The organism is Capnocytophaga sp. oral taxon 324 str. F0483, from assembly GCF_000318315.2.
Taxonomy (GTDB): domain Bacteria; phylum Bacteroidota; class Bacteroidia; order Flavobacteriales; family Flavobacteriaceae; genus Capnocytophaga; species Capnocytophaga ochracea.
In genome coordinates this window covers 29489-80359 of record NZ_KB291526.1, presented here as the reverse complement: position 1 = coordinate 80359, position 50871 = coordinate 29489, and the positions used below count along the sequence as shown (strand labels likewise).

The following is a 50871-nucleotide window of genomic DNA, read 5'->3' as shown; positions in this document are numbered from 1 at the left end:
ACAGTGGGTCTACAGTGGGTCTACAGTGGGTCTATAATGAATAAAAGACAGTGTGAGTTACACGGGCAGATAGAGAAAAGACGAACAAAACCTCCCCCTTACACATACCCAGCTTTCGCTGGCTTCCTCCAAAGGGGGAACTAAAGCGACGTAAAGACAAACAAAGAACGAACAAAAGAAGGTGCGAGTGATACGGGCAGATAATGGAACAATGAAGGAAAATAGGTTTTGCGAAGTAATATAAGTGTTGGAATATAGGGAGTGGTTTGTAAATGACTAATATATAATGTGTAACAGAAAAGAGAGAGACTTTATTGCAATAGGAAAATGATGGATTTATTCTTGGAAATAAATTATAGTACCAAGCTATGTGCTTTGCTTTATACATATTAATATAACCCTTCTATTTTATTATTATACTCTTTATTTATTATTCTAAATAAATTAATAGGCTATTATTAATTAAAAGTTTTATTATTGTAGTTTTTATGCTATGTAGAATTTGTAAAATAAAATATTTTAAATTATTCTTTATGATAGATTTTTGAATGAAATAGAAAATAAAAAGATTGTTTATAGTTGTTTTTTCGAAATAATACGAAAATGTAATACTTTTTGTTTAATTCAAATATATTTGTAAATCAGTTTGTTATATCTAAAATCAACATTTCATAAAATTTATATATAAAAAAACTTTATTAAATATTTGGTCATATCATTTTTTATTTGTTATTTTGCCCCGTCAATTAAAGAAGAATAAAAACTAAATCACAATTAAAACTAAGATACTATTTTAATAATGGATTTTAAACAATTAGAAAAACAATATCGCGATGAATTGTTACAAAACGTGATTCCGTTTTGGCTAGAGAAATCGCAAGACAAAGAATATGGTGGTTATTTTACTTGTCTTGACCGCCACGGAAATGTATTTGATACCGATAAGTTTATTTGGCTACAAGGGCGTGAAGTATGGCTCTTTGCGATGCTTTATAACCGTGTAGAAAAACGGCAAGAATGGTTGGACTGTGCTATGCAGGGGGCAGAGTTCCTCAAGAAATACGGACACGACGGAAACCTAAACTGGTATTTTTCATTAGACCAACAAGGTAACCCTCTTGTGGAACCTTATAATATTTTCTCTTATACCTTTGCTACGATGGCTTTTGGTCAGTTGAGCATTGCCACAGGCAATCAAGAATATGCCGATATAGCCAAACGCACTTTTGATATTATCCTTTCCAAACAAGATAATCCTAAGGGAAAATGGAACAAAGCCTACCCAGGCACTCGTTCGCTTAAAAACTTTGCCTTGCCTATGATTCTCTGTAATTTAGCATTGGAGATAGAACCCTTATTGGACGAAGCTTTCATCGAGAAAACGATGGACACTTGTATTCACGAAGTAATGGACGTATTTTTACGCCCTGAACTGGGTGGCATCGTAGTAGAAAATGTAAATGCAGACGGTTCACTATCTGATACTTTTGAAGGTCGTCAGCTTACCCCCGGTCACGCCATTGAGGCAATGTGGTTTATAATGGACTTAGGCAAACGTCTCAATCGTCCTGAGCTCATCGAAAAGGCGGTGCAAACTACTCTAAAAATGATTGACTACGGTTGGGATAAACAGTATGGCGGTATCTACTACTTTATGGATAGAAAAGGCTGTCCGCCCCAACAATTAGAATGGGATCAGAAACTGTGGTGGGTACATATAGAAACGCTTATTTCGCTGATAAAAGGATATCAACTCACTGGTAATAAAGAGTGCTTGCAGTGGTTTGAGAAAGTGCATCATTACACTTGGGAACATTTTAAAGACCCTAAACATCGCGAATGGTGGGGGAACCTCAACCGCCAAGGCGAAGTGCTCTTAGACCTCAAAGGCGGTAAATGGAAGGGCTGTTTCCACGTACCACGTGGCTTATATCAAGTGTGGAAAACAATTGCAATGATTAATGGTTAATTGTTAATGGTTAATGATAAAAGACAAATAATGAACAGAAAAACTTTGACAAAGTCTAAGCTACTTTGCCAAAGTTTCCTGCCCGTGCGGCTCGCACTTTTGGCAAAGTCTGCACTATTCGTTTTATCTCTAATAATATTGACGGCTTGTACAGAAACCCAAAAAGAACAACCTATGAAAATTAATATTACAACACTTACCACCCAAGGCTTGGAAGGCGATTTGCAGAAAGGCGTTTCGGCTTCTTATGCTGCCCTGCTCAACGGTGAATTATTGGTAGCAGGAGGGTGTAACTTCCCTGATAAACTTGGGTTTGAAGGCGGAAAGAAAGTGTTTTACGATGAAATACTTCACTTCAATAAAACGCAAAACCAATGGCAAACAGTGGGCAAACTTCCTGAAGCAGCGGCTTATGGGGTATCGGTAGCTATTCCTGCTGGCTATCTGTGGATAGGAGGACAGACGGCTACACACTCTTTAGCCAATTGCTATAAGGTGCAGTACTCAAAAGAAAAAGGCATTACGCTTACTTCTTTCCCTTCTTTGCCTGAACCACTCGACAACTTTGCAGGTGCGAGCATAGGTAGCAAAGTTTTTGTGGCAGGAGGTAGTGCTTCGGGAAAACCCTCTAACAAAGTGTATTATATCGATACTGCTACTGATAAAGAGTGGCATCGCTTGCCTGATTTCCCCGAAGAGCCCAGTGTACAACCTGTATTAGTAGCGATGGAACAAGAGGGTGATACACACTTATTCTTGTTAGGAGGCTTTTTCGGGGGGGATGCTACCCACGTGCCTACCCTCTCTACTGCTGTGTGGAGGTATAGTGTGCAACAGCAGCAATGGCAAAAAGTAGCTACACAAGAAAGTCCTGATAAAGTGCCATTTTCGCTCACAGGAGCTACAGCTTTGGCTATTGATAACCGCTATATTGCTTGTTTTGGAGGTGTAAATGCAACACTTTTCTTAAAAACCATCACCGACCTCTATAATATAGGTCGAGATACTACCCTCACTGATGAGACACGCAAGCAGAAAAACTACGACTATATGTCGCATTATATGACACAGCCTATTGAGTACTATGGTTTCAATAAAGAGTGTTATCTGTTCGATACTCACACACAACAGTGGTCGGTACTCGATACACAAACTGATTTCGCTCGAGCAGGAGCTACCTTAGTAGGCTCTCCAGAAGAGTTCTACCTCGTGCAAGGAGAACTAAAACCGGGTGTACGTAGTAATAAAACTTTTAAAGTTGTGGTAAAATAGTATATACTTACTTAAGGGAGAGGCTACGTCTCAGAAATCAATCAGAAAAAACAAAATCAAACAAACTTTTGTTAATCTGTTAGATTTCTTGACCGTAGGGAGGCTCTTTAACAAACCAATAAAACAATTGATACTATGAAAAACAGTAAAATATACCCTTGGATAGTAGTGGCATTGCTATGGGTGGTGGCACTATTGAATTATTTAGATCGACAAATGCTCTCCACGATGCAGGAGTCGATGAAAATGGACATCAAAGAGCTCGCTGTGGGAGAAAACTTTGGTAGGCTGATGGGAGTGTTCCTTCTTATCTACGGATTGATGAGCCCTGTGGCTGGTATTATTGCCGACCGCGTGAACCGCAAGTGGATGATTGTAGGAAGCCTGTTTGTATGGTCGGCAGTAACTTATGGTATGGGTTATGCGACAACCTTTAATCAGGTGTATTGGCTGCGCGCCTTAATGGGACTCAGTGAAGCGCTTTACTTAGCTACTGCTCTTTCTATGATAGCCGATTACCATACTTCAAAAACACGTTCTTTGGCTATAGGTATTCATATGTCGGGACTTTATGCAGGGCAAGCCTTAGGAGGCTTTGGAGCTACTATTGCCTCTAACTATACTTGGCATACTGTGTTTCACTGGTTTGGTATGGTAGGGATAGTGTATGCTTTCTTCTTGGTATTTACTCTCTTTGATATAGAGCGTAAACCACAAGCAACTACACAAACAACGTCAGCACCGAGAAACTCATTGTTGTCGTCGTTTGCCCTTGTGTTTGGCACTTTCTCTTTCTGGATACTCTTGTTCTACTTTATGGCATCGAGCTTTCCAGGCTGGGGAACTAAGAACTGGTTGCCTACGCTCTTTGCAACCAACTTAAATGTACCGATGGCTACCGCAGGACCTATAGCAACAATTTCTATCGCTATATCTTCTTTCTTAGGCGTGCTCATAGGAGGTACATTGTCCGACCGCTGGGTACAGACAAATATCAAAGCGCGCATCTATACTAGTACTATTGGTTTAGGGCTTACCATTCCTGCCTTGATACTCATAGGTTTTGGAGAGTCGTATGTAGCAATGATAGGGGCAACCTTGCTTTTTGGTATTGGTTACGGAATGTTCGATACTAACAATATGCCTATCTTATGCCAAATTATTCCACAACAGCAACGCGCTACGGCTTATGGCATTATGAATATGGGAGGCGTATTTTCGGGCTATGCTGTTACCTTAATGCTTGGTACTTCTACCGATGCGGGCAACTTAGGAGCTGATTTTAGCAAACTCTCGGTGATTATCTTAATAGCCATTGTACTGATGTTGCTATTCTTAAAACCTAAGAGAGAATTGTGTGGAGAATAATAATTTCCAACCCCTCCCAAGGAGGAGCTAATTGAAATAGAATTATTAATAAACACTCTCCTTATTATTGCTTTTGAGGTTCCCCTTCCCCTTCCTTTTAGGGAGGGGAAGAAAGGAGAGGGAGAGGAATAAATAACTAAATAAAATGACATTTGAAAAAATTAATGGGCTGATAGTAGCGCCCTTTACACCTTTTGACAAGAAAGGAGAAGTAAATTTAGACTCTATTGATAAATATGCAAAACTCTTGCAAAAAAATGGATTGATAGGCGTATTTATCAATGGTTCGTCAGGTGAAGGCTATATGATGACGGTTGAAGAACGTATGAAGATAGCTGAAAAATGGGTATCAGTAGCTCCCAAAGGCTTCAAAGTGATTGTACACTGTGGGGCTACCTGCATCAAAGATAGCCATAGAATGGCACAGCACGCCCAAGAAATTGGAGCTTTCGGTATAGGGGCAATGGCTTCACCTTTCCCCAAAGCGGGTAGGGTAGAGGAGCTGGTGAAATACTGCGAAGAAATAGCTTGTGGAGCACCTAATCTGCCTTTCTATTTTTACCATATCCCTGTGCTCAATGGGGTGTACCTTCCTATGTTGCCGTTCCTTAAAGCCGCTGACGGACGTATTCCTAACTTAGCGGGTATCAAATACACCTACGAACCACTTTATGAGTACAACCAATGTATGTTGTACAACAAAGGCAAATACGATATGCTCTACGGCTTAGACGAGACTATCCTCAATGCTCTTGTAATGGGGGGTGCTCGTGGTGGTATTAGCGGTACTGGTAGCTATATAGGCAAGGTATTGGTAGGTATCATAGATGAATACCACAAGGGCAATATTGCCAAAGCTGCTGAGTTGCAAAACTACGCCCAAGACGTGATAAATGTAATTGCTAAATATCGAGGCAACATAGTGTGCGGCAAGCGTATAATGAAGTTGCTCGGTTTAGACTTAGGTATCAATCGTACGCCTTTCCAAAACATTACTGATGAAGAGGAAGCAGTCATTAAGAAAGAATTGGAAAGCATTGATTTCTTTAACAAATGTAACCAAATGTAGTATATATAAAATGTAATTAACCTACCACCCCATTGTATTTATAAAATCAATCAGTAAAAATTTAAAGTAATGAAGCAAAAGTATTTATTTAATGTATTCTTCTTGTTGTTTTTTACCACAATAGGTTGGGCGCAAGAGATAATAGTGAAAGGGACGGTTTCTTCTGATGAAATGCCGTTGCCAGGCGCTGCTGTAGTTGTGAAAGGTACCACACACGGTGCCCAGACCGACTTTGAAGGGAACTATACCCTCACTGCAAAGGAGGGTGATATTCTTGTATTTAGCTTTGTAGGGTATACTACCCAAGAGAGAAGAGTAACAGGTAATCGCCCTATTAATGTGTCGTTAAAGGAAGAAGCGAATGTATTGGAAGAAGTAGTGCTTACTGCTTATGGAGGTACACAAAAGAAAGCAAAAGTAACGAGTTCTATTGCTTCAGTGAAAACAGAAGTATTATCAACCGGTTCTTTTTCTAACCCTGCTCAAGCTCTTTCAGGAGCAGTGGCCGGACTTAGGGTAGCACAGACTTCAGGAAGTCCAGGAGCTGCTCCTACCTTAGTACTTCGTGGAGGTACTAATCTTGATGGTTCAGGCTCACCCCTTGTTATCATAGATGGACAAATCAGAGGGGGATTGAATGACATCAACCCCGATGATATTGAATCAATGGATATATTAAAAGATGCTGGTGCTACTGCTATTTATGGAGCAAGAGCCAGTAATGGGGTAGTATTGGTAACTACTAAAAGAGGTAGAGCAGGTGTTTCGTCACTGAATGTAAAATTGAAGCACGGATTTGCTTATATGAATAACCAAGTAGAGTTTCTCAATGCACGTGATTATCTTTATTGGCAACGTACGGCGGTACGTAATAGTGCCCGTGTATGGCAAAATGCTTCAGGTGATTGGAAAGGATTTACTAACGAAGCGAGTTTAAGTGGTGCACAACCTTACGGTACAGGTAATAAACACTTCAAAAGTATGACCGATGATACGGTATTAAATCCTAATGAAAGTGCTAATTCATATTGGTCTACTATGTTCTCAGAAAGCCTTTCACCTTCTCAAAAACAAAAACTTCTTTCAGAAGGATGGCAAACGATGACTGACCCTATTACAGGTAAAGAGCTTATTTTCTATGATTTTGATTTCAAAAAGGCAGCTTTCCGTCCTTTTGCTCTTACTAGAGACTATTCGTTATCAATGACAGGAGGTAATGACAAAGGAAAATATTATGCTGGTTTGGGCTATTATAACCAAGAAGGTTTGCCTATCAAGAGTTGGTATAAGCGACTCACTGGTACTTTGAACGCTGAGTATAAGTTAAAACCTTGGCTTACTTCCACCAGCAACTTCTCAATAGCCTATGCTACTTGGTATAAAAATGTGAATACTTCTGCAGATGATGCTTATTTTGGACGTATGCTTTCAGCTCCCCCTACTCAAAAAGAAAAAGTAAATGGGCAGATAGTAATGGGACGTGAAGGAGGTGACGGTAACCCACGTTTTTATGAAAATATATTTCTCCGTGATAATAATACCAATAAAATTAATTTTGGACAAAGTCTTAGAGCTGATTTGTACAAAGGACTTTCATTAACAGTGAGTGGACAAGTGATGTTTGATGAAGAATATTATGAAAGTTTTAATAAAGACCACCAAACCTCACCAGGTAAAGCAGCTAACAACTGGAGTAGAACTAGAAGTACTTCAGCCAGCTTTGGAAGAACTATACGCCAAACTTATAATAGTATCCTAAACTACAAGTTTGACATAAAATCTCATCACTTTGATGCTATGGCAGGTTATGAGTACTACGACAGCTATACACGCGGGCTTAGTGCTTCAGGCTCAGAAGCACCTACTGATGAATTCCAAGACTTAGGTTTGACTTCTAATAAAGAAGGTAAACGTGGGATAGATTCATATCATTATGGCAATAGAATCAAATCATATTTTGGACGTTTAAACTATGATTATGCTGATAAATATTTGTTTTCATTTACTATTCGCCGTGATGGATATTCTCGATTGATTAATAATCGTTGGGGTAACTTCCCAGCAGCTTCTCTGGGTTGGATTATCACCCGTGAAGAGTTTATCCCTGACAATATAAAACGAGTACTTTCGTTTGCAAAACTCAGAACCAGTTTTGGTTTGAATGGTAATGTGCCGGATAAATTTATAGGTGATTATACCTTACAAGGTTCTTATGGCACTAATAAGTACAATGGGGCAGTAGGCTATGCCATAGGTACTTTTCCTAATAAAGGACTTCGTTGGGAGAAAACTCGTACCTTTGAAGTTGGATTAGATTTAGGTTTTATCCAAAACCGTATCAATGCTAATTTTACATTGTATGACCGTTTGACAAGTGATAAGATACAGTCAATGACACTTCCACACTCATCAGGTGCTTCTGCTATCAATACTAACAATGGGTCTTTCAGAAACAGAGGAGTAGAGATAGAAACCAACTTCCGGATTATTGATAAGAATGATTTGCATTGGAGTTTAGCAGTAAATGCTGCTTATAACAAAAATACAGTAGTAAAACTACCTCATAACGGTTACCCTAATAATAGACAAAATGCTATTGAGGCATATAACCCTACCACAGGTAAAAAAGAATGGGTAGGAGGTTATCAAGAAGGGCAAGAGCCTGGTGATATGTATGCTCACGAAGCGTTAGGCATATACCAAAATGAAGAACAAGTAAGACGCTTGGCTAATAATTTAGTTGATGAAACCGGGCCTAAAAAACTATACGGGCCTGCCGCTTGGGCAAGACTAAGCGATGCTGAAAAAGAAAAAGGACTTCCTATCCAGCCTGGAGATGTAATTTGGAGAGATGTGAATGGAGATGGTAAAATTGATAATTATGACTTAGTGAAAGCTGGTAATATCTATCCTAAATGGACTGGAGGTATCAATACTACCTTAAGTTATAAAAATATCCGACTCTCTGCCCGTATGGACTATGCGCTTAATTTCAAACAGCGTATCTCAGTAGGTAACTCATTACCTTGGTACTTAGGTAATATGCAAGGTACTTTTAACACTGTTAAACAGGTAAATGATACTTGGACACCCGATAATCCTACTGCTAAATATCCTAAATATTATTGGGCTGACCAGCTTGGTAAACGTAATTACTACCGCAGTTCAACAATGTTTATTTATGAAGGAAGTTACTTAGCCTTCCGTGAGATAGCTCTTAGTTATAATTTCCAAAAAGATATAGTGAGTAAAATGGGACTTGATAATTTAGAATTATCTTTGATAGGTCAAAACTTAGGTTACCTCACCAAAGCTGAAACCTATTCTCCTGAGGCTTTAGGACAATCAAACTCAGGCTATCCATTACCAAGGACTATTATCTTAGGATTGAATCTAACCTTTTAAAAAATACAACATATGAAAGTTTTAAAATATATAACAATTATCGCAGGGCTATTGCTTACAGTCTCTTGTAATGATTTAGACCTTGTTCCAAAGGACTATAATGGTAGTGGTAACTTCTGGAAAAATGAAGCCCAAGTAGTAGGGGCTATCGAGGGAGTGCACAACCAATTTAGAAGCAATGATTTTAACTATTGGATAATGGGTGAAGCACGTGGAGGTACTATGGTGCCCAGTGGTACCTCATCATTAGAACAGAATATATACTATATTGATATAAAACAGCAGAACTTTTCTGCTCAAAATCCTAATAACAGTTCTTGGTTTGACTTTTATGGAAAGATTTTTAATATTAACAATGCTATTAAGAATATTCAAGAAGCCAATTATTTAAGTGAAACCAATAAGAATTATTATTTAGGACAAATGTACGGAATGCGTGCGTGGTACTATTTCTGGCTTTACAGAACCTATGGGGGTGTACCCATTAAAACTGGAACTGAAATATTAGACAAAACACCTAGTAGTGGTAAAGAATTATTTACGCCTCGTAGTACTCCAAAAGCTACTTTAGATTTCATAAAGACCGATATTAATAACTCTGAAAAATATTTTACAGATTCTAACAGAGTGAATAATTTTGATAGAATACATTGGTCATATTATGCTACCTTGATGCTCAAAGCTGAGATTTATCTTTGGTCAGCCAAAGTCACTACTGGTGACCAAGTTCCTTCTGCATCTGATTTAGACACTGCAAAAGAAGCATTAGACAAGGTAGCTAGTTCAGGTAAATTTAGTCTTTTGCCTAACTATGCCGATGTATTTGCTTACAATAAAAAGCAAAATAATGAGATTATATTTGCAATGGCTTTTTTAGAAAATGAAGCAAGCACTCCGTTCAACTCATTTATGTATTACCCACCCAATTTTATCAATAAATACGATGAAACTGGGAAAGCTTTTCCTAATAACGACCCCTTGAAGATTCAGTCAGGGTTCTTATTCAATGAGTATAAATTTGAATTGTTTCAGGCTTTTGATGCTACTGATACCCGTAGAGCTACTACATTCCTATCATTCTACTCTAATGCAGCTAAAACACAAGGGAGAGGGATAGCTCTCATCAAATATATAGGCTTTATAAACTCAGCGAACACTCGTGTTTTCTCTGATGATATACCTGTATACCGCTATGCCGATGTACTGTTGATGTATGCTGAGATAGCTAATAAGCAAGGCTCTGACCCCTCTACTTATATCAACCAAATTAGACAGAGGGCTTATGGTTCAAATTATACTTCAGCTAATGCGTATACACATACTAACTTTGCTGATGGTGAGTTAGCTATCTTGAAAGAACGTGATAAAGAGTTTGTAGCCGAATCTAAACGCTGGTTTGATGTTCGCCGTCTACAAGATGCCTCTGGTAAACCTCTTGTATTTTCAAAAGAGGCAAGTTATGGTACAGTGGCAGGCAATGTAGAGCCTATACTGAACCAAAATACAGAAGCACATAAGCTACTTTGGCCTATCAATTCTGATATTATCAGCAGAGATACACTCGTTACTCAAACACCTGGTTACAAATAAAGATAAAGATTTTTAGCTTTATTGAAGATGAAAACGGAGTTCCTTGTAAGAGGGGCTCTGTTTTCTGTTTTACATATTTCTTTCTCAAAAAAAGTACCTCTGCATTCAACAATTGAATGCAGAGGTACTGTCTATTTGCAGACTCTATATAGAGTATATAGAGTGGTTCACTATTTTAGCTTCAACTCTTCTACGATTTTTTGGATTTTGCTATCCAAAACCTTTTGAGTTGCTTCAAAAGCGTCTACACTGCTCAAAGATGTATTTACACTGAAATAAAACTTAATCTTAGGCTCTGTACCGCTGGGGCGCGCTGCCACACGAGTGCCTTTATCGGTGTGGTAGATAAGCACATTCGATTTAGGAACGTCTATATCTTCTACTTTGCCAGTAAGTGGGTGGAATGCCTTAGACGATTGGTAATCGCAAATCAGCGTTACTTTTTCTCCGTTAATTTCCTTCAACGGATTTTCACGCAAGTCTTTCATCATCTTAGCAATCTCTTCTGAGCCCGAAATACCTTTTTTCACTAAGGAAATGAGGTACTCTTTGTAGAACCCGTATTTAGTATAAGCGTGTAGCAATTCTTTGTAGAAGGAACTGCCTTTAGCTTTAGCAAATGCAGCAATCTCACAAGCCAATAGGGTCGCAGTTACGGCATCTTTATCGCGTACGAAATCACCAACCATATAACCGAAGCTTTCCTCTCCACCGCCTATGAAAGTGAGCTTAGGGAAATCTTTAATCATTTTGGCAATCCATTTAAAGCCCGTGAGTCCTTCTTTGTATTGCACTTTGTATGCATTAGCAATTGCGTGAACCATAGGAGTCGAAACGATAGTAGAAGCTACAAACTCGTTGCCTTTAAAGCCTTTTTTGCTTTGTTGTGCCAAGAGAAAGTCGGTCATCATTACCATTGTTTGGTTACCGTTAAGTAGCACCATTTTGCCGTGAAGGTCGCGAACGGCTATACCTATACGGTCACAATCGGGGTCGGTACCTATTACGATATCAGCTCCTATTTCGTCTGCTTTTTTGAGTGCCAACGTAAGAGCTTCGGGCTCTTCGGGGTTAGGTGATTTTACAGTTGGGAAGTTACCATCGGGTACAGCTTGTTCCTCTACGATGTGTACATTGGTAAAGCCAGCGCGTTTGAGCACATCGGGAACCATAGTGATAGACGTTCCGTGCAAAGAAGTAAATACAATTTTTAGCTTGTCTTTCTCAGGAGCATTGAAGTCTCCGTGTTTGATAGATGCTTCGGCAAAAGCATTGTCAAGTTCTTTGTCGATGTAGTGAATAAGACTTTCATCGGCGTTGAATTTGATGTCTTTGAAGTCAAGTGCTTCAATAGCTTTCATAATATCACCGTCTTCGGGTGGTACAGTTTGTCCGCCGTCTTGCCAATACACTTTATAACCGTTGTATTCTGGTGGATTGTGAGAAGCGGTAAGCACGATACCCGCTTGGCAGCCTAAGTAGCGTACTGTAAACGAAAGCTCTGGGGTAGGGCGGAGGTCAGAGAAGAGAAATACTTTTATCCCATTAGCCGCAAACACATCGGCTACTATTTTGGCAAACTTCTTAGAGTTGTTGCGACAGTCGTGAGCGATAGCCACTTTAATCTCTTGGTTAGGGAAGCATTTTTTGAGGTAGTTGCTCAATCCTTGGGTATTTTTGCCTAACGTGTATTTGTTGATTCGGTTAGTACCAATTCCCATAATACCACGCATACCACCAGTACCGAACTCTAAGTTCTTGTGAAAGGCTTCGTTGAGCTCATCGGGATTTCCGTCGATGAGGGCTTGAACCTTGTTGCGGGTTTCTGCATCAAAAGTGTCAGAAAGCCACATTTTTGCTGTTTCAATACTTTTCATAAAATTAATTTTATATAGAGGCTGACTCTTGTTATATATTTTATCAGCGTTGTTTTTCGTTAGCAAAGGTACGAATAATTTTTTAATTAGCAAATATGTCAGTTAGCAAAATTGCTAATTATTTGTCTGTGTGCTTCGCATTTCATTCAACCATTCGTATAATTGATATGTGTCATTTCTTGCTCCCTCATCAAAAGCGGACTCATCAGCAATAATATGAAAAACCATAATCTTATTACTAAATTAATCGCCTGTACGGCTCACACTGCCTGTACGGCTCACACTGCCTGTGTAGCTCACACTGCCTGTGCGGCTCGCACCTCGTACCTCTAAATCAACTTCATCTTCTTTGCTTTCTCCATCATAAAGGCTTTGGCAGCCTCGTATTCATTAGGGATTTTCCCCTCTAAAATCGCTTCTTTTATCGCTTCTTTTAGCATTCCTACCGGTTGTGAAGGAGGTAAGTTGAACGTCCGCATTATCTCTTCACCGCTTACCGGAGGTTGGAAATTGCGAATGTGGTCTTTCTCTTCTACTTCCACTACCTTTTGGCGTACTATCTGGAAATTGTCGTGATATTTTTTGAATTTCTTAGGGTTTTTAGTAGTAATATCAGCTTCGCAGAGGGTCATTAGGTCTTCAAACTCCTCTCCAGCATCAAATACCAAACGGCGTACAGCCGAATCAGTAACAATATCATCAGCGATGATAATAGGGCGCGAACTCATCTTTACGATTTTCTGTACGTATTTCATCTTGTCGTTCAGAGGCATTCGCAAACGTTTGAAGAGGTGATATACCATCTTGCTCCCTACAAACTCGTGCCCGTGAAATGTCCAACCTATCTTCTTGTCGAAGCGTTTGGTAGGTGCTTTGCCAATGTCGTGTAAGAGCGCAGCCCAGCGTAACCAGAGGTTATCGGTGTTTTCTGATATATTATACACCACTTCTAAGGTATGCCAAAAGTTATCTTTATGGCGTTGTCCGTCGTGTTCCTCCACCCCTTGCAAGGCAATGAGTTCTGGGAGGATATAGTGCAATAAGCCCGTTTCGTACAGCAATTTCAGTCCAATAGAAGGTTTAGGCGAAGCGAGTATCTTGTTCAGTTCCTCTACAATACGCTCGCTCGAGATGATTTTTAGCCGTTCCTTATTATCAGTAATAGCTTTTAGCGACTGCTTTTCAATCTTAAAATTCAGTTGGGTAGCAAACCTGATAGCACGCATCATACGCAAAGGGTCGTCTGAATAAGTAATATCAGGGTCTAAGGGGGTACGAATGAGCTTTCGTTTTAAGTCGCCTAAGCCGTCAAAAGGGTCGATAAGCTCGCCAAAAGTATCTCTGTTCAGAGAGAAAGCCATTGCATTGATAGTGAAATCCCTACGATTTTGGTCGTCTTGTAGCGTGCCACTCTCTACATAAGGCTTGCGTGAGTTTGCCTCATAGCTTTCACGACGTGCCCCTACAAACTCAATATCTAAGCCATCGGCTTTAATCATTGCTGTACCAAAGTTTTTAAATATCGATACTTTAGGAGCATTAGGCAATCGCTCAGCTACTTTTTCAGCCAACGAAATACCACTACCGATTGATACTACATCGATGTCTTTGGGAAGTTTTTTCTCTAATAAATAATCGCGTACAAAGCCCCCAATCACGTAACTTTCAAGCGATATCTCAGCTGAAATATCGCTTATGAGTTTAAAAATAGGATTAGAAAGCGCTTCAGTATAGTTCATTAAAATTCGTTAATTGTTTTGCGAATGGCAACCAAACGCGTTAAAAGACCTTCAAGGAGGTCGAGATGTAGCATATTTGCCCCATCACTTTTGGCGTTAGCAGGGTCAAAATGGGTTTCGATAAAAAGTCCATCGGCATTGTTCACAATAGCAGCGCGGGCAATGGTTTCAATCATATCTGGGCGACCGCCTGTTACCCCACTACTTTGGTTAGGCTGTTGTAGCGAGTGCGTAACGTCCATTACTACGGGAGCAAACTTGCGCATCGTCGGAATTCCGCGAAAATCTACTATCAAGTCTTGATAACCGAACATCGTACCACGGTCAGTTATCAACGCTTTTTCATTGCCACTATCAAATACTTTTTGCACGGCAAATTGCATACTCTCAGGACTCATAAACTGACCTTTTTTCAGGTTCCCTACCTTGCCCGTTTCGGCTGCTGCCACCACCAAATCAGTCTGGCGCACCAAGAAAGCTGGTATTTGCAGTACATCTACATATTCGGCAGCCATCGCCGCATCGCTCACCTGATGAATATCAGTAACAGTAGGAACATTAAAGGTTTGCCCTACTTTTTGGAGTATTTTTAGTGCCTTTTCGTCGCCTATGCCCGTAAACGAATCTACGCGACTCCTATTGGCTTTCTTAAAACTCCCTTTAAAAATGTAGGATATATTCAGTTTATGGGTGATATTCACTATATGTTCAGCAATTTTCATCGCCATATCTTCTCCTTCTATAGCACAAGGTCCCGCTAAGAGAAAGAAATTATCTTCTTTGTTTATCATTTTGTTTAATTGTTAGGTATAATTCTTTGAGGTTAGTAGCTTTTTCGTAATTTTTTATTTGTCGATGAGGTTCGTACTGTTATTTGTCATTCATCATTGACCAAATAACATCGCCCTAATATTAGTAGTAAACAAGTTTACTGCAATCGCTAAAAGTATAACTCCAAAAAGGTTGTGAATTACGGTAATGCCCTGTTTGCCTAAAAACTTCTCTATTTTCTCCGAAGATTTAAGCACTATATACACAATAATCATATTAATGAGGATTGCCACTATAATATTCTCTACATAAAACTTTGCCCTAAGGGAGAGTACAGTAGTAAGTGCCCCTGCTCCTGCCACCATAGGAAAAGCCAAAGGGACAATAGACGCAGTCTCAGGCGTAGTGCCTTTGTAGAGGGTGATACCTAAAATCATCTCTAAGGCGAGAAAAAAGAGAATAAATGCCCCAGCTACAGCAAATGCCTCAACCGTTACTCCAAACAAATTAAGTAATTGCTTGCCTATAAATAAAAACAGAATAAGCAAAATACCGGCTACAATAGCTGTTTTCTCAGATTGTATACGTCCTGCTTTTTTGCGCAGATTAATAATGATAGGCACACTCCCGATAATATCAACTACCGCAAAGAGCACCATAGTAGCAGAGATAATCTCCTTTACATCGAAATTCATAATCTAAAAAATTTGTGCAAAAGTACTAAAATAATTGTGAACGATGAAAAAAAAATCTCCCAATTTGTTAATTGATTGATTTACTAATATTTTAATATAACTAAAAGCTCTATTTCACTTACATCATAATACGATAAAAACGCTTTTTTACAATTATCATAGCCTCATCTTTCCTTCATCATTTGTTCGTCATTTGTTCATTTGCCCGTGCGGCTCGCACCGTCTTTTGTTCGTTCTTTGTTCGTTCATTGTTCGTCTTTTGTTCGTTCATTGTTCGTCTTTTGTTCGTTCATTGTTCGTTATTTCATTATCTGCTCTTGTGGCTCGCACCGTCTTTTGTTTTCCTTAGGCTTGATTCAGTTTCGCTCTATCTTCAAATAAGTCTTGTCTTTCAGACCGATAGTCTTTACCAATTTCTCTTTAAGGCTTGTCCCCCTTCGGGGGTTCGGGGGCTTTTCACTCGTCTTTTCTCTATCTGACCTTGTACCTTGCACCGCTTTTTGTATGAACTTTGCCCAAGTTTCAAACTTTGGCAAAGTTGAAATCCACTAATAACCTTCTTTTTATCTATCTTTTAGCTTTAACTTAGATTTATTCATCATTCGTCTTTTGTTCGTTATAGACCCACTGTAGAGCCACTGTAGAGCCACTGTAGACCCACTGAAAAACCACTTATTGTTCGATTATCCTGTAAGTTTCCTATAAACTTTGTATATTTCTCTCCTAATTTCATCATTAATTCATTTCACCCCCAAAATGCTTGTCGTGCTACGACTGCTCGTCGTGCTACAACTGTCCGTGCGACTCGCACCTGTCCGTGCGACTCGCACCTGCCTGTCTTTAATAAATAGAATACAGTAATGGTATCAAAAAATCTCAGAAAAATTTTAATATTTAGAAAATACAACGTACCTTTGTAGCGTTTTTAAAAGAAGATTATTTTAACTAATACAAACAAAATGAGTTATAGAATTGAAAAAGACACTTTGGGTGAAGTGAAAGTGCCAGCCGATAAATATTGGGGAGCACAAACAGAGCGTTCACGCAACAACTTTAAAATCGGTGCACCCGCTTCTATGCCGATTGAAATTATCCGTGGTTTTGCTTATCTTAAAAAAGCTGCCGCTTATGCAAACTTCGATTTAGGAGTGCTTCCAGCCGAAAAACGCGATGCTATCGCTCAAGTTTGCGATGAAATTCTCGAAGGCAAACTCAATGACCAATTCCCATTAGTAATTTGGCAAACCGGTTCAGGTACACAATCTAATATGAACGTGAACGAAGTGATTGCCAATCGTGCTCAAGTGTTGGCTGGTAAAAAAATAGGTGAAGGCGACCCCGTATTAAAAGCCAATGACGATGTAAACAAATCACAATCGTCTAATGATACTTTTCCTACCGGTATGCACATCGCTTGCTATAAAATGGTAGTTGAGAAAACTATTCCTGGTGTTCAGAAACTACGCGATACTCTCGCTGCTAAATCCGAAGCCTTTAAAAATGTAGTAAAAATAGGTCGTACGCACCTTATGGACGCTACACCACTTACTTTGGGACAAGAACTTTCTGGCTACGTATCTCAACTCGACCACGGTTTGCGTGCTCTTAAAAACACATTAGCTCACCTCTCAGAATTAGCCTTAGGAGGTACAGCCGTAGGTACAGGTCTCAATACCCCTAAAGGTTACGACGTGAAAGTAGCTGAATACATTGCTAAATTCACCGGTCTACCTTTTGTAACCGCTCCTAATAAGTTTGAAGCTTTGGCTTCTCACGATGCAATTGTCGAAAGCCACGGAGCTCTTAAACAATTAGCCGTATCACTCAATAAGATTGCAAACGATATTCGTATGATGGCTTCAGGACCTCGCTCAGGTATAGGCGAAATCATCATTCCTGCTAACGAACCTGGTAGCTCTATTATGCCCGGTAAAGTAAATCCTACTCAATGTGAAGCTATGACAATGGTTGCAGCTCAAGTAATGGGTAATGATGTAGCCATTTCAATAGGAGGTACACAAGGTCATTATGAATTAAATGTATTTAAACCATTGATGGCTTCTAACTTCCTTAAATCAGCTGAGTTGATAGGAGATGTTTGCGTGTCATTTGAAGAACACTGTGCAAGTGGTATTGAACCTAATTACAAACGTATTAAGGAATTAGTAGATAACTCGTTAATGCTTGTTACAGCTCTTAACACTAAGATTGGCTATTACAAAGCAGCCGAAATAGCGCAAACGGCTCACCGCAATGGCACTACTCTTAAAGAAGAAGCTGTGCGTTTAGGCTATGTAACTCCGGAAGACTTCGATAAATGGGTACGCCCTGAAGATATGGTCGGAAGCCTTAAATAAGTAATATAAAAAGTTTATAACATTTGAAAAAGGGAAAGCTATCAATCAGATAGCTTTCCCTTTTTTATATAAATAAGTATATACTTGCTCTTATTTGTTAGGAATATGTTGCAATATCGCTAGTAAGAACTTCCAAAACTTCTGTACAGAAGCTATATTTACCTTTTCAGCAGGCGAGTGTGCCCCTTTGATAGTAGGACCAAAGCTCACCATTTCCATTTCGGGGTAGTGGGTTCCTAAAATGCCACATTCTAAGCCTGCGTGGCAAGCTACTACATTAGGTGTTTCACCGAAGAGCGTTTCGTATTGTGCTTTTACAATCTTCAAGATTTCAGCATCTACTTTGGGTTCCCAACCTGGGTAACTACCGGTGTATTCTACTTCAAATCCAGCTAACTCAAAACTACTGCGAATCGTATCAGCCAAATCATATTTAGAAGTTTTTGAAGCCGAACGAGTGAGGCAATACACGTTTATTTCGCCGTCTTTAATTTGTACTCTTGCTACGTTATTGCTGGTTTCTACAAGGTCAGCAATCGTCTGACTCATTTTGTACACTCCATTGAAGGCTGCGTAAAGAGCGCGTAATACATCTTCTTGTTCTTCTTCTTCCATTACTTTCTCAGGTACCGCAGTAGGTTCAAGCAATACTGTAAGAGTCGGTTCAGTTACTGAATACTCGTGTTGGAGTGCTTGGGTAAGCGTAGCTACTTCTTTTTTAAAAGCCACTTCGTCGTTTTTATTAATAGTTACCACCGCTACGCTTTCTCTCGGAATAGCATTGCGCAAACCGCCTCCATCTACACTTGCAATATGCAAACCAAATTTCTCAGTACAAGTGAATAATATACGGTTCATCAGTTTGTTGGCATTAGCATAACCCTTATGGATATCTGTACCACTATGTCCGCCGTGCAATCCTTTTATGGTAAGTGTATAGCCTACTGAATTATCAGGCGTATCTACTACGTCGTACTCTCTAAACGCCGATACATCTACACCACCGGCACATCCTATATCAATTTCGTCGTCTTCCTCAGTATCTAAGTTGAGAAGGAAATCACCAGAGAGCAATCCGCCTTTGAGCCCTTTAGCACCCGTCATTCCTGTTTCTTCGTCAATAGTAAAGAGAGCTTCAAGAGCAGGGTGGGGGATATCCTTACTTTGTAAGATGGTCATAATACTCGCAACACCAATACCATTATCGGCTCCCAAAGTTGTACCATCAGCACGTACCCAGTCGCCATCTACTAACATTTTGATACCTTCCGTACTAAAGTCGAATACCGTATCATTGTTCTTTTGGTGTACCATATCGAGGTGTGATTGTAACACTACTGTTTTGCGGTTTTCCATTCCTGCCGTAGCGGGCTTTTTAATGATTACATTGCCCGTTTCGTCTTGGTAGGTATCAAGCCCTAAACTTTTGCCAAAAGCCACCATAAAAGCAATGACTTTCTCTTCTTTTTTTGATGGACGAGGCACGGCATTCAAGCTCGCAAAGTTCGCCCATAACTGTTTTGGTTCTAACTCTGTTATTTTCATTATATTTATTAATTATTAGTTTTTAGTTATCAGTTGTTAGTATTTAGTCGCTACCGCTTTTACCTTTTACCTTTTACCTAATCAGAACCAGTACCCTATATTAAACAGCCATATCGCTTGTCTTATTTCAGGTGAGTAAGTGCACTTCAGTTCTATAGGACCTAAAAAGCTCTCAATGCTATATCCTATCCCATACCCCGAATAGTCTGGGTATTTCTTCCATTCGAAACTCTCAAAAAGATTGTTGTCTGCTTTAGCAATATTCGCTAATAATAGCAAGTGTTGTTTCTTAAAGGGTTGGATATCTATTACCAATTCTGATTTTAAGTAGTTTTTAGCACCAATGCTCAAAAAATCATAGCCGTAAAAAGGTGAATAGTTCGCAAATACATTCTTGTTATACCCTCCTAAAAAGAAGTCTAATGAGTATACATTAGAGCCTCCTATGGTAACACCACCTTCTAATCCTACTCGTGCGCTCAATCTTGGCAAGATAGGAAAAGCAAATGATAACTCTGTTTTACCCGTTGTAAATTTGTTAAAATCTGAGTAGTTTGAGGCAAGTGCATAAAAATTGAACTGTGTATTGAAGTACACCCCTCTACTGGGGAAAAAGCTATTGTTAAAGCTGTCGTATTTAAGATAAGAATACAAACTGCCTATATGACTCTTTTCCGAATACGAAGTCGCTGAACTTATTGAATACACTTGCTCAGTATCAAACTGTATTTTACGGTGCTCTACTCCTAAGCCAAATACAAAACCATTACCCGAAAGTGTTTGCAAATACAGCTGATTTACCCAGTCGTAAGCCTCTACGTCCATTCGGTTGAGCTCCGACCGCTCTATTCGGTAGTTAGATAAGCGTTTTGTGTTCAGCTTTCGGTCGAATTGCACAAACTTAGATCGCAATCCATAACTGATGTAAAATCCCTTATCCACAAAATAATCAAACTGATAGCGTATGTTATCTCCTACAATAAGGTCGAGAGAAAGAAAATCACTGCTTTGTAAGAAATAGTTCCGAGTATAGTTCATCAAGAACCCTGTTTTTAGCAGATTGTCATAATGTATCCCAAATTTCAAAAAGGTGCGTTGCGGATTCTCTCTTAAATAAAAGTCTATATGTTCCCCTTCAAAAGTGTGCCTAATCTGGTGATTGATAGAATGGAAATTGTTAGTAGCCATCAAGTTGTCGATTCCGTCGTTCAGTTGCTCGAACGAAATCTTACGGTTTAAATATTTCAAGTGTAGTTTACCGCGCAAATAACTACGCGAAAAGTGTTCGTTGTTATGAAAATGGACGTCTTTTAAGTAAAAGGAATCTATCTTTTGTATTCGTTCTCTTTCCTCTGTATGTTTTTGTTGAGCTGCAATCTCACGCAATCTTGGTAGAAAATGTTCCGCTGCTATTTTGCCATTGTTGATGATTGTCTCTCCTTTATCAAACGAAATAACGTTGAATCCCTCTATATTAGGTTTGATGTACACATCGGTCTCTTTTATTTTTTTTGGCATATTATCTATCATCGGGAAGGTAGTAATCTGCGAAAAAATACTCAAAAAAGAGTTAATCTCCTCTCGTTTTGCTAGCGGACTCTGTACATCTACCCCTATGATAATATCCATTCCTTTTTTCTTAACTTCGTCTACCGGATAATTATCGGCAATACCGCCATCGGTAAGCCATTTACCATCTATTTCTACCAAATCGAATAGCGAAGGAAACGAACCGCTTGCTTGTATCGCTTGAGGCAAGAAACCGTTTTCGAGTACTACTCCTTTACCTGTTTCTATATCCGTTGCTACACACAAGAAAGGAATGGGTAACTGCGAAAAATCATAGATTTCATTCACCGGATAGAGTAGTTTCACAAACTCGTTGTAGATGTTTTGTCCTTTTGATACCGCACGAGGCAACCCTACTTTGAAGTTATTGAAAGGCAATGCTACTGCATAACGGTCGTATATATAGCGCTCGTGTAATGATTTAGCACGGCGTGAAGTCTTGTCTTGCAAGAGTTTATCAAAGTCTAACTGACGGAAGATAGAGTCCAACTCATTAGCTGAATATCCCGCTGCATACAAAGCTCCTACCATAGCCCCCATACTCGTACCCCCGATGTAATCGATGCGCACCCCTGCTTCTTCCAACACTTTTAGTACTCCTATATGTGCTAACCCTTTCGCTCCTCCACCGCTGAGTACCAATCCCACTTTTAAATCCTTTTTGTGGGTAGTATCTTGCGCACGCAGAAGAGGACTACTAAGTATCAGAAATATGGTTGCTAAGAATATTCTCATCCAATGAATTGCTTTTTAAAACAGGTACAAAGGTATAAAATAATTAACAAATAACAATATAAAAATGAGGATTAATTTTTCAATCGCTCTATTTTACTCTCGATATGGTAATACCGTCCCGTATGGGGAGTAGCACTGTCTCTATACGAGGGTCTTCTTTTAGTTTTTGGTTGTAAGCCATTAAGGCTTGGGTATGTTTATCCGAAGGCTTTACTTCTTGCACTACTTTACCACTCCACAACACATTGTCAGAGAGGATAACACCTCCTGAGTTCATTTTCTCTATCACCAAATCAAAATAATGAGCGTAATTCTGTTTGTCAGCATCTATGAAAACAAGGTCGAAAGTAGTGCTGAGAGTAGGGATAATATCGGCTGCTTTGCCTAAGTGTTGCACAATTTGCGCCCCATAGCCACTCCGGTCAAAAAACTCCCTTTGCAGGTCAGTGAGTTCCTCTTTGATGTCGATAGTATGCAAAACACCATCAATTGCCAAACCTTCTGCCAAACAGAGGGTTGCGTAGCCCGTGTAAGTGCCTATTTCCAAAATAGTTTTAGGCTGTATCAATTTAGAGAGCAAACTGAGGAAACGCCCTTGTAAATGACCACTAATCATTCTCGGTTGCAATACAGTAAGGTGAGTGCGCCTACTGAGTTCTTGCAGTAAAGGAGGTTCGCTGTCAGTATGTTCGCAAGCGTAATTTTCTAAATCTTCTGATAAAAAGTGCATTGGTAAAATATTTTTTTGGCAAAGATAGCAATAATATTCAAAAAAGCTGTACCTTTGCCACAAAAGCCAAAGGTAGAGGAGATTGATAGAAATGTAGAAGAAGCGAGGTAAAGTACTTTTTATTTCCAATATAACAATAACTTTACTATACCTTTTCTTCGTTCATTGTTCATTTGCCCGTGTGGCTCGCACCGTCATTTGTTCGTTCATTGTTCATTTGCCCGTGCGGCTCGCACCGTCATTTGTTCGTCTTTTGTTCGTCATTTCTTCGTCATTTGTTCGTCTTTTGTTCGTCTTTTGTTCGTCTTTTGTTCGTTCATTGCTTATTTGCTAGTGTGGCTCACACTGTTTATCACATAAGATTTCGTATAATCCCTCCTAACTCACCATTAACCATTAATCATTAATCATTAGTTTAGAAAAGATTTACTATGAAAGCACTTGTAATTATAGATGTTCAAAACGATTTTATGCCTACCGGTACATTACCTGTACCCCAAGGCGACCAAATAATTCCCTTTATCAATGCCGAAATGACACAAGGGTATGACCTTATTGTTGCAACACAAGATTGGCACCCTGCTACTCATAAAAGTTTTGCAAGTCAGCACGCTGGTAAAAAGCCTTTTGAAGTAATACAGCTCGGAGGTATCGACCAAATACTGTGGCCAGACCACTGTGTGCAAGGTACTTTCGGAGCTGAACTGCATAAAGATTTAGATATTCGTCCCATTGCAGCCATCTTTCGCAAAGGAATGAACCCCGAAGTGGATAGCTACAGTGCTTTTTTTGATAATAATAAACAGAACAACACAGGATTACACGGCTTTTTGCAAGACAAAGGCATTACAGAACTCGTATTTTGTGGCTTAGCAGGTGATTTTTGTGTAGCTTATAGTGCCAATGATGCCAAAGCCTTAGGCTATAAGGTAAGTTTGTTCGACAAAGGTATAAGGTCAATCAAATAGCCAATTTGTAATTGCCCTGTATGGCTCGCACCAAACTTTGGCTAAGTTGATTGGTAAGATAATCAATTGCTTTTTGCTATGCGTAGGGCAAATGGAAATTTGTCCTATATAAAAAAATATAATAGATGACAAAGATGTTTTCTTATAAAAAACAAGACGGAACAATCGTATCAATACCACAGGATATTTTGTATGATGTTTCGATATTAGATAAACCAAGAATATGGGTAGACTTTAATACTCCTTTTGATGATATGTACTTTCTCTCACGACTGGATATTATAAAAGATTCAGAAGGAAATGAAATAGAGTTAAAAGAAAATATGGAAGTATCTGTCTTTGATTATGATTTAGATGAAAATGATAATCCAGACCATTTACTGGCTGACGGAATTGCTATTTTAAATCATACGGGAATATCTACTCACGTAAAATGGCTTATAAAGGTACTTCCTAATAAGAAATATGGAAGATTCTATTGGGTGTCTGACACAAAAAAGTAAACACTGAATATATGATAAAAATGAAATACATTACCCACATAGTACTATTCTTGCTTCTCACGGGTTGTGATACACCTTTCTTCTCTCCAAGAGAAAACTACCAAACACCCTTTGAGCAAACTGATGGTACCAAGAGCTCATCGTATGAGGAAGTAATAGAGTACTACAAAGATTTATCGAAAGAGTTTGCATCTATTTCCTTTAAAACAATGGGGCAAACCGATAATGGTCAGCCATTGCACCTGGTAATCTACAGTCCCGATGCCGAGTTTAATCTCTCCAAGTATCACAAAGATAGAACCATTGTTTTTATCAATAGTGCTATTCACGGCAACGAACCTGATGGAGTGGACGCTACTATGTTGCTCTTTCGTAATTTGGCGCAGAATGAAATCAAGCTTTCCAAAAATGTGATAGTAGTAACTATCCCAGTGTACAATATAGGCGGAATGCTCACAGGTAAGAAAAATAGTGAAGCAAACTACAATTTGAACTGCGATTTTGTAAAAGCTGATGTAGAAAATACCTTGTCGTTTGCTAAAATCTTACAAGAAGTACAGCCAGATATCTTTATTGATAACCACGTAACTGATGTAGTTAATGCTCCTTATGTGTTAAGCTATTCTACCTCACAAATTGAGAAGTTAGGTGTTTTTACAGGAGGTTATGTACGTGATGCTTTATTGCCACGTCTCTCTCAGCAGTTAGAAAAAAGGCAACTTCCTTTACAAAGCGATAGTTTGAGAACCCCTTTTAAGCAATTAACCTTATCCTCACACCCCGATATTCCTCGATATGCCACTGGTTATGTCAGCTTGTGGAACTGTATGAGTATCCGCATTAATACTAATGGGCTGAAACCCTACAAACAACGCGTAGAAGCTAACTATGAGATGATGAAAACCCTTGTAGAAATAGCCGATGCTGACAATCAGTATATCAAGCAAGTAAAAATCAAACAAACAGAGGCTGATAATGCACAAAAAGAATATTCGTTGGAATGGGAAATAGATTCCACTCAATATACAAAAGTAGATGAAAAACCTCTTTACAATCATTTTAAACCCGTGCAGAGTGTTAGTATTCCTCAAAGTTATATCGTTCCTAAAGTATGGCAAAGAGTAATTGATCGCCTAAAAGCTAACGGTGTAGCAATAACAGAAATAGAGAAAGATACGCTGATGAATGTAACATCTTATCGCATTGAGAGTTTTAAAACTTATACCTATCCGTTTGAGGGGCATTATTTACATCACCAAACACAAGTGAGTCCTCAGAAAGAAAAAGTACAACTTTACAAAGGCGATTATCTTATTGAGGTAGCGCAACCCGCTAAACACTATCTGTTAGAAACCTTAGAACCTCAAGCACCTGATTCTTTCTTTAATTGGAACTTTTTTGATAGTGTTTTAGGGAAAGAAGAAGACAAACCTATTTACCCCATTTACCGAAAAGAATGATTTAAAAGTAACATTATTTATGAAACCATTATTATTTATTTTATGTGTCTTGCCTACTTTTTCCATAGCGCAAGACCTAACCGTAATGACTTATAACATTCGTTGCGAAGTTCCTCAAGACGGTGTAAACGCTTGGACTGATGGCAATAGGAAAGAAAAGGTATTTACAGTGCTTACAGAGGCAAACCCCGATATCTTTGGAGTACAAGAAGCCTTACCACACCAACTTAAGTTTTTGGAAGAACGCTTCCCTACTTATCAGCGTGAAGGCGTAGGGCGTGACGACGGCAAAGAAGCGGGTGAACATTCGGCTATTTTCTTCAAAAAAGGTCGTTTTACCTTGCTCGACAAGGGGAACTTTTGGCTTTCTCAAACTCCTGAGGTGCCTTCCTTAGGCTGGGACGCTACTTGCTGTAACCGCATCTGCTCTTGGGTAAAACTCAAAGATAAAAAGACGACCTTTTGGGTGTTCAATCTCCATTTCGACCACGAAGGCAAAGTAGCTCAGGTACAAAGTGCCGATTTGGTATTGCAAAAAATCAAGGAGATTGCTAAAGGCGGGAAAGTCATCTTAATGGGTGATTTCAATCTTCCTACTGAGCACCCTGCCGTGCAAAAAATAGCATCTCAGTTGTACGATACCCAGTTATCACCCACTAATAAAACACCTAATATGGGTACTTTCAATGCTTTTAAAACCGATGAACCTTTAAAAGGACATATAGATTTTATCTTTGTTCAGAAGTCTATAAAAGTAAAACAATATAAAATTATAGAAACCCGCATCGATGGTCTCTATCCTTCCGACCATTTGCCTGTATGGGTAGAATTACAACTGAAATAAACTTTTTAAAACAGTATGAAACAGTATTTATCTGACCGTATCAACGCTATGGAAGTATCGGCTACCTTAGGAATGGCAGCCAAAACGCGTGAACTAAAAGCCGAAGGCAAGGACATCATTGGTCTTAGCTTAGGCGAACCCGATTTCGATATCCCTGATTTTATAAAAGAAGCAGCTATCGAGGCAGTACAGCAGAACTACAGCAAATATACTCCTATCGATGGTTATTTGGATTTGAGAGAGGCGATTTGCGAAAAGTTCAGACGCGACAATAACCTTCATTACAAGCCTTCACAAATAGTAGTATCTACGGGAGCTAAACAATGCTTGGCAAATGTAGCCTTGGCGATGCTCAATCCCGGTGATGAGGTGATATTTCCTGCTCCTTATTGGGTGAGTTATAAGGAAATAGCTAAAATGGCAGGAGGCGTTCCCATAGAGGTTCACACAACCATTGAGAACGACTTCAAAATAACTCCAGCTCAGTTGGAGGTGGCTATTACTCCTAAAACTAAAATGGTATGGTTTAATACCCCTTGTAACCCCAGTGGTTCTATATACAGCAAAGAAGAATTAGAAGCTCTAGCCGTAGTGCTTAGAAAACACCCTAACATCTTTATTCTCTCTGATGAGATTTATGAGTATATCAACTTCACCAATGAGAGAGTAACTAGTGTAGCCGAAATCGACGGACTTTATGAACGTACCATCACCGTAAATGGAATGTCCAAAGCCTTTGCAATGACTGGCTGGCGCATAGGTTATATGGGTGCCCCTGAATGGATTGCTAAAGCCTGTACCAAAGTACAAGGACAAATAACCAGCGGTGCTAATGCCATAGCTCAACGCGCTTCTATCGCTGCCCTGAAAGCACCTAAGAGCAAAATACAATATATGGTAGACGAGTTTAAAAGGCGTAGAGATTTAGTATTAGAACTCCTAAGTGAGATTGACGGGTTTAAACTCAACGTCCCCGAAGGTGCCTTTTATGTGTTCCCTGATGTATCGTCTTTCTTTGGCAAAACCCTAAGAGGTCGCAATATCCACAACGCAACCGACTTCTCTTTGTATCTGTTAGAAGAAGCAATGGTAGCTACTGTTACAGGTGAAGCTTTTGGTGATGCTAATTGTATTCGCTTTTCGTATGCCGCTTCTGAGAAAGACCTACGAGAAGCTATAAGACGTATAAAAGAGAGTTTGCAATAATTAAAAACACTTTTTCAGTTTTGGTTTGCACATTCAATTAAAAATAGTACTTTTGCGCCTAAAAAATAAACGACAAAGAATCATTGTAAAATTAAAGTAGTGTTATGGCAATAGCAGATAGCAAGACTATTAAATACTTAAAGTCTTTTTACATAAAGGATTATCTTATTATCATCTTAGGGCTTATATCATATGCGATAGGAATTACAGGCTTTATAATGCCTAATGGGATAGTAACAGGAGGTTTGGCAGGTATCTGTCTTATTCTAAATTATAAGTTAGGAGCCGACTTGGCTATTACCTATTGGATTATCAACTTTATACTCTTGGTGATAGGCTTTAAAGCAATGAGTAAGCAATTCACCTACCGAACACTCATCTCTATAACTATTTTATCGGGATTGATTTGGGCTGGGAAAGAGTATTTAATGCCTTACTTTATAGAACACCCTCCTTTGAGAGACGACTTCTTAAATGTAATTATGGGAGGATTGCTATGCGGTACGGGTTTAGGATTGGTTTATTCAGCTAACGGAAGTACAGGAGGCACTGATATAATAGGCTTTGTTATTACCAAGTATTACAGCATCAGTATAGCGCGTATTCTTTTGGTGGTGGACGTGTGTATTGTGCTATCGTCTTTCTTCATTTTGGAACGCCAAGACAATTCACTCGAAAAGACTATTTATGGACTTATCCTCTTACCTCTGATGTGGCAGATGGTAGAAATTGTTATCAATGGAGCAAGACAGTCGGTGCAGTTGTTTATCTTCTCTAAACACTATGATGAGATAGCGAACCACATCAATAGTGAACTCAAACGCGGTTGTACTATTATCGATGGGATAGGTTGGTATTCTAAATCCTCACAAAAAATAGTGATTGTAATAGCTCGCCGCACAGAGGCTACTTCTATCTTCCGTTTGGTGCGAACAATAGATCCTGCTGCCTTTGTAACGAAGACCAACGTAATGGGGGTTTATGGTAATGGTTTTGATAAATTAAAGTAAAATATTTTTCAGGTTTTAGAAAAAGTACTATATTTGCACGTTCAAAACAAAAAAGAATGATTCAGAGAATACAAACTATTTATATGCTGTTGGTAGTGATTGTAGCTACCGTAGCCGTCCCGATGCTTTTCAGTATAGATTGGCTTAGGAGTATCTTATTAGGGATAACAGCAATATTGGCTCTATACACCATATTTAAATATAAGAAAAGAAGTGTTCAGCAGTGGCTTAACTGGCTGAACGTCCTTATAAATTTTACTTTACTAGGAATATTTGTATATCGAATGCTAAACTCATCTGGAGAAGGCTTGCTTTCGGAGAAAGGTGTTGGGGTTTTCGTACCCGTGCTTTCTATCGTTTTTTTGTTTTTAGCCAACAAGGCTATCAGACGGGACGAGAAGCTCGTAAAATCAGCAGACCGATTGCGATAGACCTATAATCTTAGTAGTGTTGTGCGTTAAAAAAATCCTAAGTGTTTAAACTTAGGATTTTTTTATTATCTTTGTGCCCTATTTATTAAATAAATCAGATAATGAAAAGAACATATGCAGGTATTCCAACAGAAAATGCAACGCTGGAAAACTCGAAAGTAATACTGGTAACGGTACCTTATGATGGTACGTCTACTTGGGGTAAAGGAGCCGATAAAGGACCTGAATTGTTTTTAGATGCCTCAGAAAATATGGAATTATACGATATTGAAACAGATACCGAGCCTTATCTCAACGGAGTGTTTTTAGCAGGTGAAGTAAGCGAAAACAGTTCGCCTGAGGCAATGACACAAGCGGTTTATGAAAAAACACAAGAACTATTGAAGCACGAAGATAAGCTCTTTACTCTTTTTGGTGGAGAACACTCAGTGTCTATTGGTTCTATACGTGCCGTAGGTGAAAAGTATGAAAAACTCACAGTATTGCAACTTGATGCCCATACTGATTTGCGCCCTGAATATCACGGTTCAACCTCTAATCACGCTTGTGCCGTATTTGAAGCCAACCAAAAACACAAATTGGTACAAGTAGGTATTCGCTCGATGGATGTAGAAGAGAAGCAGTATTTACCAAAAGGACGTGTATTTTTCGCTCACGAAATAGCTAAAAACAAAGAATGGGTTGAAGATGTACTTGACAAGGTATCGGGAAATGTATATATAACGATAGATTTAGACGCTTTCGATCCTGCTATTGCACCTTCAACAGGCACTCCTGAACCAGGAGGATTGCAATGGTACCCTACTCTAAAACTCTTACGTAAAGTGTTTAAAAAATGTAATGTGGTAGCGTTTGACATTGTAGAACTAATGGATAGTCCGCAGCCTAAGCCTACAGCTTTCTTGGCAGCTAAACTTTATTACAAGATGTTAGCTTATTATTTTAAATATAGAAGTAAGAAAAAAGAGAATAAAGGTATAGAAGAGTTTTTTGCGAAGAAGGGATAAATTAATGATTATAAATAACAAAAGAGGCTATTTGATTTTTCAAATAGCCTCTTTTGTTTATCCTTTTAGTACTTGATGTAAGAATTTATCGAAAATAATCTTAAACCATTCAGTATACCGATGCGGGTGTTTAGCAATATCTTCCTTTATCTTTTCTGGAAGTTCCCAACGCCAATCGGCTACTTCTTCAGGGTTGATAGTAGGGGAGGCGTTATAGTATCCTATGAGAATATGGTCGAGTTCGTGCTCTGTAAGCCCGTTATCAAAAGGAGCTTTGTAGATAAAACTCAATATATCGGTAAGTTCTGTAACAAAACCCATTTCTTCTTGTAAGCGACGCTTGCCTGCTTCAATAGTTGTCTCGCCCTGACGTGGATGACTGCAACAAGTATTCGTCCACAAGTTAGGCGAATGATATTTGCTCGGAGCTCTTTGTTGTAGCATAATCTCCCCTTTATCGTTGAGTATAAATACCGAGAAAGCCCTATGTAATAAGGCTTTTTGGTGCGCTTCAAGCTTCCCCATTAAGCCTATGGGAGTATCGTGTTCGTTCACTAATATTACTTGTTCTTCCATATTTGCAAATAGGAGTACTTATTTTACTTCCATTCTATCGCCTTTTTCAATTCCCCATTTATCGGACAATCCTCCATTGATTTCTAATACATACATAGCGGGTTTCTCTGAGGGTAAAGAGGTTTCGTCGTAAGGGCGAGCATTTTTAGCTATACTTACCACCTTTTTATCTTTATCTAAATAGATGATATCCAAAGGTATTTCAGTATTTCTCATATAGAAAGAACGAGGAGCTTCTTCTGGAAAAATAAACCACATTCCTTGATGTTCGTCCATTGAAGAGCGGTACATTAGTCCTAAGGAGCGTTCGATATCATTCTTAGCAAATTCAACTTCAATAGTTTGGATAAGAGAGTCGTTCTTAAAGATAGAGAGTTCACCATCTTTGGAAAACTGAATGTCATCAGCAGTGATTTCTACGATTTGTTCAGTTTTATTACCACCGAAAAAACGAGGTAAAATAAGGGCAATAGCTGCTAAGGCTACCAATACTAATGCTACAGTTACAAAGTGTTTTCTAAAAAATTGCATTCTAATTATAAAATTTAAATTTTAACTCTAATTAAGTTCTAAAATGTTCACAAAATTAATATTAATACTTACGTGTTTCGATGCGATTTCTGAATAACAAGTAGAAACCTGCTAAGATAAATGGAATACTGAGCCACTGACCAGTGGAAAGCAAACCGAGAGAGCTTTCGAAACCTCCTTGACTTTCTTTTACAAATTCCACTGCAAAACGAATACTCCACAAGGCTACTAAAAATAGTCCAAAGATAAAGTAAGGTTGGTCTTTTTTGTCAGTTTTCCAATACACGTACCACAATACCCAAAACAAGCAAAAATAGCCAAAGGCTTCGTATAATTGTGCAGGGTGTTGGTAAGGGATAGAAGCTAAAATATCAGCATAACGGGGGTCGTGAGCAATGAGTTTATAAGCAGTTTGAGGGTCGGTTTGTTCAGTAATAGCCATTGCTCGACGGGGAGAGATAGCTCCGCCTTGTACAAATTTCACCCCTAACGGATAAGTATTGCTTACTATTTTGCCGTTGATTTCGGAATTGAAAAAGTTACCAAAGCGCACAAACATACCTCCGATAGTGATAGGAATCACCACACGGTCTAATATCCACGATAGGCTAATATCTTTATACTTACGCACATACAGTATCATTGCGATAATAATACCTACGGCAGCTCCGTGACTTGCTAAACCCGAAAAGCCTGTAAGCTCCCAACCGCCACCGGGTTTCTCTTTAATAGGTAAAAAGATTTCGAGCAAGTGGTCTTTGAAATAATCCCAATTGTAAAATAAGCAATCGCCTAAACGTGCGCCTACTAAGGTAGCTATAGCGGTATAAACGAACAAGGTGTCCAGCTGTTGTACTGTTTTACCTTCGTTGAGGTATATTTTTTTAGTGAGAAACCACCCCAAGCTAAAAGCTACGATAAACATCAAGCTGTAATAGCGAAGTGAAAAAGTACCTATAAAAGGTAGGTTTAAAGAGGCAAGAATCTCATTAGAATTCCATATAAAATTTAAAGCAATCATTAGTATTTATTTTTGAGATGCAAAAGTACGATTTTTATTTAAAACGGCAAGTTATTTATAAAATTAATACCGAGTTAATACCAATAATATCAATAATACCGAAGTTAATACTAGAAATGCCAATAATACTAATAATGATGATTAAGTGAATAGAATAGGACAGATTGGGGCTTGGGGTAATGAACTAAAATGTACTGAGATTTTTCTGTTAAAGAATATTAAATACCGTAGATTTTTTAAATTTATACCAAAAGATCTTATTTTGAACCTCAAAAATACAAAATATTGATAAACAATATATTGGTTTAATTTTTATCTTTTACTTTTGAGCCATCTCAACCGAAGGAAGAGCGAAGGTAAGGCGAACCTAAACCGAAGCTAAGGCGAAGATAAGCCCTTAGTATGCTGTATATCAACTCATAAAAAATGCTCTTCTTATTATTGAGAAAAAAGTGTTAAAATGGGGTATATTGCGAGGAAAACGCAAAAAAACTTTGTAGTAAAAAACAACCATTAGCAAAGTTACTGAATACAAACCAATGACAAATATTTGCTTTTGAGTTTGAATTGCTATATCTTTGCACTTTAGAATTAACTGTTAATCATTTATCAGTAACCATTAAATAAATGCTTAGAATAGAAAATATTAGTAAACAATACGGCGACTATACGGCTTTAGACGATGTGTCGTTACATATCCCTAAGGGGAGTATCTTTGGTCTGCTGGGACCTAATGGGGCGGGAAAAACCTCACTGATACGTATTATCAACCAAATTGTATTGCCCGATGCGGGTAAAGTGTTCTTCGACGGAGAACTGTTACAACCTAAGCATACGGCACAAATAGGCTATTTACCCGAAGAACGTGGTTTGTACAAAACGATGAAGGTAGGTGAGCAGGCTTTGTATTTAGCACAACTGAAAGGATTGAGCAAGGAAGAAGCTAAGGAGCGACTTAAATTTTGGTTCAACCGCCTTGATATTGGCGATTGGTGGCACAAAAAAGTACAAGAGCTCTCCAAAGGTATGGCACAGAAAATTCAATTTTTGGTAACTGTACTTCACAACCCTAAACTGCTGATATTCGACGAGCCTTTTAGCGGTTTCGACCCCATTAATGCGAATATTATCAAGGACGAAATTCTATACTTACGGGAGCAAGGAGCAACGATTATCTTCTCTACTCACCGAATGGAATCGGTTGAAGAGTTGTGCGACCATATTGCGCTAATCAATAAATCACGTAAGATATTAGATGGTAAGCTCATCGACATTAAGAGGGCTTATAAAAACAACTTGTATGAAGTAGGTTTAAAAGTTGCTGAAGAGCAGAAAACAGCCCTCTTAGCTGAACTTAAAAGCCAATTTGAAGTGAGTGAGACAAATTTTAAAACGCTATATGACGAGTTAAAATTACATATCCAGAAGAAAGAGGGACAAACGGCTAACGATTTGTTGCAATACCTCACTACACGTGCCGAAGTAACGCACTTTGTAGAATCTATCCCCTCAGTAGATGAGATTTTTATATCGACCATTAATAAATTGAAAGAATAGTATAAGATGTCTGAAAGGTTGTCTGCTATAACGGAGTAAGTGAATAAAGATAGGGAAGGTTCTTTATTGAATATAGATTTTTAACCTCCTTCGTTCCCCCTCCAAAGGGAGACAGTCCGTAATCAAACCTCCAAAAGGAGGAGCTGTAGCGACACAAAAGAGACTTTTAGATAGCATAAATTGACAAATTAAGATGAAATACTTAGGAATTATTACTCGAAGAGAGTACTTAAATAAAATACGTAATAGGTCGTTTGTAATAATGACGTTTGTAAGTCCGCTGATACTTGTTATCTTTGCGCTTGTGATTGGTTTTTTGACCAACGTAAACAATAAGAGCAAGGCTAAGGATATTGTGATTGTAGACGAGAGCGGACTCTATACCAACACTTTTGAGAATACCGAGACTATTCAGTACGAATATCTCAGCAATGTTTCACTCAAAGATGCCAAAGCCGAAGTGTTAGCAAAAAGCAAATACGGATTGTTGTATATCCCTGATAAAGGCGACCAAAATATTGCTTTTTATAGTGAAGAGTCGCCTTCGTTATCGCTTACCAGTGAGCTTACTAATGCTATGGAGCGGACACTCTTTCAGCATAACCTTACTAAAAAAGGGATTGACAAAAAAGAGATAGATGCCGCTAAAACGCATATAAGCATACAAATGGAGAATTTTACGGGAGAGAAGACCTCGGAGTTGGATAACGTAATGAAAATAACCATTGGAGGCATAGCGGGGTATCTTATTTTTATGTTTATCATCATCTATGGTAATATGATAATGCGCAGTGTGATAGAGGAGAAAACCAATCGCATTGTGGAAATCATTATCTCATCAGTTAAGCCTTTTGAACTAATGTTAGGCAAGATATTGGGTACTTCATTGGCAGGTCTTACCCAGTTTGCGATATGGATAGTTATAGGTGGAGTACTGTTGGCATTAGCACCCTCCTTCTTTGAAGTAAATACCTCTGCACAAGCGGTACAAGGAGCGGGAAACGTGTCGGAAATCAACAATATAGTGGCTGCTTTGTACCATTTCCCTTTTGCGGAAACCTTTGTGGTGTTCCTATTGTTCTTCATAGGAGGTTATTTGCTATACAGTTCGCTTTATGCGATGATTGGCGCAATGGTAGACAACGAAACTGACACACAACAGTTCCTAATGCCTATATTATTACCGCTAATATTAGCCTTTTATGTAGGTATGTTCTCGGTAATTGAAGAGCCTCACGGTACGATTTCGGTAGTGTTTTCATACATACCTCTCACTTCGCCCGTAGTAATGTTGATGCGTATACCGTTTGGGGTAGCGTGGTGGGAAGTACTGATTTCTCTCGTTATTTTGTATCTCACTTTCTTTGCGGTCATTAAATTAGCATCTAAGATATACCGCATTGGTATTTTGATGTACGGCAAAAAAGCCAGCTATAGAGAGGTGTGGAAATGGCTCAAAATGAAGTAAAATGAAGATAAAAAATCAATATATCAACCGCGAATTGAGTTGGCTAAAATTCAATGCACGCGTACTTCAAGAGGCAGCCGATGAGCGAGTGCCTCTATTGGAACGTTTGCGTTTTGCGGGTATCTTCTCGAACAACTTAGATGAGTTCTTTAAAGTGCGTTACGCTACTGTAAAACGAGTGGCGATGAACGAAACCTCAGATAAAGAACTGGGGGTACACGCCAAAGAGCTCTTGGAAGAAATTACCAAAGAGGTAATACAGCTACAAGATGAGAGCTTGAAAATTATTGCCACTATTACCAAGGAATTGGAGAAAGAGCAGATATTTATAGTAGATGAAAAGACGTTATTACCCGAGCACGAAGCCTTTGTAAATACCTATTTCTACGACAAAGTACGCCCCGCCCTCTTTACTATTATCCTTAACGATTTAGAGAAATTCCCACAACTGAAAGACGATGTGGCGTATTTGGCAGTGAAAATGACCCTAAAAGAAGAAGACGAAAAAGCCTCAGGAGTACAAAAGTTCTTTTCATCACGTGTTTATAAAGAAAAAATACAGTATGCCCTTATTGAGTTGCCTGCTACCCTCGACCGTTTTATAGAGTTGCCTCAAATAGGGGATAAGCATTATATTATTATGCTTGATGATGTGATACGCTTTTGCTTGCACAAGATATTTAATATTTTCAATTACGAATCGCTTACGGCAAATATGATTAAAATCACCCGTGATGCCGAGTTGGACATAGACGATGATTTGAGCAAGAGCTTTATCGAGAAACTCTCGACCAGTATAGAAGACAGACGCAAAGGCGAGCCGGTGCGCTTTGTGTACGACAAGATGATAGACAAGGACACCTTGCAATTTTTATTAGAGAAAATGGGTATTATGAAAACCGACAGCGTAATCCCAGGAGGGCGCTACCATAACCGCCGTGACTTTATGAACTTCCCCAGCTTAGGGCGTAAGGATTTGACATATGCCTCTATACAGCCACTACCTGTACAAGGACTCACCTCAGAAGAGAGTTTGCTAAAGAAAATTGCCGAAAAAGACTATTTGCAATACACGCCTTACCATACTTTTTCTAACATTATATGGTTTTTGAGGGAAGCTGCCCTTGACCCTAAGGTAAAATCGGTGAAAATAACCATTTATCGTTTGGCAAAGAACTCACAAGTAGTAAATTCACTTATCAATGCAGTGAAAAATGGCAAACAAGTAACCGTACAGATAGAATTGCAAGCTCGTTTTGATGAAGAATCGAATATACGATATGCTGAACAGCTAAAAGCAGAAGGTGTAAAAGTCATCTTCGGCGTACGCGGACTGAAAGTACACAGTAAAATATGTGTGATTGAACGTAAAGAAGGAAAGGAACTAAAACGTTATGGATTTATCAGCACTGGTAACTTCAATGAAAGTACTGCTAAAATCTATACTGATTATACGCTGTTTACTGCCAATCAGGAGATACTCAAAGAGGTGAACAAAATTTTTAACTTCTTTGATACCAACTACAATGTGCAAAAATTCAAGCATCTAATAGTATCTCCACACTATACCAAAAAGCAACTCAAACACCTGATAGACGAAGAAATTAAGAATGCTAAGGCAGGCAAAGAGGCGTATATCAAGCTGAAGATGAATAACATCACTAGCTACAAAATGATAGACAAGCTATACGAAGCCAGCCGTGCAGGAGTAAAAATACAAATGATTGTACGTGGTATTTGCTGTTTAGTGCCAGGAATCGAAGGAATGAGTGAGAATATAGAGGTAATAAGTATAGTTGATAAGTTCTTGGAACATCCACGTTTGTTTATCTTTGCCAACGGAGGCAACCCTAAATTCTACATCTCTTCAGCCGACTGGATGACGCGCAATATTTCATTCAGAGTAGAAGTAGGTTGCCCTATTTACGACAAAGCAATACAGCAAGAGTTGATAGACACCTTCGAAATAAGTTGGGCAGACAATGTGAAGGCACGTATAATTAACGAGGCACAGGACAATACCTATCGCCTTCATACTACCCCTTCTTTGCGCTCACAGGTAGCCTTATACGAGTATTATCAGCATAAAAATAAGCGCACCAAATAGATGAAAAGACCTCAAATAAAATTAGCACAATATGTAATAGAAGCCTGTAAAGCCAAACAATTAAAGCACATTGTTATTTCACCAGGGTCGCGTAATGCCCCTCTGACTATCGGCTTTGCCAACGACCCTTATTTTAACTGTTACAGCATCGTAGATGAGCGTTGTGCTGCTTTTTTTGCCTTGGGCATTGCTCAGCAATTACAGCAACCTGTGGCAGTGGTGTGTACATCGGGCTCTGCCTTGCTGAATTACTATCCCGCTTTTTCAGAGGCTTTTTACAGCAATATACCATTAGTGGTCATCTCAGCCGACCGTCCGTCCAGCAAAATAGATATAGGCGACGGGCAAACCATACGTCAGGTGAATGTACTGGCAAACCACAGTGCCTATAATGCCAATCTATCCGATGAAGCACATAGCGATAAAAGCAATTTTTACGAGCTAAACAGGGCACTGAATACAGCTATAGAGGAGCAATTGCCGGTGCACATCAATATACCTTTTGAAGAACCCTTATACCTCACCACGGAAGAGCACTATCCTTTTAAGAATATAGCTGCAAAACCTCAGAAACCTATTATTAATGAGAGAAAGGCCACTGATTTCGTGAAACATTGGAACGATTCAGCTAAAAAAATGGTATTAGTAGGAGTGTTGGCACCTAATAGTGTAGAAGCACAATATGTAGAATGGCTTGCTAAAGACCCTTCGGTATTGGTATTGACAGAAACTACATCTAACTTGCACCACTCCCATTTTATTCCTTATATAGATAAATTGCTCACTTATACTGAAAGAGACCCAGTTCTAAAAGAAGCCTTACGACCTGATTTATTACTTACTTTTGGAGGCTTGGTAGTTTCCAAAAAGATAAAACAGTTCTTACGTAGTTATAAACCTACTTATCACTATAATGTAGATTTGCACAAAGGCTATGATTCGTATTTCTGTTTAACAGCTCATTTTAAAGCGGATATCAATACTTTTTTGAGGGAGGTAACCCCTAATTTGGTTAATGTTTCTTCTACTTATCAACAGCAGTGGTTAGAGGTGAAAAACGAGATACAGCAAATACATTTAGAGTATATCAGCCAAGCGCCTTTCTCCGATTTTAAAGTGTACAGTGAGGTATTCAGTAATATTCCTAATGATTATATTATACAGATAAGCAATAGTTCTGCAATTAGGTATGCCCAGTTGATAAAAGTACACCCTTCTTGGAAGGTGTTTTGCAACCGAGGTACTAGCGGTATCGACGGTAGTATGAGCACTGCTATTGGGGCTGCTGTAGGAAGCGCATCGCCCACAGTGTTCATTACAGGTGATTTGAGTTTTTTTTACGACAGCAATGCTCTTTGGAACAAATATATTCCACAAGACTTTAGAGTGATTCTCGTCAATAATCAAGGTGGAGGTATTTTCAGAATACTATCCGGTGATAAAACTGATCCTAACTTTGAATACTTCTTTGAGACACCTCATAGGCTTACAGCAGAACATTTTTGTAAAATGTATGGCATTAGCTATCAGTTAGCAACTAATCTATCTGATTTACAGAAAGATTTAAGTAATTTCTTCGAAGTATCAGAGAAACCTAAGCTGTTAGAAATCCATACACCAAGAAAAATAAATGATAAAGTTTTGTTAAAATATTTTGAGGTATTGAAAAAATGACTACCTTTACCGCATTAATAATTTTAAATATAAAAAATTATGAACAAACGTGATGAATTAATTGCTGTGTACACCCAAGATTTGAAAGAAAAATGTGGTGAAAAGAACCCAGATGTAGCGTTCTTAACAAAAGTAACTGTGGGCTTAGGTCCTTCTATCTACAACGCCGATGCTTCTAAAGTATCAGGCTCTGACCAAGCAGAGTTAGACCGTGTAAAACAAAACTTCCTAATCAAAAAATTAGGTTTGAAAGACGGTCCTGAGTTAGACAAAGCTATTGAAGCTGTGTTAGAAAAATACGGTAAATCAAACAGAAATAAGCACCGTGCAGTTGTTTATTATTTGTTAGCTAAACACTTCAAAAAAGAAAGTGTTTACAACAAATAAAAGATTTTTTAAAAAGAACAAGAGGCTATCCAATTCAGATAGCCTCTTATTTTTTATGTAGATATTTTTAAAAAGAACATTCATATCTCAAATAAATAGTAATTATTCCACCAAATAACTTACCCGAATAGCACGAAAGTTGCTGATAACTTGAAAACTGTTTTCAATACGCTTGATATGCTCTTTAGTGTGACGTAAAGAGACTTCGGAGGGGTGTACTTTCACCAAAATATCTTTCAGATATTCATTTCTAATACGAGAAATAGGAGGGAATTCAGGACCTAAGATGTCTATCCCTCTTTGAGAAGCAAAAACTTCACGAAGTGTATTAGCAAACCACTCAGCACTTTCATTTACTCGGTTAAAATTACTGTGTTTGAGAGTTATTTTTATCATTTGTACAAAAGGAGGATATAAAAAGGATTGGCGTTCCTCTATCTGACTTTGATACATTCCTCTGAAATCATTTTGTAATACTTGCTGAATTACGGGGTGCTGTGGGTTATAGGTTTGTATCAATACTTTTCCTTGTTGGGCACTTCTTCCCGCACGCCCTGATACTTGCAATAATAGCTGAAAACTCCTTTCGTAAGCTCGGTAGTCAGGAGAATGAATGAGAGCATCGGCATTCATTACGCCTACTAGACCTATATTTTCAAAATCTAATCCTTTCGTGATCATTTGAGTACCTACTAATATTTGCGTTTCTTGTTGCTCGAACTTCGATAATATTTTTTCATATCCGTATTTACCATTCGTAGTATCCTGATCCATTCTGTCTATAGCTATTTTTGGGAAAAGCACTTCTAATTCTTTACTAATTTGCTCTGTTCCGAAGCCTTTTGTTCTTAAATCAATACTTCCGCAAGCTATACAGGCTTTGGGCATAGGAATCGCATAACCGCAATAATGGCATCGCAACTGATTACTGCTTTGATGAAAAGTGAGACTTACATCACAATGCGGACATTGGGGCACCGTGCCGCATTGCATACACTGCACGATAGGAGCATAACCTCTTCTGTTTTGAAAGAGAAGCACCTGTCTCCCTTGCGATAAAGTATTCGTAATTTCATTTATCAGAATGTCGGAAAAATGCCCGTTCATACGTTTGCGATGGTGCTTATCCTTAATATCGATAAGCTCGATAATAGGAGGAAGGAAATCTGCGTAGCGTTTTGATAAGTATACAAATCCGTACTTTTCAGTCTTCACGTTGTGCATACTCTCCAACGAAGGCGTTGCCGAACCCAGCAAAGTTTTAGCTTTGAAAATGTTTGCTAACATAATAGCAGTATCCCGTGCTTGCATTCGAGGGGCTGGTTCAAACTGTCGGTAAGAATTATCGTGCTCCTCATCAATGATTACAAGCCCTAATTGCCTGAAAGGCAAATAAACTGATGAGCGAACACCTACAACCAATTGCGCTTTGGGATTATTATTTAGTACATTATTCCAAACTTCCACCCGTTCGTTCGTACTATATTTAGAATGATATACTGAGAGGCTCTTTCCAAAATGATTCTTCAATCGGTTGATGAGATGAACCGTCAAGCCGATTTCAGGAAGAAGATAGAGTACTTGTTTTCCTGCCTTTAAATATTGGTCGATAAGTTCAATGTAAATTTCAGTCTTCCCAGAGGCGGTAACTCCTTGTAAAAGAACTGTGTTTTTAGTCTGAAACTGTTCCTGAATTTGATGAAGAGCTTCTTCTTGTACCTCATTGAGTATTTTTTTTGTCAAAATATCACTATCAGCGAAGCTAACGCGGTCTTTCTGTAAGTAATATTCTTCAAAAATGCCTTTTTCTATTACTGATTTTAGTACTGTTGTCGATATACTGGCTTCTTCTAATAATTTTTCTGCTTTTAAAGGCAGTACTTCTCTGTTGATATAATTAAAATAAGCCATTATTAGCTTCTTTTGTTTTTCCGACCGCTTCAAAAGTTCTAAGGCTCTTTGCAAGCCTTCTTCGGTTTGATATTCAGAAGATAAACGAATGTATTTGATGAGTTTTGGTACATATTTCTCAAATATTCTTTCGGAAATGCGAGCAGCTCCTTTCTCTACCAAGCTCTTCATCACTTTCAGAGCCTTGTTTTTGGGGATTATCTTGCTCACCTCACTGCCTTTGAGGGCTGTTTTGTAATGTAAGGCTTCGTATACCTGCCACTCGTCATCGGTAAAGAGTGCTGAATTTAATTCTTTTTCTGCAATTTCAATTATTGTTTCACTTTCTAATAAAAAAGCCGATGGCAAGGCTGATTTTAGTACTTCCCCTAAAGTGCACATATAGAAATCGGCTATCCATTGCCAATGTTCTATTTGTTGGGGAGTAATAATAGGCGCTTCATCTAAGATATATTCAATGTCTTTAGTGTCATAAGAAGGCTCAACTGTATGTATATGATGTACTATAGCTGTGTATACTTTCGATTTACCAAATGGAACAGCCACGCGCATTCCCATTCGTAAGAAATGTGCTTCGTCTTCATTAATACGATAGGTAAAAAGTTTAGAAAGCGGAAGCGGCAAGATTACATCTACGAAATACATCAGTCGTGTTTTTTAAGTTTCAGAAGCGAAGCATTCAGTTCAAACCCCAATAACAATATGTTGGCATTTAACCATATATAAAGCAGGAAGATAAGCAATGCTCCGATAGACCCATACAGCTGGTTGTAGCGAGAAAAATTCTCAATATAAATACCGAACAAATAGGTTGTCACGCCGAACAATAACACTGTAAAGAGCGAACCTGCTGAAAAGAATTTACTTTCCCTGCCTTCAACTGTGCCGAAGTAAAACAGTAGTCCTGTACCGAAGTAGGTAATCAGTGCGACGAAAACTATTTTCGATATTTTAAGTAGCGTTTCATAATCGGTAATAAAATTGATTTTATCGAGGTAAGGCACTAAATACACTTCGTAATAAATGAATACAACCACAGCAAATAGAACAAGAAGCGCCAAAATAATTGCTACCATTAGGGCGTAGAGATATTGCTTGATATAGGTGCGTGTGATTTGCCGATGGTACGAATACTCAAACCCTCCAAAAATTGCCATAATACCATTGGTCATTAAGAAGATAGAAAGAAAAAACACCGAAGACAATAAGCCACCACGTTTTTTATCGGCGATATCGAAAAAAATATCCGAAAAGAAATCGTGCGTACCTGGGGGAAGCATATCTTCAATAAAAGCCCAAAAGTCTCCCTGAAAATTTTCGATAGGAATATAAGGGATTAAGTTTAAAATGAACAGCAAAAAAGGAAAGATTGCCAAGAAAAAACTATACGAGATAGCGCTCGCCCGATAGGTAAGTGCGCCTCTAATAATCCCTGCGGTATACAGTTCGAGCAAATCATATAATGAAAAAGCATTCTTAGCTAAAGGAATACTTTTCAAAAAGCTTACAAATTGCTTGATAATGGGAAGGTTATGTATTCTCTCTTTTAATGTCATCAGTAGTTAGTTTTTTTTGGAAAGCATATTGCTTTTAGTTGATTTTCTTTCTTTTAGTCGCTCTTTTATCGCCCCGATAAACCAATAAGGAATAACCATACATAAAAGGCAGAATAGCCAAAAACCAATTAGGAAAATGACTACAAAAAGGAGAAAACCCAAATATTGCTCAATGCTGAATGATAGATAATAAACGCTCATAACTTTTTCTATCTTAATTACCAGTTTATGGCTTCCTTCCCTACGGATGTAAGATAGGCATTAGCTTTGCTGAAATGCTTGTTGCCAAACCAATAGCCTTTGTTTGCACTCAAAGGAGAGGGGTGCCCTGAGGTAAGAATACAATGTTTTGCCGGGTCGATAAGGCTTGTTTTCTTTTTGGCATAACCACCCCACAACATAAACACTATATTGTTACAATGTGCTGAAACTGCTTTAATAACAGCGTCAGTAAAAGTTTCCCACCCTTTATTTTGGTGGCTACCAGCTTCGTTGGCTCTTACGGTGAGAGTGGCGTTCAGCAGCAAAACTCCTTGCGATGCCCAGCGCTCCAAATTGCCACTGATAGGGTAGGAGGTACCTAAATCTTGCCCTATTTCCCTAAAAATATTGATAAGTGAAGGTGGGTGGGCAATGCCATCGTGTACTGAAAAACACAAACCGTTTGCCTGCCCTTCGCCGTGATAGGGGTCTTGCCCGATGATAACTACTTTCACCCTGTCCAGTGGACAATGGTCGAAAGCCGAAAATATTTGCTTTCCTTTGGGATAACAGATATGTTCGGCATATTCTTTCTTTACAAAATCGGTGAGCTGACTGAAATACGGCTTATTAAATTCTTCTTGTAATACCGACTTCCAGCTGGGATGTATGTTCACTTCCATAGTTTATGGGGTAACATTTGTATTTTCTTTGTTTTTAGCAGAAGGAGCATTCGGCTTTCTACGTGCTATCACATCGGCGTAATACTTCCTGCTGTTATTGATGACCTCCAACGTCTTTTTGTAGAACTCATCTTGTTTCACTCCCGATAGAGTTACAATGTAATTTACCATATTGCGGTAATCATCTGAGAGCTCTTTGCGTAGCGGACGTATATGATAGGCTTCTTTTTGCAAGGTTTGGAACGACCTGTGCGAAAAAAGTTCATCAAACGCTTTATTAGATTTTTCCAACTCACTTACAAACTCCTTAATTTGCAAGGTTTTTACTGCATTTACATAAGGTTCAGCTTTGAGCTGAGTAATGAGAGTTGTAAGGTTGCTGGTTTCTTCCTCATACGTTTCTTTTGAAACATCTTTATAAGGGTCTATAAGCCTTTTTAGCGTTTCAAAAGCCTTTTTCTTATCGTCCGTTTTCGCATATTTATAAGGGCGAATACTCAAACGCAAGGCACGCATATCGGTATCTCTTGCGTGGTCAAGCTCGGCGAGTTTTTTGGTCTCTTCACTAGAACGGATTCTTTCCAATCCCTTTTCATAAGAAGGAATTTTGTCTTTTAACTTTTCGAAGAGCACTTTAAAATCGGCATCTGTTTCCAATTTTAAATCAGTCTTGCCGAAATCTTCAAAAAATCGCACTAAAAATTGTTTAAACTCGGCATTATGCAAGCGAGCAAGGTCTAAATTGATTAACTTCTCCTTTTTCATAAGTAGAAAATATTTTTTGAGGTTGTTAAATAATATAATATTATAAATTAGGAATTATCCTAATAACGATAATCCTCGTTTTTATGCGACAAAATTACGAATTCCTTTTTTTATATCCAAAATTATTTTCAAAGTTTTTTATTGATATATGAAAAATCAATATTAGCATATGGTGTTTGTATTATAATTGATTCAACTTTGCCAAAGTTTCAAACTTTGGCAAAGTTAATACTGCAAAAACTACTATTCAAGTGCAATAATAGTCGCAACATTCCCTCCTTGAGGGGGACAAGGGGTGTGTTTGTATTATAATTATAATAATTTACGCAGAAAAGACTTCACCCTTTCCCCTTTCGAAGGGAAAAAATCCGCAAAAGTACACTTTTTTATAACTTTACAAAGTTAAACTACTCAAAAAGTGGCTCGCTATTGATTTTATAAAGTTTGGCAATTCAAAAAGTGACTTTCTATCCACTTTAAAAAGATAAAGAACTTAAAAAGTGATTGTTTTTTGGACAATCACTTTTTTGAAATATTAATAAGGTGTCTTTTCGGTAAGTTGAACTTTATCGGATTTTCTGTACGAGCTCCAATTCGTCCAAAGAAACAGAGGTAGTAAACGCCCCGTAATTTACTATGGCTTTGCCTTTTTCAATCTTATCGATACTTCCTACGCTTCGGCTGTCTTTAATGCGCACACGGTCGCCTACTGAAAGGGCGCGTTGTAGCTTTTCTTTTTCGGCGCGTTCTTGGGCAATGCGCTCTTTCTTCTCTTCTTTGCGTTGCTGGCGGATAGTCTCCATTTGCTTATGAACTTCTTCGGTAGTAGTTTTTTTCTCCTCTTTTTGCTTGGTACGTTCCTCTTTGCTTATTTGTTTGCGCTTGGCATTTTCCATTTCAATGAGTTTGAGAAATTCGGATACCAAAGGGCGACGTTTACCATCGTAGAAATAACGTTCGGCTATCTGGTCTACCTTACTACCTAAGGTAATCATACGTTGGCTTTGGTCATAGAGCTCTTGATAATTTATGAGCTTGCTTTTTACTTTATCATTGAGTTCCTCCAAACGTTTGGCTTCTTCGCGGGCTTTGGTTTCCTCATCTTTCAGGGTTTCGGCAGTTTTTTCCATTTTGGAGCGTTCTTTCTGCAATTTGGCGATAGTGGCATCAAAACGCACTTTTCCTTTCTCTATTTTTTTCTTAGCCCGATTGATAAGGCTAAACGGAATGCCGTTTTTCTGCGCCACTTCAAAAGTGAAAGAACTTCCCGCTTCGCCTATTATCAGCTTATAGATGGGCTCTAAGGTTTTATCGTTGAAAAGCATATTGGCATTGCTGGCGTGGGGCAATTCATCTGCCAGCATTTTTAAATTGGTGTAATGGGTGGTAATCACCCCAAAAGCCTTTCGGTGGTAGAACTCTTCTAAGAATATTTCAGCCAAAGCACCTCCTAATTCGGGGTCGCTACCTGTCCCGAACTCATCTATCAAAAACAAAGTGCGGTGGTTGCACTTTTTGAGGAAGTAATTCATATTTTTGAGTCGGTAGCTGTATGTGCTAAGGTGGTTTTCAATAGATTGGTTATCGCCGATATCGGTAAGAATGCGTTCAAACAAACACATTTTAGAACGATGATGCACCGGAACGAGCATTCCACTTTGTAACATTAATTGTAATAAGCCAATGGTTTTAAGCGTAATACTCTTTCCGCCCGCATTAGGTCCCGAGATGACGATAATACGATTTTCATCATTCAGTTCTATGGTTTGAGGGAAGGTAGTAACACCTTTTTTGGTATTGCTAAGGTACAGCAAAGGGTGATATGCTTCACGGAGGAATAGTTCGCGCTCCTGAGTGATTTCTGGCAAAAGTGCGTTCATTTGGTGAGCGTACTTGGCTTTGGCGCAAATAATATCAACGGCTGTGATGTATTGCTGATAGTCTTTCAGCAGGTCAGCAAACTGACTGATGAAGGCGGTAAGTTCTCTTAATATACGCTGAATTTCCTCTTTTTCGTCATAAAGCAAATTGGAGAGTTCGCGAGAGTAGATTTCGGTTTGTCGCGGTTCTATATACACTATGCTACCCGTTTTTGAGCTCCCCCATACGGTGCCTTGTACTTTTCGGCGGTACATTGCTTTCACTGCCAATACGCGGCGGTTTTCTATTACGGTCTCGCGGATATCATCGAGATAGTCGGCAGTGTTATACTCGGCGAGAGCACGGTTGAAACTTTCATTGAGTTTTCCTTTCAAGGCGCTCAGCTCACGACGTATATTGCCAAGCGTAGGAGAGGCTTCGTTTTTTATCTCGCCGTACTTGTCCAGCACTTTATCGATAGCGTTCAGCAGTTCGGTAGTATACTCGATACTATCAGCCGTTTCGAAAAGGGTAGGGTATAGCGTTTTGAACTTCTTAAAGAAAAGAATTTGGGTATTTACAACCTCGCTGATACGATGAATCTTCCTAATACTCGACACTTCTAACAAGGCGTTTTCAATAGATAGGAGTTTAATTTCAGAAGTGATAGATTCGCAATAGTGTGAAGGGATTGTGTTGTTATTATCAAAAGACGATAGGTATTCATTGGTTTGATTCAGTGCCAATAACAGGCTCTCCTGATTGTCGAAAGGCTTGATACGTAAGGCGTATTTCTTGCCGAGTTCAGTAAGGCAAAGGTCAGACAAATGAGAGAGTACAATGGGGAACTCTAAGTCTTCAAGTGTTTTTGTATTCATTTAGTTTTTAGGAAATATCTTTTTGTGATATAAAATCATCAGCCCCACTGCTATACATATTGCAGAGTCAGCCACATTAAACACGGGCTCGAAGAAACGAAAGCGTTCGCCTCCCCAAATGGGTACCCAGCTGGGAAGTGTAGTATCGATAATAGGGAAGTAGAACATATCCACCACTTTGCCGTGCAAGAGGGTTCCGTAAGGATTTTCGGCAAATAGGGTAGCAATGTTACCATAACTATGGTCGAAAATTATGCCGTAAAACACCGAATCGATGATATTGCCCAGTGCTCCTGCCAATATCAAAGAAATGCAAATAATAAGTATCTTAGGTTGTTGCTTTCTCACTGCCGATACCAGCCAATAACCGATACCTATTACCGCTACAATGCGAAAGAGAGTAAGAATGAGTTTGCCGTATTCGCCGGGGATTTTAGTACCCCAAGCTGCACCTTCGTTTTCTACAAAGTATATTTGAAACCAACTGAAAACGGTTACGGCTTCGTTGAGGATAAAGTGTGTTTTGATGTATATTTTGCTCCATTGGTCGATAATAAGTACCAACAGAATAATAAGGAATGCGTGTTTTAATTTCATATTGTTTTTTTGCTAAATGAGGCGCAAAGATACTAAAATAAAGCTGAATGACAAACCATAAAGCAACAAATACTATAAGCTGACTTAGTTTTCATTCTTTTCTTTCTCCAAGAATTTTTCTTTGTCTTTGCGAATTTGTACCAATCGGTAGTTTTCAGTGGCTATAACAAAAGCAGATAGTTTGTTTTTCTCCAAGAACTCTTTCAAATCAGTAACAATGCTCTGAGCTGAATAAGCATCGCGGATATTATGAACTACCAACCAAGTTTCATCGGCATTATAGAGGTCTTCTGAAAGGGTGAGAACTTCAGAAATTGCCTTTAATTTCTGGGTAAGTTGTTCTTTTATAGTTGTACGTGTCTCGGAAACCGTACCTGTAATGACTACTTTCCATTTCGTAGCCTTATCGTCAGTAACAAAATTTTCGGTTTCTACATCTTTAAGTTCATCTAATAGATTTTTAGCCTCTTCACTTTCAGCAGTGGCAGGATAGTTAGTCGCTATCTGTTGTAACTGTGCTTGGTAAGGAGCAAGCCCCTCTAAACGTGCCGTTGTTTTGGCTTGCAACAGTGCGATAGCAGGTGCTACTGAAGTTTCACGATACTGCGCCCCTTCTGTTTGTAACAGGTGAGCCGTCTCGATAATTTCACCGCGATTGTATCGAGCCATAAGGGTATCAACAAAAACTTGTGCCTGTTTATTGCGCTCTTGTTGTGAGGTTTCGCTTCCTTGCAATAGTTTTGCATAATCGGTATTAGGATAGTTAGCAAATAGTCGCCCTTTGATGGTTTCAGCTTTGGGGTTATGAGTATCAGTGTAATTCTTTTGGAGCTCATAAAGTGTAACTACTTCTAATTCGGGAGAAGGATTGTTGGCAAGAACACGTTCTAAACGTTGTATAGCCAATTCATTTTCACTGAATTTAGAGCGATAGAGCACGCCCAACTGGTACAAGGCTCTATTTCTATCGATGTTAAGTTGAGCGATTTCGGCTTCGGTCTTAGGAAGTTGAGAAAGATAAGTATCGGGAGTTTCTACTTCTTTTTCAGCTATTTGTTGTGTAGTAGCTGAGACAGTGAGGTTCGCCACATTGGCATTCCCCATACTCGACCAACGCCAGTTATCCTCCAATTTGCGGTCTCCCCAATATTGTTGAAACTGTTGTTTCCCATAAGCTACACTCATCGGATTGTAGAAATAGAACTTGCCACCCTTTTTAGTAGTAGCATCGGGCATCGTTACCCCCATACCTGTATTGGCAACCTTTTTATTATGTTGCTTTTGTGTGCGAAGAGCAATTGCTTTCTGTACAGAATCGATATGTTTTTGGTAATACGCACGACGTTCTGTCTCTGGCAAGCGCATAACTTTTAAAACGCTATCATTTTTCTTAACGACGTATTCTAATTCAGCAATCTTGGACAAGTTATCTCTTTTTCTGCGAATAAAAAGATGTTCAAAGGTATGTTCAGGGATATAAGTAAGAGTACTATCCAAATGCTGGTAAGCTCCCGTGTAGTCTTTTTGGTCAAAAAATAATTCAGAGAGACGTGTATGAGCTTTTGCTTTTAACGGATTGTTATTCTTATTGTTGGAAAGAGAACTACGATAAAAATCGGTAGCCAAACGCTTATCATCGTCTTTTAAAAGTTCGCCGTGAGTGTAGTAAAGCACATCGAGATAGTTTTTGTGCTCATAACGGCGTTCAAGTTTGGTAAGGTAAGCTAAAAAATCAGCCTTTTCTTCAGGAGTAAATGTTTTGTTGCGAGCCTTTCCTGCTTGGGCTTCTACCCATAGCTTACGCGGAATCTTCCAGTTTTGCTTCACAACCTTTTCAAAAGCTACTTCGGCAGAGTCTTTTTGATGCTGTTTTTCATAAAGCTGAGCTGCAATAAAGTAATATCTACCGCGTAAAGCCTTATTACGAGTGTATTTACCAGCATTGTAAAGCGCATCGGCAGCCTCAGGATATTGTTCTTGGTTGATATAAGCCTGTCCTAAGGTAGCATAGGCTTCAGCTCTATCATTTTTGCGTAATTTAGGATTCTCTTTTAAAAATTCAGTGAGTTTTTCTATGGCAATTTTATCTTTACCTAAACGGAGATTAGCTTTTTGTGCCCAAACCGCTGCCTCAGGAATACGCTCGCTCGTTCCGTAGTTCGTAAGCAGGTGATTGAAAGCCTCTAAGGCAGGAAAGAAACGCTCATCGTAATAACGGGCTTGACCGAGTAACATATAAGCGTCGTCAATTTTATAGTTGCGTTGTACTCCTTTAAAAACCATAGAGTGTTTCTGAATGGTTTTAATAGCTTTTTCTTCAGCACGTTGAAAATCAGCATTACCTGTACCATCTAATTGCACTTTTCCTGTCATACCAATAGGCTCTACCGGTAGAATTTCACTAAAATTATCTTGATATTTTTCGCGTAGTTCATTAAGACCTTTGGCATATGCTTCCTCCCCATTAAACAGTACATTATACTTGGTAACAATAGGTTGCATCTGACGGTTATAATAGGTATTAGCATTAGGTGTACAAGCTAAATATAGCAAAAAAACAACTAAAAAACTACTGTATAGTAAAACTCTTTTCATACTTTTTCATAAGTGCTGTTACAGAGTGCGAAAGTACTACTTTTTTTTAAAAGAGCGAAATATTATTTCAAAAAAATAAGTTTTCTCTACCAAAGCACCGCTTTATATACAGTTTAGATATATTTTTACTCTTGTTATCCTTCGTTCATTGTTCGTCATTTGTTCGTCCTTTCTTCGTCTTTTGTTTATCTGCCCGTGCGGCTCGCACCGTCTTTTGTTCGTTTATTGTTTATCTCACTTTTCCGTTACTACACTTCCTCTCCTTGGGAGAAGTCTCCGAATAGGAGAGTATGTGACTGGGGAGAGGATATTTTGTTCGTTTATTGTTTATTTGCCTGTCGTGCTACGACCTCGCACCTGCCTGTCGTGCTACGACCTCGCACT

The 50871-nt window shown here is 38.7% G+C and carries 37 protein-coding genes; 20 read left to right on the top strand and 17 right to left on the bottom strand.

All coding sequences use genetic code 11. From position 1 onward, the window contains the following. Positions 1-799: 799 nt before the first annotated feature. The 6 genes from HMPREF9072_RS07580 to HMPREF9072_RS07555 all read left to right on the top strand — a co-directional run bounded on the left by HMPREF9072_RS07580 (position 800) and on the right by HMPREF9072_RS07555 (position 10673). On the top strand, positions 800-1969 hold the full coding sequence (locus tag HMPREF9072_RS07580) for an AGE family epimerase/isomerase (RefSeq protein WP_009411134.1): 1170 nt from the start codon (positions 800-802) through the stop codon (positions 1967-1969). A 6-nt stretch (positions 1970-1975) separates the two neighbouring features. After that, on the top strand, positions 1976-3241 hold the full coding sequence (locus tag HMPREF9072_RS07575) for a cyclically-permuted mutarotase family protein (RefSeq protein WP_009411133.1): 1266 nt from the start codon (positions 1976-1978) through the stop codon (positions 3239-3241). A 135-nt stretch (positions 3242-3376) separates the two neighbouring features. After that, entirely contained in the window at positions 3377-4609 is a 1233-nt protein-coding gene (locus HMPREF9072_RS07570) for an MFS transporter (RefSeq protein ID WP_009411132.1), read from the top strand. Between the two features lie 145 nt (positions 4610-4754). Continuing rightward, the gene (locus HMPREF9072_RS07565; RefSeq protein ID WP_009411131.1) at positions 4755-5678 is read left to right on the top strand and encodes a dihydrodipicolinate synthase family protein; all 924 of its coding nucleotides are present in this window, start codon (positions 4755-4757) and stop codon (positions 5676-5678) included. A gap of 69 nt (positions 5679-5747) precedes the next feature. Next, positions 5748-9083 carry a TonB-dependent receptor gene (locus tag HMPREF9072_RS07560; RefSeq protein WP_009411130.1) on the top strand — a complete coding sequence of 1112 codons (3336 nt, stop codon included), beginning with the start codon at positions 5748-5750 and terminating at the stop codon, positions 9081-9083. A gap of 12 nt (positions 9084-9095) precedes the next feature. Continuing rightward, the gene (locus HMPREF9072_RS07555; protein WP_009411129.1) at positions 9096-10673 is read left to right on the top strand and encodes a RagB/SusD family nutrient uptake outer membrane protein; all 1578 of its coding nucleotides are present in this window, start codon (positions 9096-9098) and stop codon (positions 10671-10673) included. A 170-nt stretch (positions 10674-10843) separates the two neighbouring features. Here the strand turns inward: HMPREF9072_RS07555 and HMPREF9072_RS07550 are convergent, their stop codons facing one another. The 4 genes from HMPREF9072_RS07550 to HMPREF9072_RS07535 form a co-directional block, all read right to left on the bottom strand. Then, positions 10844-12550: a phospho-sugar mutase gene (locus HMPREF9072_RS07550; protein WP_034566287.1), complete on the bottom strand. Its 1707-nt coding sequence runs from the start codon at positions 12548-12550 to the stop codon at positions 10844-10846. Positions 12551-12879: 329 nt separating this feature from the next. Further along, on the bottom strand, positions 12880-14289 hold the full coding sequence (locus HMPREF9072_RS07545; protein WP_009411127.1) for a CCA tRNA nucleotidyltransferase: 1410 nt from the start codon (positions 14287-14289) through the stop codon (positions 12880-12882). Next, complete coding sequence (kdsA, locus tag HMPREF9072_RS07540; protein WP_009411126.1) at positions 14289-15080, bottom strand: 3-deoxy-8-phosphooctulonate synthase; 792 nt, start codon at positions 15078-15080, stop codon at positions 14289-14291. The genes HMPREF9072_RS07545 and kdsA overlap by 1 nt, the downstream gene beginning before the upstream one ends. A 93-nt stretch (positions 15081-15173) precedes the next feature. Next, positions 15174-15755 (bottom strand): MarC family protein, encoded by a 582-nt coding sequence (locus tag HMPREF9072_RS07535; protein ID WP_002672351.1) that lies wholly within the window; start codon positions 15753-15755, stop codon positions 15174-15176. A 959-nt stretch (positions 15756-16714) separates the two neighbouring features. On the opposite strand from HMPREF9072_RS07535, the gene fumC reads away from it, so the two are divergent. After that, positions 16715-18112 carry a class II fumarate hydratase gene (gene fumC, locus HMPREF9072_RS07525; RefSeq protein ID WP_009411123.1) on the top strand — a complete coding sequence of 466 codons (1398 nt, stop codon included), beginning with the start codon at positions 16715-16717 and terminating at the stop codon, positions 18110-18112. Positions 18113-18202: 90 nt separating this feature from the next. On the opposite strand, the gene HMPREF9072_RS07520 is transcribed toward fumC, so the two are convergent. The 3 genes from HMPREF9072_RS07520 to HMPREF9072_RS07510 all read right to left on the bottom strand — a co-directional run bounded on the left by HMPREF9072_RS07520 (position 18203) and on the right by HMPREF9072_RS07510 (position 22691). Beyond that, complete coding sequence (locus HMPREF9072_RS07520; RefSeq protein WP_009411122.1) at positions 18203-19657, bottom strand: aminoacyl-histidine dipeptidase; 1455 nt, start codon at positions 19655-19657, stop codon at positions 18203-18205. Positions 19658-19738: 81 nt separating this feature from the next. After that, positions 19739-21961, bottom strand: coding sequence for a patatin-like phospholipase family protein (locus tag HMPREF9072_RS07515; RefSeq protein ID WP_009411121.1), 2223 nt, complete (start codon positions 21959-21961; stop codon positions 19739-19741). Between the two features lie 88 nt (positions 21962-22049). Further along, positions 22050-22691 carry an O-methyltransferase gene (locus HMPREF9072_RS07510; protein ID WP_009411120.1) on the bottom strand — a complete coding sequence of 214 codons (642 nt, stop codon included), beginning with the start codon at positions 22689-22691 and terminating at the stop codon, positions 22050-22052. Positions 22692-23122: 431 nt separating this feature from the next. On the opposite strand from HMPREF9072_RS07510, the gene pncA reads away from it, so the two are divergent. From pncA to speB, 8 genes are all read left to right on the top strand, one after another. Next, positions 23123-23659, top strand: a complete 537-nt coding sequence (gene pncA / locus HMPREF9072_RS07505) for a bifunctional nicotinamidase/pyrazinamidase (RefSeq protein ID WP_009411118.1) — start codon at positions 23123-23125, stop codon at positions 23657-23659. 125 nt (positions 23660-23784) lie between these two features. After that, positions 23785-24162, top strand: a complete 378-nt coding sequence (locus tag HMPREF9072_RS07500; RefSeq protein WP_002672337.1) for a hypothetical protein — start codon at positions 23785-23787, stop codon at positions 24160-24162. A gap of 11 nt (positions 24163-24173) precedes the next feature. Then, complete coding sequence (locus HMPREF9072_RS07495) at positions 24174-25622, top strand: M14 family metallopeptidase (RefSeq protein WP_009411117.1); 1449 nt, start codon at positions 24174-24176, stop codon at positions 25620-25622. Between the two features lie 19 nt (positions 25623-25641). Then, positions 25642-26466, top strand: coding sequence for an endonuclease/exonuclease/phosphatase family protein (locus HMPREF9072_RS07490; RefSeq protein WP_009411116.1), 825 nt, complete (start codon positions 25642-25644; stop codon positions 26464-26466). Positions 26467-26481: 15 nt separating this feature from the next. Then, complete coding sequence (locus HMPREF9072_RS07485; RefSeq protein WP_009411115.1) at positions 26482-27672, top strand: pyridoxal phosphate-dependent aminotransferase; 1191 nt, start codon at positions 26482-26484, stop codon at positions 27670-27672. A 104-nt stretch (positions 27673-27776) separates the two neighbouring features. Then, positions 27777-28682, top strand: a complete 906-nt coding sequence (locus tag HMPREF9072_RS07480; RefSeq protein WP_009411114.1) for a YitT family protein — start codon at positions 27777-27779, stop codon at positions 28680-28682. Positions 28683-28738: 56 nt separating this feature from the next. Beyond that, positions 28739-29113: a DUF4293 domain-containing protein gene (locus HMPREF9072_RS07475; protein WP_002672326.1), complete on the top strand. Its 375-nt coding sequence runs from the start codon at positions 28739-28741 to the stop codon at positions 29111-29113. Positions 29114-29214: 101 nt separating this feature from the next. Next, positions 29215-30120: an agmatinase gene (gene speB / locus HMPREF9072_RS07470; protein WP_009411113.1), complete on the top strand. Its 906-nt coding sequence runs from the start codon at positions 29215-29217 to the stop codon at positions 30118-30120. Positions 30121-30177: 57 nt separating this feature from the next. Here the strand turns inward: speB and idi are convergent, their stop codons facing one another. The 3 genes from idi to lgt form a co-directional block, all read right to left on the bottom strand. Then, positions 30178-30696: an isopentenyl-diphosphate Delta-isomerase gene (gene idi, locus HMPREF9072_RS07465; RefSeq protein ID WP_009411112.1), complete on the bottom strand. Its 519-nt coding sequence runs from the start codon at positions 30694-30696 to the stop codon at positions 30178-30180. Between the two features lie 18 nt (positions 30697-30714). Further along, positions 30715-31227, bottom strand: coding sequence for a DUF192 domain-containing protein (locus HMPREF9072_RS07460; RefSeq protein WP_009411111.1), 513 nt, complete (start codon positions 31225-31227; stop codon positions 30715-30717). 61 nt (positions 31228-31288) lie between these two features. Beyond that, complete coding sequence (lgt, locus tag HMPREF9072_RS07455; protein WP_009411110.1) at positions 31289-32248, bottom strand: prolipoprotein diacylglyceryl transferase; 960 nt, start codon at positions 32246-32248, stop codon at positions 31289-31291. Positions 32249-32875: 627 nt separating this feature from the next. Here lgt and HMPREF9072_RS07450 point away from each other — a divergent pair. The 5 genes from HMPREF9072_RS07450 to HMPREF9072_RS07430 all read left to right on the top strand — a co-directional run bounded on the left by HMPREF9072_RS07450 (position 32876) and on the right by HMPREF9072_RS07430 (position 39441). After that, a complete protein-coding gene (locus HMPREF9072_RS07450; RefSeq protein ID WP_002672307.1) occupies positions 32876-33805 on the top strand; it encodes an ABC transporter ATP-binding protein in 930 nt (309 codons plus the stop codon). Positions 33806-33998: 193 nt separating this feature from the next. Next, the gene (locus HMPREF9072_RS07445) at positions 33999-35273 is read left to right on the top strand and encodes an ABC transporter permease (RefSeq protein ID WP_009411107.1); all 1275 of its coding nucleotides are present in this window, start codon (positions 33999-34001) and stop codon (positions 35271-35273) included. A gap of 1 nt (position 35274) precedes the next feature. Next, positions 35275-37380 (top strand): polyphosphate kinase 1, encoded by a 2106-nt coding sequence (gene ppk1, locus HMPREF9072_RS07440; RefSeq protein WP_009411106.1) that lies wholly within the window; start codon positions 35275-35277, stop codon positions 37378-37380. Beyond that, entirely contained in the window at positions 37381-39054 is a 1674-nt protein-coding gene (gene menD / locus HMPREF9072_RS07435; RefSeq protein ID WP_009411105.1) for a 2-succinyl-5-enolpyruvyl-6-hydroxy-3-cyclohexene-1-carboxylic-acid synthase, read from the top strand. A gap of 39 nt (positions 39055-39093) precedes the next feature. Next, the gene (locus tag HMPREF9072_RS07430; RefSeq protein WP_009411104.1) at positions 39094-39441 is read left to right on the top strand and encodes a DUF2853 family protein; all 348 of its coding nucleotides are present in this window, start codon (positions 39094-39096) and stop codon (positions 39439-39441) included. Between the two features lie 102 nt (positions 39442-39543). On the opposite strand, the gene priA is transcribed toward HMPREF9072_RS07430, so the two are convergent. From priA to HMPREF9072_RS07395, 7 genes are all read right to left on the bottom strand, one after another. Further along, complete coding sequence (priA, locus tag HMPREF9072_RS07425) at positions 39544-41997, bottom strand: primosomal protein N' (RefSeq protein WP_009411103.1); 2454 nt, start codon at positions 41995-41997, stop codon at positions 39544-39546. Then, positions 41997-42908: a YihY/virulence factor BrkB family protein gene (locus HMPREF9072_RS07420; protein WP_009411102.1), complete on the bottom strand. Its 912-nt coding sequence runs from the start codon at positions 42906-42908 to the stop codon at positions 41997-41999. Before HMPREF9072_RS07420 ends, priA begins: the two co-directional genes overlap by 1 nt. 218 nt (positions 42909-43126) lie before the next feature. Further along, positions 43127-43792, bottom strand: coding sequence for a uracil-DNA glycosylase (gene ung / locus HMPREF9072_RS07415; RefSeq protein ID WP_009411100.1), 666 nt, complete (start codon positions 43790-43792; stop codon positions 43127-43129). Between the two features lie 3 nt (positions 43793-43795). After that, a complete protein-coding gene (locus tag HMPREF9072_RS07410; RefSeq protein WP_009411099.1) occupies positions 43796-44557 on the bottom strand; it encodes a DUF6261 family protein in 762 nt (253 codons plus the stop codon). A gap of 566 nt (positions 44558-45123) precedes the next feature. Then, a complete protein-coding gene (locus HMPREF9072_RS07405) occupies positions 45124-47295 on the bottom strand; it encodes a MutS domain V protein (RefSeq protein ID WP_009411098.1) in 2172 nt (723 codons plus the stop codon). After that, positions 47296-47892, bottom strand: a complete 597-nt coding sequence (locus HMPREF9072_RS07400; RefSeq protein ID WP_009411097.1) for a lipoprotein signal peptidase — start codon at positions 47890-47892, stop codon at positions 47296-47298. It lies immediately after the preceding gene. An 84-nt stretch (positions 47893-47976) separates the two neighbouring features. Next, positions 47977-50487, bottom strand: a complete 2511-nt coding sequence (locus HMPREF9072_RS07395; protein ID WP_009411096.1) for a tetratricopeptide repeat protein — start codon at positions 50485-50487, stop codon at positions 47977-47979. Positions 50488-50871 lie beyond the last annotated feature (384 nt).

Bases quoted from the DNA above. Each gene is read 5' to 3' on its own strand.
- HMPREF9072_RS07510 (WP_009411120.1), bottom strand. From the start codon at position 22,691: ATGCACTTTTTATCAGAAGATTTAGAAAATTACGCTTGCGAACATACT.
- ppk1 (WP_009411106.1), top strand. From the start codon at position 35,275: ATGAAGATAAAAAATCAATATATCAACCGCGAATTGAGTTGGCTAAAA.
- lgt (WP_009411110.1), bottom strand. From the start codon at position 32,248: ATGATTGCTTTAAATTTTATATGGAATTCTAATGAGATTCTTGCCTCT.
- HMPREF9072_RS07400 (WP_009411097.1), bottom strand. From the start codon at position 47,892: ATGAAATTAAAACACGCATTCCTTATTATTCTGTTGGTACTTATTATC.
- HMPREF9072_RS07395 (WP_009411096.1), bottom strand. From the start codon at position 50,487: ATGAAAAGAGTTTTACTATACAGTAGTTTTTTAGTTGTTTTTTTGCTA.
- HMPREF9072_RS07405 (WP_009411098.1), bottom strand. From the start codon at position 47,295: ATGAATACAAAAACACTTGAAGACTTAGAGTTCCCCATTGTACTCTCT.
- kdsA (WP_009411126.1), bottom strand. From the start codon at position 15,080: ATGATAAACAAAGAAGATAATTTCTTTCTCTTAGCGGGACCTTGTGCT.
- speB (WP_009411113.1), top strand. From the start codon at position 29,215: ATGAAAAGAACATATGCAGGTATTCCAACAGAAAATGCAACGCTGGAA.
- HMPREF9072_RS07460 (WP_009411111.1), bottom strand. From the start codon at position 31,227: ATGCAATTTTTTAGAAAACACTTTGTAACTGTAGCATTAGTATTGGTA.
- HMPREF9072_RS07545 (WP_009411127.1), bottom strand. From the start codon at position 14,289: ATGAACTATACTGAAGCGCTTTCTAATCCTATTTTTAAACTCATAAGC.
- HMPREF9072_RS07550 (WP_034566287.1), bottom strand. From the start codon at position 12,550: ATGAAAAGTATTGAAACAGCAAAAATGTGGCTTTCTGACACTTTTGAT.
- HMPREF9072_RS07420 (WP_009411102.1), bottom strand. From the start codon at position 42,908: ATGACATTAAAAGAGAGAATACATAACCTTCCCATTATCAAGCAATTT.
- HMPREF9072_RS07570 (WP_009411132.1), top strand. From the start codon at position 3,377: ATGAAAAACAGTAAAATATACCCTTGGATAGTAGTGGCATTGCTATGG.
- idi (WP_009411112.1), bottom strand. From the start codon at position 30,696: ATGGAAGAACAAGTAATATTAGTGAACGAACACGATACTCCCATAGGC.
- HMPREF9072_RS07490 (WP_009411116.1), top strand. From the start codon at position 25,642: ATGAAACCATTATTATTTATTTTATGTGTCTTGCCTACTTTTTCCATA.
- HMPREF9072_RS07485 (WP_009411115.1), top strand. From the start codon at position 26,482: ATGAAACAGTATTTATCTGACCGTATCAACGCTATGGAAGTATCGGCT.
- HMPREF9072_RS07475 (WP_002672326.1), top strand. From the start codon at position 28,739: ATGATTCAGAGAATACAAACTATTTATATGCTGTTGGTAGTGATTGTA.
- menD (WP_009411105.1), top strand. From the start codon at position 37,381: ATGAAAAGACCTCAAATAAAATTAGCACAATATGTAATAGAAGCCTGT.
- HMPREF9072_RS07520 (WP_009411122.1), bottom strand. From the start codon at position 19,657: ATGAAAATAACAGAGTTAGAACCAAAACAGTTATGGGCGAACTTTGCG.
- HMPREF9072_RS07445 (WP_009411107.1), top strand. From the start codon at position 33,999: ATGAAATACTTAGGAATTATTACTCGAAGAGAGTACTTAAATAAAATA.
- HMPREF9072_RS07580 (WP_009411134.1), top strand. From the start codon at position 800: ATGGATTTTAAACAATTAGAAAAACAATATCGCGATGAATTGTTACAA.
- HMPREF9072_RS07515 (WP_009411121.1), bottom strand. From the start codon at position 21,961: ATGAGAATATTCTTAGCAACCATATTTCTGATACTTAGTAGTCCTCTT.
- pncA (WP_009411118.1), top strand. From the start codon at position 23,123: ATGAAAGCACTTGTAATTATAGATGTTCAAAACGATTTTATGCCTACC.
- HMPREF9072_RS07410 (WP_009411099.1), bottom strand. From the start codon at position 44,557: ATGAAAAAGGAGAAGTTAATCAATTTAGACCTTGCTCGCTTGCATAAT.
- HMPREF9072_RS07450 (WP_002672307.1), top strand. From the start codon at position 32,876: ATGCTTAGAATAGAAAATATTAGTAAACAATACGGCGACTATACGGCT.
- HMPREF9072_RS07480 (WP_009411114.1), top strand. From the start codon at position 27,777: ATGGCAATAGCAGATAGCAAGACTATTAAATACTTAAAGTCTTTTTAC.
- HMPREF9072_RS07500 (WP_002672337.1), top strand. From the start codon at position 23,785: ATGACAAAGATGTTTTCTTATAAAAAACAAGACGGAACAATCGTATCA.
- HMPREF9072_RS07565 (WP_009411131.1), top strand. From the start codon at position 4,755: ATGACATTTGAAAAAATTAATGGGCTGATAGTAGCGCCCTTTACACCT.
- ung (WP_009411100.1), bottom strand. From the start codon at position 43,792: ATGGAAGTGAACATACATCCCAGCTGGAAGTCGGTATTACAAGAAGAA.
- fumC (WP_009411123.1), top strand. From the start codon at position 16,715: ATGAGTTATAGAATTGAAAAAGACACTTTGGGTGAAGTGAAAGTGCCA.
- HMPREF9072_RS07575 (WP_009411133.1), top strand. From the start codon at position 1,976: ATGGTTAATGATAAAAGACAAATAATGAACAGAAAAACTTTGACAAAG.
- HMPREF9072_RS07430 (WP_009411104.1), top strand. From the start codon at position 39,094: ATGAACAAACGTGATGAATTAATTGCTGTGTACACCCAAGATTTGAAA.
- HMPREF9072_RS07535 (WP_002672351.1), bottom strand. From the start codon at position 15,755: ATGAATTTCGATGTAAAGGAGATTATCTCTGCTACTATGGTGCTCTTT.
- priA (WP_009411103.1), bottom strand. From the start codon at position 41,997: ATGTATTTCGTAGATGTAATCTTGCCGCTTCCGCTTTCTAAACTTTTT.
- HMPREF9072_RS07555 (WP_009411129.1), top strand. From the start codon at position 9,096: ATGAAAGTTTTAAAATATATAACAATTATCGCAGGGCTATTGCTTACA.
- HMPREF9072_RS07495 (WP_009411117.1), top strand. From the start codon at position 24,174: ATGATAAAAATGAAATACATTACCCACATAGTACTATTCTTGCTTCTC.
- HMPREF9072_RS07560 (WP_009411130.1), top strand. From the start codon at position 5,748: ATGAAGCAAAAGTATTTATTTAATGTATTCTTCTTGTTGTTTTTTACC.